The sequence below is a fragment of the Rhodovulum sp. 12E13 genome (assembly GCF_003340565.1).
GTDB lineage: Bacteria > Pseudomonadota > Alphaproteobacteria > Rhodobacterales > Rhodobacteraceae > HLUCCA09.
Map to the genome: position 1 here is coordinate 1 of NZ_QPLK01000022.1, position 55,202 is coordinate 55,202.

52 protein-coding genes and 1 pseudogene (1 of these 53 running past the window's edge) are annotated in these 55,202 nt (G+C 70.7%); 14 read left to right on the forward strand and 39 right to left on the reverse strand.

Translation table 11 applies throughout. The features are described from left to right. Positions 1 to 757: 757 nt before the first annotated feature. The 15 genes from DLJ49_RS16445 to DLJ49_RS16515 all read right to left on the reverse strand — a co-directional run bounded on the left by DLJ49_RS16445 (position 758) and on the right by DLJ49_RS16515 (position 15,381). A complete protein-coding gene (locus DLJ49_RS16445; RefSeq protein ID WP_115394646.1) occupies positions 758 to 1,456 on the reverse strand; it encodes an RraA family protein in 699 nt (232 codons plus the stop codon). Beyond that, positions 1,453 to 2,145 carry an alpha/beta fold hydrolase gene (locus DLJ49_RS16450; RefSeq protein WP_115394647.1) on the reverse strand — a complete coding sequence of 231 codons (693 nt, stop codon included), beginning with the start codon at positions 2,143 to 2,145 and terminating at the stop codon, positions 1,453 to 1,455. Before DLJ49_RS16450 ends, DLJ49_RS16445 begins: the two co-directional genes overlap by 4 nt. Next, on the reverse strand, positions 2,142 to 3,266 hold the full coding sequence (locus tag DLJ49_RS16455; RefSeq protein ID WP_115394648.1) for a cobalamin-independent methionine synthase II family protein: 1,125 nt from the start codon (positions 3,264 to 3,266) through the stop codon (positions 2,142 to 2,144). The genes DLJ49_RS16450 and DLJ49_RS16455 overlap by 4 nt, the downstream gene beginning before the upstream one ends. Before the next feature lie 11 nt (positions 3,267 to 3,277). Next, a complete protein-coding gene (locus tag DLJ49_RS16460; protein WP_115394649.1) occupies positions 3,278 to 3,883 on the reverse strand; it encodes a class I SAM-dependent DNA methyltransferase in 606 nt (201 codons plus the stop codon). Beyond that, on the reverse strand, positions 3,871 to 4,869 hold the full coding sequence (locus DLJ49_RS16465; protein ID WP_369932624.1) for a cupin domain-containing protein: 999 nt from the start codon (positions 4,867 to 4,869) through the stop codon (positions 3,871 to 3,873). Before DLJ49_RS16465 ends, DLJ49_RS16460 begins: the two co-directional genes overlap by 13 nt. Before the next feature lie 41 nt (positions 4,870 to 4,910). Beyond that, positions 4,911 to 5,894, reverse strand: coding sequence for a nuclear transport factor 2 family protein (locus tag DLJ49_RS16470; RefSeq protein WP_115394691.1), 984 nt, complete (start codon positions 5,892 to 5,894; stop codon positions 4,911 to 4,913). Then, the gene (locus DLJ49_RS16475; RefSeq protein WP_115394650.1) at positions 5,891 to 6,922 is read right to left on the reverse strand and encodes a LacI family DNA-binding transcriptional regulator; all 1,032 of its coding nucleotides are present in this window, start codon (positions 6,920 to 6,922) and stop codon (positions 5,891 to 5,893) included. Before DLJ49_RS16475 ends, DLJ49_RS16470 begins: the two co-directional genes overlap by 4 nt. Further along, a complete protein-coding gene (locus DLJ49_RS16480) occupies positions 6,907 to 7,668 on the reverse strand; it encodes an SDR family NAD(P)-dependent oxidoreductase (RefSeq protein WP_115394651.1) in 762 nt (253 codons plus the stop codon). Before DLJ49_RS16480 ends, DLJ49_RS16475 begins: the two co-directional genes overlap by 16 nt. Further along, complete coding sequence (locus DLJ49_RS16485) at positions 7,665 to 8,726, reverse strand: ester cyclase (RefSeq protein ID WP_233489151.1); 1,062 nt, start codon at positions 8,724 to 8,726, stop codon at positions 7,665 to 7,667. Before DLJ49_RS16485 ends, DLJ49_RS16480 begins: the two co-directional genes overlap by 4 nt. Beyond that, entirely contained in the window at positions 8,723 to 10,051 is a 1,329-nt protein-coding gene (gene hisD / locus DLJ49_RS16490) for a histidinol dehydrogenase (protein ID WP_115394652.1), read from the reverse strand. The genes DLJ49_RS16485 and hisD (DLJ49_RS16490) overlap by 4 nt, the downstream gene beginning before the upstream one ends. Then, positions 10,048 to 10,590: an ester cyclase gene (locus tag DLJ49_RS16495; protein ID WP_115394693.1), complete on the reverse strand. Its 543-nt coding sequence runs from the start codon at positions 10,588 to 10,590 to the stop codon at positions 10,048 to 10,050. Before DLJ49_RS16495 ends, hisD (DLJ49_RS16490) begins: the two co-directional genes overlap by 4 nt. 124 nt (positions 10,591 to 10,714) lie before the next feature. Further along, positions 10,715 to 11,872 carry a carbohydrate ABC transporter permease gene (locus DLJ49_RS16500; RefSeq protein WP_115394653.1) on the reverse strand — a complete coding sequence of 386 codons (1,158 nt, stop codon included), beginning with the start codon at positions 11,870 to 11,872 and terminating at the stop codon, positions 10,715 to 10,717. 10 nt (positions 11,873 to 11,882) lie between these two features. Continuing rightward, positions 11,883 to 12,905 carry a carbohydrate ABC transporter permease gene (locus tag DLJ49_RS16505; protein ID WP_115394654.1) on the reverse strand — a complete coding sequence of 341 codons (1,023 nt, stop codon included), beginning with the start codon at positions 12,903 to 12,905 and terminating at the stop codon, positions 11,883 to 11,885. Positions 12,906 to 13,066: 161 nt separating this feature from the next. Continuing rightward, positions 13,067 to 14,287: an ABC transporter substrate-binding protein gene (locus DLJ49_RS16510; RefSeq protein ID WP_115394655.1), complete on the reverse strand. Its 1,221-nt coding sequence runs from the start codon at positions 14,285 to 14,287 to the stop codon at positions 13,067 to 13,069. Between the two features lie 38 nt (positions 14,288 to 14,325). Further along, complete coding sequence (locus tag DLJ49_RS16515; RefSeq protein ID WP_115394656.1) at positions 14,326 to 15,381, reverse strand: ABC transporter ATP-binding protein; 1,056 nt, start codon at positions 15,379 to 15,381, stop codon at positions 14,326 to 14,328. 109 nt (positions 15,382 to 15,490) lie between these two features. Here DLJ49_RS16515 and DLJ49_RS16520 point away from each other — a divergent pair, with 109 nt between their 5' ends. After that, positions 15,491 to 16,465, forward strand: a complete 975-nt coding sequence (locus tag DLJ49_RS16520; protein ID WP_233489153.1) for a nuclear transport factor 2 family protein — start codon at positions 15,491 to 15,493, stop codon at positions 16,463 to 16,465. Positions 16,466 to 16,678: 213 nt separating this feature from the next. Here DLJ49_RS16520 and DLJ49_RS16525 read toward each other — a convergent pair whose 3' ends face one another. From DLJ49_RS16525 to DLJ49_RS16580, 13 genes are all read right to left on the reverse strand, one after another. Next, entirely contained in the window at positions 16,679 to 17,002 is a 324-nt protein-coding gene (locus DLJ49_RS16525; protein WP_369932629.1) for a dihydroxy-acid dehydratase domain-containing protein, read from the reverse strand. 254 nt (positions 17,003 to 17,256) lie between these two features. Continuing rightward, positions 17,257 to 17,844, reverse strand: a complete 588-nt coding sequence (locus tag DLJ49_RS16530) for an SOUL family heme-binding protein (protein WP_115394658.1) — start codon at positions 17,842 to 17,844, stop codon at positions 17,257 to 17,259. 61 nt (positions 17,845 to 17,905) lie between these two features. Beyond that, positions 17,906 to 18,052 carry a hypothetical protein gene (locus DLJ49_RS21845; protein WP_158547492.1) on the reverse strand — a complete coding sequence of 49 codons (147 nt, stop codon included), beginning with the start codon at positions 18,050 to 18,052 and terminating at the stop codon, positions 17,906 to 17,908. A gap of 586 nt (positions 18,053 to 18,638) precedes the next feature. Next, positions 18,639 to 19,712, reverse strand: coding sequence for a DUF1513 domain-containing protein (locus DLJ49_RS16535; protein ID WP_115394659.1), 1,074 nt, complete (start codon positions 19,710 to 19,712; stop codon positions 18,639 to 18,641). A gap of 11 nt (positions 19,713 to 19,723) precedes the next feature. Beyond that, positions 19,724 to 20,740, reverse strand: a complete 1,017-nt coding sequence (locus tag DLJ49_RS16540) for an imelysin family protein (RefSeq protein ID WP_115394660.1) — start codon at positions 20,738 to 20,740, stop codon at positions 19,724 to 19,726. After that, positions 20,737 to 22,257 carry a di-heme oxidoreductase family protein gene (locus tag DLJ49_RS16545; protein WP_115394661.1) on the reverse strand — a complete coding sequence of 507 codons (1,521 nt, stop codon included), beginning with the start codon at positions 22,255 to 22,257 and terminating at the stop codon, positions 20,737 to 20,739. Before DLJ49_RS16545 ends, DLJ49_RS16540 begins: the two co-directional genes overlap by 4 nt. Positions 22,258 to 22,313: 56 nt before the next feature. Beyond that, on the reverse strand, positions 22,314 to 23,576 hold the full coding sequence (locus DLJ49_RS16550) for an imelysin family protein (protein WP_115394662.1): 1,263 nt from the start codon (positions 23,574 to 23,576) through the stop codon (positions 22,314 to 22,316). A gap of 221 nt (positions 23,577 to 23,797) precedes the next feature. After that, positions 23,798 to 24,886 (reverse strand): energy transducer TonB family protein, encoded by a 1,089-nt coding sequence (locus DLJ49_RS16555; protein ID WP_115394663.1) that lies wholly within the window; start codon positions 24,884 to 24,886, stop codon positions 23,798 to 23,800. After that, positions 24,883 to 25,269 carry an ExbD/TolR family protein gene (locus tag DLJ49_RS16560; RefSeq protein WP_115394664.1) on the reverse strand — a complete coding sequence of 129 codons (387 nt, stop codon included), beginning with the start codon at positions 25,267 to 25,269 and terminating at the stop codon, positions 24,883 to 24,885. Before DLJ49_RS16560 ends, DLJ49_RS16555 begins: the two co-directional genes overlap by 4 nt. Next, complete coding sequence (locus tag DLJ49_RS16565) at positions 25,266 to 25,643, reverse strand: biopolymer transporter ExbD (RefSeq protein WP_369932633.1); 378 nt, start codon at positions 25,641 to 25,643, stop codon at positions 25,266 to 25,268. Before DLJ49_RS16565 ends, DLJ49_RS16560 begins: the two co-directional genes overlap by 4 nt. Continuing rightward, on the reverse strand, positions 25,633 to 26,268 hold the full coding sequence (locus tag DLJ49_RS16570) for a MotA/TolQ/ExbB proton channel family protein (RefSeq protein ID WP_115394665.1): 636 nt from the start codon (positions 26,266 to 26,268) through the stop codon (positions 25,633 to 25,635). The genes DLJ49_RS16565 and DLJ49_RS16570 overlap by 11 nt, the downstream gene beginning before the upstream one ends. After that, positions 26,265 to 26,693, reverse strand: coding sequence for a hypothetical protein (locus DLJ49_RS16575; RefSeq protein ID WP_115394666.1), 429 nt, complete (start codon positions 26,691 to 26,693; stop codon positions 26,265 to 26,267). The genes DLJ49_RS16570 and DLJ49_RS16575 overlap by 4 nt, the downstream gene beginning before the upstream one ends. Positions 26,694 to 26,701: 8 nt before the next feature. Further along, positions 26,702 to 28,735 carry a TonB-dependent receptor domain-containing protein gene (locus tag DLJ49_RS16580; protein WP_115394667.1) on the reverse strand — a complete coding sequence of 678 codons (2,034 nt, stop codon included), beginning with the start codon at positions 28,733 to 28,735 and terminating at the stop codon, positions 26,702 to 26,704. A 220-nt stretch (positions 28,736 to 28,955) separates the two neighbouring features. On the opposite strand from DLJ49_RS16580, the gene DLJ49_RS16585 reads away from it, so the two are divergent. The 5 genes from DLJ49_RS16585 (at position 28,956) to DLJ49_RS16605 (ending at position 33,568) form a co-directional block, all read left to right on the forward strand. Beyond that, entirely contained in the window at positions 28,956 to 30,023 is a 1,068-nt protein-coding gene (locus tag DLJ49_RS16585) for a hemin-degrading factor (protein WP_115394668.1), read from the forward strand. A 132-nt stretch (positions 30,024 to 30,155) separates the two neighbouring features. Further along, positions 30,156 to 31,016: a heme/hemin ABC transporter substrate-binding protein gene (locus DLJ49_RS16590; RefSeq protein ID WP_115394669.1), complete on the forward strand. Its 861-nt coding sequence runs from the start codon at positions 30,156 to 30,158 to the stop codon at positions 31,014 to 31,016. Then, entirely contained in the window at positions 31,006 to 32,073 is a 1,068-nt protein-coding gene (locus DLJ49_RS16595) for a FecCD family ABC transporter permease (RefSeq protein WP_115394670.1), read from the forward strand. The genes DLJ49_RS16590 and DLJ49_RS16595 overlap by 11 nt, the downstream gene beginning before the upstream one ends. Further along, positions 32,070 to 32,852: a heme ABC transporter ATP-binding protein gene (locus DLJ49_RS16600; protein ID WP_115394671.1), complete on the forward strand. Its 783-nt coding sequence runs from the start codon at positions 32,070 to 32,072 to the stop codon at positions 32,850 to 32,852. Before DLJ49_RS16595 ends, DLJ49_RS16600 begins: the two co-directional genes overlap by 4 nt. A 218-nt stretch (positions 32,853 to 33,070) precedes the next feature. Then, positions 33,071 to 33,568, forward strand: a complete 498-nt coding sequence (locus DLJ49_RS16605) for a pseudoazurin (RefSeq protein WP_115394672.1) — start codon at positions 33,071 to 33,073, stop codon at positions 33,566 to 33,568. Between the two features lie 225 nt (positions 33,569 to 33,793). Here DLJ49_RS16605 and DLJ49_RS16610 read toward each other — a convergent pair whose 3' ends face one another. Beyond that, positions 33,794 to 34,306, reverse strand: a complete 513-nt coding sequence (locus tag DLJ49_RS16610) for a hypothetical protein (RefSeq protein WP_199533400.1) — start codon at positions 34,304 to 34,306, stop codon at positions 33,794 to 33,796. 378 nt (positions 34,307 to 34,684) lie between these two features. Between DLJ49_RS16610 and DLJ49_RS16615 the strand changes: the two genes are divergently transcribed. Further along, positions 34,685 to 35,845, forward strand: a complete 1,161-nt coding sequence (locus tag DLJ49_RS16615) for a cytochrome-c peroxidase (RefSeq protein WP_233489155.1) — start codon at positions 34,685 to 34,687, stop codon at positions 35,843 to 35,845. Positions 35,846 to 35,917: 72 nt separating this feature from the next. Here DLJ49_RS16615 and DLJ49_RS16620 read toward each other — a convergent pair whose 3' ends face one another. The 7 genes from DLJ49_RS16620 to DLJ49_RS16645 all read right to left on the reverse strand — a co-directional run bounded on the left by DLJ49_RS16620 (position 35,918) and on the right by DLJ49_RS16645 (position 41,604). Beyond that, positions 35,918 to 36,115 carry a type 1 glutamine amidotransferase family protein gene (locus DLJ49_RS16620; RefSeq protein ID WP_115394673.1) on the reverse strand — a complete coding sequence of 66 codons (198 nt, stop codon included), beginning with the start codon at positions 36,113 to 36,115 and terminating at the stop codon, positions 35,918 to 35,920. Positions 36,116 to 36,142: 27 nt separating this feature from the next. Continuing rightward, positions 36,143 to 36,298 (reverse strand): hypothetical protein, encoded by a 156-nt coding sequence (locus tag DLJ49_RS21850; RefSeq protein WP_158547493.1) that lies wholly within the window; start codon positions 36,296 to 36,298, stop codon positions 36,143 to 36,145. A gap of 16 nt (positions 36,299 to 36,314) precedes the next feature. Further along, complete coding sequence (locus DLJ49_RS16625; protein WP_115394674.1) at positions 36,315 to 37,199, reverse strand: Brp/Blh family beta-carotene 15,15'-dioxygenase; 885 nt, start codon at positions 37,197 to 37,199, stop codon at positions 36,315 to 36,317. Beyond that, positions 37,196 to 38,299 (reverse strand): lycopene cyclase family protein, encoded by a 1,104-nt coding sequence (locus DLJ49_RS16630; protein WP_115394675.1) that lies wholly within the window; start codon positions 38,297 to 38,299, stop codon positions 37,196 to 37,198. Before DLJ49_RS16630 ends, DLJ49_RS16625 begins: the two co-directional genes overlap by 4 nt. After that, positions 38,292 to 39,155 (reverse strand): phytoene/squalene synthase family protein, encoded by an 864-nt coding sequence (locus DLJ49_RS16635; RefSeq protein ID WP_115394676.1) that lies wholly within the window; start codon positions 39,153 to 39,155, stop codon positions 38,292 to 38,294. The genes DLJ49_RS16630 and DLJ49_RS16635 overlap by 8 nt, the downstream gene beginning before the upstream one ends. Then, positions 39,152 to 40,672: a phytoene desaturase family protein gene (crtI, locus tag DLJ49_RS16640; RefSeq protein ID WP_233489158.1), complete on the reverse strand. Its 1,521-nt coding sequence runs from the start codon at positions 40,670 to 40,672 to the stop codon at positions 39,152 to 39,154. The genes DLJ49_RS16635 and crtI overlap by 4 nt, the downstream gene beginning before the upstream one ends. Positions 40,673 to 40,755: 83 nt before the next feature. Next, positions 40,756 to 41,604, reverse strand: coding sequence for a bacteriorhodopsin (locus DLJ49_RS16645; protein ID WP_158547494.1), 849 nt, complete (start codon positions 41,602 to 41,604; stop codon positions 40,756 to 40,758). A gap of 224 nt (positions 41,605 to 41,828) precedes the next feature. Here DLJ49_RS16645 and DLJ49_RS16650 point away from each other — a divergent pair, with 224 nt between their 5' ends. Together DLJ49_RS16650 and DLJ49_RS16655 are read left to right on the forward strand one after the other, a co-directional pair. Continuing rightward, a complete protein-coding gene (locus DLJ49_RS16650) occupies positions 41,829 to 43,094 on the forward strand; it encodes a PAS domain-containing protein (RefSeq protein WP_115394679.1) in 1,266 nt (421 codons plus the stop codon). Between the two features lie 67 nt (positions 43,095 to 43,161). Continuing rightward, a complete protein-coding gene (locus tag DLJ49_RS16655) occupies positions 43,162 to 43,536 on the forward strand; it encodes a response regulator (RefSeq protein WP_158547495.1) in 375 nt (124 codons plus the stop codon). Here the strand turns inward: DLJ49_RS16655 and DLJ49_RS16660 are convergent. From DLJ49_RS16660 to DLJ49_RS16670, 3 genes and pseudogenes are all read right to left on the reverse strand, one after another. Continuing rightward, positions 43,533 to 45,437 (reverse strand): PAS domain-containing protein, encoded by a 1,905-nt coding sequence (locus DLJ49_RS16660; protein WP_115394681.1) that lies wholly within the window; start codon positions 45,435 to 45,437, stop codon positions 43,533 to 43,535. The two genes, DLJ49_RS16655 and DLJ49_RS16660, sit on opposite strands and share 4 nt — an antisense overlap. A gap of 552 nt (positions 45,438 to 45,989) precedes the next feature. After that, positions 45,990 to 48,428 (reverse strand): annotated as a pseudogene (locus DLJ49_RS16665) (FAD-dependent oxidoreductase). Positions 48,429 to 48,432: 4 nt separating this feature from the next. Continuing rightward, on the reverse strand, positions 48,433 to 49,812 hold the full coding sequence (locus DLJ49_RS16670; RefSeq protein WP_115394682.1) for an aminotransferase family protein: 1,380 nt from the start codon (positions 49,810 to 49,812) through the stop codon (positions 48,433 to 48,435). 260 nt (positions 49,813 to 50,072) lie between these two features. Between DLJ49_RS16670 and DLJ49_RS16675 the strand changes: the two genes are divergently transcribed. From DLJ49_RS16675 to DLJ49_RS16695, 5 genes are all read left to right on the forward strand, one after another. Continuing rightward, positions 50,073 to 51,074 (forward strand): taurine ABC transporter substrate-binding protein, encoded by a 1,002-nt coding sequence (locus tag DLJ49_RS16675; RefSeq protein WP_115394683.1) that lies wholly within the window; start codon positions 50,073 to 50,075, stop codon positions 51,072 to 51,074. Between the two features lie 78 nt (positions 51,075 to 51,152). Further along, positions 51,153 to 51,959 (forward strand): taurine ABC transporter ATP-binding protein, encoded by an 807-nt coding sequence (locus DLJ49_RS16680; protein WP_115394684.1) that lies wholly within the window; start codon positions 51,153 to 51,155, stop codon positions 51,957 to 51,959. Then, entirely contained in the window at positions 51,956 to 53,218 is a 1,263-nt protein-coding gene (locus DLJ49_RS16685) for an ABC transporter permease (RefSeq protein WP_115394685.1), read from the forward strand. Before DLJ49_RS16680 ends, DLJ49_RS16685 begins: the two co-directional genes overlap by 4 nt. Positions 53,219 to 53,249: 31 nt before the next feature. After that, positions 53,250 to 54,533, forward strand: a complete 1,284-nt coding sequence (hisD, locus tag DLJ49_RS16690; RefSeq protein WP_115394686.1) for a histidinol dehydrogenase — start codon at positions 53,250 to 53,252, stop codon at positions 54,531 to 54,533. 60 nt (positions 54,534 to 54,593) lie between these two features. Beyond that, a protein-coding gene (locus DLJ49_RS16695; protein WP_115394687.1) for a MocR-like pyridoxine biosynthesis transcription factor PdxR crosses the window boundary here: on the forward strand, positions 54,594 to 55,202 show its 5' portion. The gene runs 876 nt beyond the window's last position; 609 of the gene's 1,485 nt are visible here — the first part of the coding sequence; its start codon is at positions 54,594 to 54,596; the stop codon falls past the right edge of the window.

Here is a 55,202-nt window from a genome sequence, read left to right on the forward strand (position 1 = left end):
GAGCAACTCGACCTGTTCGAAGCATTGAGCCTGCCGAAACCCGCCTGACGCACCTTGTCGTCACAAAAACGCGAACTCCCCGCCAACAATATCAATCGCTTATCGGATCAACTGTCGAACTTCGGCGGCCTGCACCGGCAGACAGCCGGTCGCGAGCTGCCACGCGCGGCCTGAACCGGGAAAAAGTACGACGGCGCGCTCCGGCCCTCGCCTTCCCATCTTGAATTGGCCCGTCACGGCCGGGCTCGCGGTCCACTATGATGAAGTGACCAAACGCCATCGTCGGGGAGACCGACCACGACCTTGACCGAGGAGATGCCGGATTGCGCCGTCCTGGTAGCGCTCGACATTGCCAAGATGCCGTAACAAGGCGAACCTGAGGAATCACCGTAGCGCGTTGATCGGCCGGGTGACGTGCGGTGTCGTTGCCCTCGGCACACCGTGCGGGGCGGTGGCAGTACACCACGTTTGTTCTCTCCTTGCTCTTTTCCTCAGTGGAATATGATCGGAGGCTTCTGAGCCTGCCGGAGACCTGCCATGCCCTGCTTCGATCCAAGCGAGTTCGGCCGCCTTCTCGCCTGTCTGACACCACAGGAGCTTCGGAAGGTCGAGGGTATGGTCGATGGCCCCTGACGCGCGAAGCTTTCATGTCGCGCAGCGCGTCAGGGGCCGTCAACTCTGGCGCGCGATCCTCGGGGACGAACACCAACTGCCGGGCGTGCTGGTGGCGCTCGAGACGCCGACTGGCCGGGGGCGGTCAGGTCCGTGCGCGCTCGAAAGCCGCCCAGGCCCGCGCGAAGGCGTCGAAATCGAAGCCGGGCGCGCGGGCGGCGTCGAGGACGATCTTCTCGGTCTCCAGCAGGCGCGCGATCGCGCTGGCCAGATCGGCGATCACCTCGGGCGGGACGACGACGGCGCCGTGCCGGTCGGCATGGACGAGATCGCCCGGCGCGACGCGCAGGCCCAGCACCTGCACCGGCACGTCGATCTCGCGGACATGCACGAAGGCGTGGCTGGGGCCCACCGAGCCCGCCACCACCGGGAACCCTTCGGGCAGATCGCCGAGGTCGCGGACCACGCCGTTCGTCAGCGCGCCCTGCAGGCCGAAGCCCTTGTGCACGCTGGTGTTGATCTCGCCCCAGTAGGCGCCGACGCAGTCGGGCCAGTCGAGATCCTCGACCACGGCGACGGCGGGCGCCGGCGCCTCGGCCATGTAGCGGTAATATGCCATCCGGCGCTCGCGCACGGTCTCGGGCGGGTCGGTCGGCGGCGCCACGGCGGCAAGACGGGCCGTGCGGGCGAACCCCACCATCGGCGGTGCGCCGGGGTGGGAGGCGACGGGCGTGCCGCGGGTGAAGCGGTCGAAGCCCCGGCGGCCCTGCGCCACTTCGACGGCGTTGCATACAGTCGGGGTGTCGACGGTCCGCATCAGTTCGATCAGCGTCTGGTCGGTCATGTCGTGAGCCAGTCCTCCAGGAGTGCGGAGACGCGCCGGGGCGCCTCCAGCGTGGTCAGGTGGCCCGCCTCTTCCACGATCTGCAGCCGCGAGCCCGGGATCAGGTCGTGCATCAGCTCGTGGCGGGAGACCGGGCAGGGCACGTCGTGGCGGCCGCAGAGGACGAGCGCCGGGCCGCGAAAGGCGCGCAGCGTCTCCGTCTGGTCCGGGCGGTCGCGCAGGGCGCGCGACTGGCGGACGAAGACCTGCGGGCCGAGGTCCTCGGCCATTTCCATGCACAGATCGAGGATCGCCTGCCGGCCGGGGCCCTCGGCAAGGTAGTTGGGCTTCATCTCCTCGCGCATCACCCTGCGCAGATCGCCGGACTCGACGGCCGCGATCTGGGGCGCCCGGCGGGCCTGCGCCTCCGGGGCCTCGGCCAGCGGGTTGGTATCCATCAGCGCGAGGCGCTCCACGCGATCGGGCGCCTGCCGCACTACCTCCATCGCCACGATCCCGCCCATCGACAGCCCGGCGAGGGCGAAGCGCGGGGGGGCGTGGGCCAGCACCTCGGCCGCCAGCGCGGGCATCTTGTCGTGCCCGCCGATGGGGGCGCAGTGGATCGCGTGCCGCCCCGACAGCGCGCCGATCTGGGGCGCGAACAGGCGCGCATCGCACATCATGCCGGGAAGCAGCACCAGCGGCGTCATGCCGAGGCGAGGCCCGCCCCCTCGGAAAGCGAGGCGAGCTTGGCCCAGGCGATGTCCGGGTCGACCGCGCCGTAGCCGGCGAAGGTGCCGAAACCGCAATCGGAGCCCGCCATCACCCGGTCCTCGCCGACGACCGACGCGAACCGTTCCAGGCGCTGCGCCACGATCCGCGGGTGTTCGACGAAGTTGGTCGTGGTGTCGACCACGCCGGGCACCAGCACCTTGTCCTCGGGGATCTCGGCGCGTCGGTCGCGGAAGACCGTCCATTCGTGGGCGTGGCGCGGGTTCGACGCCTCGAACAGCAGGTGCCGGGCGGGGGCCTTCATCAGCGTGGCGAACACCTTGTCCATGTCGATGTCGCAGACATGGGGGGCCTCGTAGTTGCCCCAGCAGATATGCAGCCGCACGCGGGCGGGGTCGATGTTGCGCAGCGCGTGGGCGAGCGCCTCGACATGGGAATCGGCGATCTTCACGAACTCGTCGTCGGACAGGTCGGTGAAGAGCATGTGGCGCGACAGGGCGAGGTCGGGGCAGTCGAGCTGCAGGTCGAGGCCGGCGGCGACGATCGCCTCGTACTCGGCCTGCATCGCGTCGGCGAGGGCGGCGAGATAGGCCTCGCGGCTGGGATAGAAGTCGTTCTGCAGGAACAGCGAGATCACCCCCGGCGAGGCGGCGTTCATGAAGCCGCGTTCGGCGCCATGCTCGGCCATGGCCGCGGTGAGATTGGCGATATCCTTGTCGAGGTCGTCGCCGCCCTTGGGCCTGACCTCGCCCACGCACATCGGCCGGGCGTATTGCGGCGTGCCGCCCGACTGCGCGATGCGCTCCAGGAAGCTGGGAAACATCTTGAGATCGGCGGGCGCGTTGCGCGGGCTGTCGCCGGCGAAACCGGTATAGCGGTCCTTGACGTAGGTCGCGTAGGAGATCTTGGAGGTTTCCCCGTCTGAGACGATGTCGATGCCGGCCTCAACCTGCCGGCGCACCGTCTCCGACACGGCGCGGGTCATGCATTCGTCGAAGGCGGCCACGTCGTAGGGCTCGCCCCTCTCGCGGGCGAAGATGAAGTCCACCACCTCCTGCGAGCGGGGGAGGGAGCCGACATGGGTTGCGAGGATGGGCATGGATCGTCTCTTCAGGTCTTGCGCGCCATCAGCACGCTGTGGTGGTCGGTTTCGGGGTCTTCCGCGAGAAAGCCGGTCAGGCGCATCCCGTTCTCCTCGAGGCAGGTCGCGTAACCGGCCGGCGAGAGCGAGGCGTGGTAGACGGGCTCTCCCCCCACCGTGCCCTCCGCCTCGCCCGCATCCGGGCCGACTGTCAGCAGGAGCGCGCCGTTCGGCGCGAGGTGGCGGGCCATGCGCGAGATGCAGGCGCGCTGATGGCCGGGGCAGAGGTGGAAGAAGCTGTCCCAAGCGATGATGCCGTCGAAGCTCTCGCCAAGATCGAGGGCGCGCATGTCGGCCTCGCGCCAGTCGCCCTCGGGCCAGCGCACGCGGGCGATCCCCAGCATGGCGGCGGAGAAGTCGACGCCGGTGACAGGGAAGCCCTCGGCCATGAACCAGCGCGCGATGGGCTCTCCCGCGCCGCAGCCGAGATCGAGCACCCGGCCGCCCGCGGGCAGGCAGGCGGCGAAGCGCGCCAGCCAGCGCGCTTCGAACAGCGCCCGCGACCGCTGGCCGTCGTAAGCCGCCGCCTGCCGCTCGTAGACGCCGCGGATGGCAGAGGCGGTCAGCCCGTCCATGTCGCCCCGGCAGGGTCGTCCGTGCCGACGACGCGGTAGAGCGCGGCCTCGCCGGTCATGCTCGGCACGGCGGAATGCGGCAGGTTCTCGGGCACCGACATGGTGTCGCCGGGGTTGAGGACCACCGAACCGCCGGGCCAGCCGACGCGCCAGTAGCCGCGCAGCGGCATCAGCACGGAGGGGCGCGCGTGGGCCTGCATCTCCTCGCCGGAGGATGCGCGGGTGACGAGATCCACCTCGAAGCCGGGACGATCGCGCAGCTTCGCCTCGGCGCCGATCACCCGGGCCGGCGTCCCGCCGGCGAGGGCGACGAGATCCCAGTAGCGGGCGACGTGGCGCGGGATCACGTCCTCCGCACCCGGCTCGGGGAAGGCGGCGAGTTCGGAGTCGGTCAGCAGCGGCATCGGCCCGACGCCGTCGGGCAGCGCCTCGCCTTTCTTGGTGTCGTAGAGCTTGCCGTTGTCGCCGAGGACGAGGCCGTGGTCGCGCGCGTCCTCGATCACCTGCGGCGCCCAGATCACGCCGCCGCCGGCGTCGTCGCCGCCCAGAATGGCCATGATCATCCCGTAATCGTCGCCGATGTTCTCGAAGCCGCGGAAGATGCCGGTGGGGATGTTGAAGATGTCGCCCTCCTCCAGCACCACCTCGCCCGCGGTGCCCCAGCGGCCCCAGAAGAAGCGCCAGCGCCCCGACAGGACGAAGAACACCTCCGCCGTGCGGTGGCTGTGCAGCGAATTGCGGCAGAGCGGCGGCTGGCCCGCCGCGCCGATGTTGAACCCGTGCGGAAGCTGGATGTGCACGTGCTGGTCGGCGCTTTCCGAGACGCCGCCGCCGATGATGGTGAAGTTCTCCTTTTTGTCGGAGCCCGGCGTGTGGGCGTCGATGAAGGCGGTGCGGCAGGGCACGAGTTCGCCGTAGCGGACGATGCGCTCCTCCATGGCCGCGGGCGTGATCTCGACGGGGCGGTCGAGCGTGTCGGTCTCCATCCTCTCCTCCTTGTCTGCGGCCGCGTCGGGCGGGCGCCCGATCAGCCGGTATGCAGGGCGATCTGCTTCCAGATCGCCGTCTCGTCGTGGAGCGTGAACTCGCGGCGCAGCCTCGGGGGCGCGGCGCCGAGGCTGCCAAACTCGGCGTGGCTGATGCCCAGCACATAGACGGGCGCGCCGGTCGGCGGGCCGAACGCGCCCCAGCCGTCGTGCCTGCCCCAGAGCGACCAGCGAACGGCCGCGCGGGGCGGCATGAGCGGATCGTGCCGGCCGATGACGTGGTGGATCTTGAACTCGGCCGAGGGAAAGGCCGCCCGCAGGCCCATCCAGAAGCGATCGACAGGCTCCCGGCCGTGCCCCGTCGTGCCGCCGGGATACTCCGACTGCACGGCTCGGTCGTACTCGGCGGGGATTACGGCCATGTCGGCGCCCATGATCCGCGTCAGGATGTCGGCGTAGCGGGCGCCCCATTCGTCGGCGTTGCCGACGCCCGCGTAGGGGCCGGCGATGTCGGTCTCGGGCGTCAGCGGTTTCACGCAGTGCCCTGCCCCCCCTTCGCGGTCGATGAGGGCGCGGGCGTAATCCTGCGGCTCCCATCCCATCTGGCGGACGATCGCGCCCTGATCGCGGATCAGCCATTCGTCGTCGATGGCGTTGGCGCGGGCGTGGCAATCCGCGATGATGCGGTAGCGCAGCGGCCGACCCGTGGCTGCGCCGTACACACCGTCACCCAGATGCGTGGCGGTGGACAGGATGCGGTGCGAGCTCAGCATCCCCTCCTCGGGCGTGCCGGACCAGATCACGTCCTCGCCCAGAAGCTGCCGGTCGGGGAACTCGGCGAGCGTCGCCATGGTCGCGGCGATCACGCCCTGATTGCCCACCACCACCGAGGCCGGCGAGCGCACCACGATGTCGGGCGCGTAGTAGCGGTGCAGGGTGGCTATGCCGCGATCTTCCCAGATCTCCTTCGTGATGCCGAGGATGTAATCGGGGAAGTCTCGGAACTGCGGGTCGAAATCCTTCATGTCGTCCATCCTTCCGGCACCCGGGCCGAGCCGCGCACCACGAGCGGGGCGGGGATCACGCTGGGGGGCGCGTCGGCGGCGCCGTCCTCGATCTGCGCCAGCAGCACCTCGACGGTACGCTCGACCATCAGGTTGGCGCGCTGGCGCACTGTCGTCAGCGCGTAGGCGGGCCAGGCGGCCGGCGGCACGTCGTCGAACCCCACGACCGAGACATCTCCCGGAACGGCGAGCCCCAGCTCGAAGCGCAGCACGTCCATCACAGCAAAGGCCATGTGATCGTTCGCCACGAACACCGCGTCGGGCCGGTCGGGGCCAGAGAACATGGCCCGCGCGGCCGCGCGGGCGCGGTCGTGGTGGAAGTCGCCGACCGCGCGGGCGTGGAGGCCCTGCCCGCCTTCGGCAAGACCGTCGCGGAAGCCCGCCTCGCGGTCGCGTTGAGTCGAGGCGCCCTCCCAGCCGGCGATGTAGCCGATGCGCGCATGCCCGCCGGCCAGCAGGAACCGGGCGACCTCGGCGCCGCCGCGGTAATTGTCGGACGAGACCGAGGCGACGCCGGCGATGTCCTGGGACCGGTTGAACAGAACCACCGGCACGCCTGCCGCCCGGCAGCGCGTGGCCAGATCGGAGGACAGCGCGACCGAGGCGGCGATGATGCCGTCCACCTGATAGTCGAGGATCTCCTCCAGCACCTCGTCGATGTTGCCCGCTGTCTGCGAGGCCATGAAGACCAGCACGTGGTAGCCGCGGGCCTGCAGGGCGTTGGAGAGCTTCTCCAGCGCCTCGGGGTAGAAATAGTTCTCGAGATAGGCGACTACGAGGCCGATGATCCGCGATCGCCCGGTGATGAGCGAGCGCGCCAGCACGTTGGGGCGATAGCCGAGTTCGGCGGCGGCCCGGCGCACCTTCTCGGCGGTCTTGGCCGAAACCGAGGCGCCGGGGGTGAACACCCGGCTCACCGCCGAGCGGCTCACCCCCGCCCGGTCCGCCACGTCCTGCGCCGAGACCTTCACCATCAGCCCGCCGTCCATCCGCCGTCGATCATCAGCGCCGCGCCGGTGACGAGCGCCGCGGCGTCGGAGGCGAGGAACATCACCGCGCCCATAACGTCCTCCACCTCACCGACGCGACCAAGCTTGATCCTGCTCTCGATCCAGGCGCGCTTGCCCGGGTCGTCGAAGGTGGACTGCGTCAGCGGCGTGCGGATGAAGGTGGGGCAGATCGTGTTCACGCGGATGCCGAGGGGCCCCCACTCGATCGCCATCGCCTTCACCATGCCCTCCAGGCCGTGCTTGGTCGCGCAATACACCGACCGGTCGATGCCGCCCACATGCCCCATCTGGCTGGAGACATGGATGATGGAGCCGGGCCGCCCCGCCTCGCGCAGCGCGGTCGCGGCCTGCACTGACAGGAAATGCGCCGCCCGCAGGTTGACCGCCATCACCGCGTCGTAGTCGGCCGGGTCGGTCTCCAGCGCCGGGGCGTGGCGGGCGAGGCCGGCGGCATTAACCACCACGTCGCAGGGTCGGGCGAACAGACGAGGCAGCGCGGTGAGGTCGGTGACGTCCGTCGCCTGCGCCTCGGCCTGCCAGCCCTCGGCCTGCATCGCCTGCACGGCCTCCTCCAGCGGGCCGGGCCGGCGGGCGACGCAGGTGACATGGGCCCCCGCCTCGGCCAGCGCCACCGCGCAGCCCAGCCCGATGCCGGAGGAGGCGCCGGTCACCAGCGCGCGCCGGCCGTCGAGCCGGAAGGAGGGCGTGCGGGGAAGAGCGGTCACAGCGGCCGTCCCGTCGCCGGGTCGAACCCCGCGCGCGCCTTGTTGAACGCCCGCATCCGCGCGAGGACGTCGACGCCGATCTGGTCGTACATGTGCAGCAGGTCGACGAGCACCCAGTTCTCGCGGATGCGGCCCGCCTCCAGCCGCCAGAAATCGAGACTGCGCATCTCGATCCGCTTGCCCGCCGGCGCGATGCCGAGCCAGCCGTCTTGGCTGAGCGTCTGGATCATGTTGGGCCAGCCGGTGACACCCACGTAATCGCCGTCGCCGAAGAAATGGTAGGTGATGTCGTCCACGTACTGGCCGCGGTCGGGCATGGCGTCGAGGAAGGGGATCTGGTGCCAGTCGCGAAAGCCCTTGATGCCGCGGCCCGTGCCGATGCCGGCGGGGCCGTACCAGCTCATGCGCTCGTGCCAGAACCGTGGCATCTCCATCACCTCCGGCCCCCCCTCGGCCGGGTGCTTCTTCATGTGCTGGAGCATGTCGACCACGATCAGGCAGGACTCGGTGCTGCGGGCCTGGTCGTGCGGCCCTGGCACGATGCCGTCCTGCGTGGCCGGCCCGGGGACGTGCCACTCGCGGCCGAGCGAGGGCGCCATGGGCCAGGCGCCCGCCTGCATCATCACCTCCGGGATGTCCCACAGCGCCTGGATCTCCACCACGCGCCCCGCCTCGAAGCGGTAGAACTCGTGGAAGCGCATATGCGCCATGTGGCGCGTGGGCGGAATGTCGAGGAACGGCGCGGCGAACAGCCCGGTGTAGTAGCCGCCGCAGCCCACCCAGTCGGCGCCTTCCGGCGTCTGGCCCGCCATAACGATGTGGTCGCGCCGCTCCAGATCGGGAAACGCGCGGAAGAGAGGCGCGAGCGCTCCGTCCCAAAAGGCGTCCGCCCCCGGCATCTCGCCGAAGGGATGGGCGAGGCGGACGACGGCCCCGTCGGCGAGCAGCGCGTCGAGGGCGTGGCGGACGCCTTCCTCCTCGAAGTCGTACATCGCCGCGCGCAGGGGCTGGAGCGCGGCCTTGTGCCGGCTGTGCCTGTCCGGCGCCTCGTAGGTCATTCCGCGGCCTCCCGGTGGGGAGCGGCGGCGCCGTAGGGCACGTTCTCGCCGCCGTAGCGGCGCACCCGCAGGTTGCATTGTTCGGCATGGCCCACGAAGCCCTCCAGCATGCACAGCCGCGAGCCGTAGGCGCCGACCATGGCCGCCGCCTCGTCGGTCAGGATCTTCTGGTAGGAGTGGGTTTTCAGGAACTTGCCCACCCAGAGGCCACCGGTGTAGCGGCCGGCCTTCTTCGTGGGCAGGGTGTGGTTGGTGCCGATCACCTTGTCGCCGTTGGCGACGTTGGTGCGCGGTCCGAGGAAGAGCGCGCCGTAGCAGGTCATGTGCTCGAGGAACCAGTCGTCGCGGTCGGTCATCACCTGCACGTGCTCGGAGGCGATGTCGTTCGCCACTTCCAGCATCTCGTCGTAGCTGTCGCAGAGGATCACCTCGCCGTAATCCTCCCAGCTTTTCCCGGCGGTGTCGGCGGTGGGCAGGATCGAGAGGAGCCGCGCCACCTCGGCCAGCGTGTCCTCGGCCAGCTTGCGCGAGTTGGTCACCAGAACGGCAGGGCTGTTATAGCCGTGCTCGGCCTGGCCCAGCAGGTCGGTCGCGCACATCTCGGCATCCACCGTCTCGTCGGCGATCACCATCGTCTCCGTGGGGCCCGCGAAGAGGTCGATCCCCACCCGCCCGAAAAGCTGGCGCTTGGCCTCGGCCACGAAGGCGTTGCCGGGGCCGACGAGCATGTGGACGGGGTCGATCGTCTCGGTGCCCAGCGCCATCGCGCCCACGGCCTGGATGCCGCCGAGCACGTGAATCTCGTGCGCGCCGCCGAAATGCATGGCCGCGACGACGCCCGGGTTGGGCTTGCCCTGCCACGGCGGCGTGGCGGCGACGATGCGCGGGACGCCGGCGACCGAGGCGGTGGCGACCGACATGTGGGCCGAGGCGACCATGGGGAACTTGCCGCCCGGCACGTAGCAGCCGACCGACTGCACCGGGATGTTGCGGTGCCCGAGGATCACGCCCGGCAGCGGCTCCACCTCGATATCCTGCATCGAGTCCCGCTGGGCGCGGGCGAAGGTCACCACCTGCTCCTGGGCGAACCTGATGTCGGCGATCTCGCGGTCGGAGAGCTCGCCGATCAGCGTTTCGATCTCTCCTTGCGTGAGGCGGAAGCTCTCGGGAGCGTAGTTGTCGAACTTCTCCGACAGCTCGCGCACGGCGGCGTCGCCGCGCGCCTCGATATCGGCCAGCGTGGTCTCCACGATCTGGCGGACCTTCGCGTCGTCCTGCGCGCGGTCGGCCTCGGGCCGGCCGCGCTTGAGATACTCGATCGTCATGTCTGCTCCTCGTGTTCGGGGCGCGGCGGCGTGCGCTCGCCCCTGTCGAACGCCTCCCAGCCATGGCCGTCGAACACGTCGCGGCCGAGCTGGGCGAGCACGTGGGGGAAATCGACCATCACCCAGTTGTCGGCGATGCGGCCGTCCACGACCTTCCAGAAATCCATGTACCGGATCTCCACCCGCTTGCCGGTGGGCGCGACCCCCATGAACGGACCGGTATGGGTGGCCTCCTGCCGGCCGAAGGCGGCGGCCCACTCGCCCATGAAAAGCCGCGCCTCGTCGATGCACGTCTTGTCGGAGAAGGCCGCCTGGAACGGGCGCTGCCAGTTGTCCTGGAACTCCGTCAGGCCGTGCTTGGTGCCGCAGCCATAGTTGCCCATCCAGCGGAAGCTCTCGTGGAAGAACTCGCCCATATCGTGGATGCGATGGTCGTTCAGGCCGTCGACCATGCCCTCGATCACGGCGCGGGTCTCGTCTGTTTTCTCCATGTCCGTGCCGCGCGTGAGCACGGCCTGCTCGGGACGGGAGCCCTTCATCATCGGTCCTTTCGGGATGTGTCGCGGAGTCTGCTGTGCCGGGGCAGGCCCGCGTCGAGGAAATCCCGCGGCATCCGGTTGAGGGCCGGGTGGCGCGCGAGCGCGGCGGTGCGTGCGGCGCGGCTCATCCCTTCACCGCCCCCGCCGTCAGGCCGCTGACGATCTGGCGCTGGAAAATCATCACGAGCAGAAACAGCGGCGCGGTGATCGAGACGGCCGCCGCGACCGCCTCGACCTGGTCGGTGGTCGTCGTCTCGCGGTTGAAGTAGCCGGCGATGGCCGGGACCATCGTCTGGTTCTGCGCGTCGAGCAGCAGCGAGGTTACGAGGAAGTCGTTATACGCCAGCAGGAAGCTGAACAGGCCGGTCGTGATGACCCCGGGCCACATCACCGGCATGATGATCCAGCGGAAGGCCTGGAAATGCGTGCAGCCGTCCACCCGCGCGGCCTCGTCGAGCTCGGCGGGGATGTTCTGGAAGAAGCTGCGCAGCATCCAGATGGTGAAGGGCTGGTTGATCGAGACGAGCACCGCGATGACCGCCAGCGGCTGGCCGTAAAGCGTCGGCGCGTTCTCCCCAAGGATCGGCTCGAGGATCTGGGCGGAGTTGATGAAGACGGGCAGATAGCCCGCCACCAGCACCGAATGCGGCAGCGCGCGGAACACCAGCGCGATGATCAGGATCCAGAAGGCCAGCGCCGAGCCGGACCGCGCGAGCGCGTAGCCCGCCAGCGTCCCAACGGTCAGCGAGATCGTCACGACGCCGGCCGTGACGATCATCGAATTGATGAAGTTGCGATAGAAGGCGTTGTCCACCCATACGGCCACGTAATGCTCCGTCGTCAGCCCGAGGACGGGCCGGCCGAGCGGGCCGGTCACGGCCTCCAGCGGCGCGACCACCAGCGGCAGCAGGCCGAAGAAGGCCACGAGGAACCCGACGGCGAAGAGCACCGCGCCCACCAGCCAGCCGACGACCAGCAGGCCGGGCGGGGTGAGCTGCGCCACGATCCGGGGGAGGCTGCGCATCGCGATGCGGGCCGAGAGCCAAAGCATGACGGCGCCCAGCCCGATGTCGAGAAGCGAGAGGCCGGCGCCGTCGGCCCTTGTCTGCGGCCCCGTGATCACCTCCCAAGGGTTGGCGGAGAAGGCGTCGACCGGCGACTTGAAGCTCATCACCGCGATCCAGAGGATAGGGAAGGCGGCGAGCAGCAGCCAGAAGGCGAGGAAACCGGAGGAGGCGAGCCTCAGGCCGAGAGGCATGCGCATGGCGCGGGGCGTGGACATCAGCGCCTCCTCAGGACTTGCCGTGGTGGTCGCGCCAGGTGCGGCGCAACAGCGGGATCAGCAGGATCACGATGCCCACCATCGTCAGCATGGCGCTGGCCGAGGCGCGGGAGATCGCGCGGTTGCCGGCGTCGTCGGGCGTGAGCAGGTCGTAGGTCAGCCATTGCAGCGTGATCCGGTAGGCCTGGCTTGAGAAGCCGACGACCTCCTCGAAGGCCCGGTAGGCGTCCATCAGGTGGATCAGCGCCACGAAGATGATGAGCGGCATCAGGTGCGGCACGATCACGTATTTCAGGCGCTCCCAGCGGTTCGCCCCGTCGATGATGGCCGATTCCAGGGTGTCCTGATTCACCGTCTGGAGCCCCGCGTAGAAGATCACGAAGGCGAAGGGCGCCACGTGCCAGACCCGGTAGAACATCATCAGGATCTCGATGGCCCAGCCGTTGGCGGCGACGGAGATGTCGGTGGCCAGCCACTGCTCGAGCAGCGCGGTCACGATCCCGTCGCCGTAGAACAGCCAGCGGATCGAGAGCGCGCCGATCACCGGCGTGATGATGAAGGGAAGCAGCGAAACGAAGATCACTGGCCCCTTCAGCGAGCGGGCCGCGTTGTTCACCGCGATGGCGATGGCGAGGCCGAGCCCGATCACCAGGGGCAGCGTGATCAGCGTGAAGGTCAGCGTGAAGCGCAGCGCCTTCCAGAAGTCGATGTTGAGGATTCCCGCCCAGGCGCCCTCGGCGAGCGCCTCCCCCATCGCCGCGAGCCCGAGGACACGTTCGTAGGACAGCCAGCCCACCCATTCGGTGGTCGTCACCTGATTGCCGGCCGCGTCGAGGACCGGCTGCGTCTTGATCTCGGTGGTGCAGGTCTGTTCGAGGAAGCCGGCGGTGCAGGTCTCCACCTCCACCTGCTCGACGACGGGCTGGGTGATCCGGAACGAGTTGAGGAATACCGTCACCAGCGGGAAGGCGATGAAGATCAGCATCATGACGATCGACGGCGCGACGAAGGCGGCGAAGGTGCGGAACTTCATGGCATTCCCTCCTGCGGCTGCGAGCGCAGCGGCGCGCGGCCTCAAGTCGAGCACGCCGGCGCCACGGCCCGGTCCCGCCGGCGTGGGGTGGCCGCCCCGAGCGGTGACGGCCGTCGCTGACGGCGGCGGGCGGCCGGCCCGGGGGGCCGGCCGCGCCCTGCTCACTCGAGCAGGCCGGCTTCCTTGGCGGCCGTGATGTAGGCCTCCTCGACCGCGGCCAGCGTCGCCTCGGCGCTGCGCTCGCCGGTGAAGAAGGCGGGCAGTTCGTTGCCGAGCGCGGTGTGCATCAGGCCCATCTGGCTGGTCGAGGGATAGCTCGGCGGCGCGGGCTGGGCGGTCGCCGTGGCGATGGCGCCCTCGGCCAGCCGGTTGGGCTGGTAGCCGTCGATCAGCCAGATTGCCTCGTCGTTCGACTCCTGCACCATCTCGGTGTCGATGCCCTCCATCGCGACCCGGAAGGCGGCCTCGGCCTCCGCGTCGGTGATGTTACGGGCGACCACGATGCCGTCCCACCACAGCGTGGTGGCCGGCGGGCCGCCCTCGACCGCGCGCGGCGCCGCCGCGGCGTAGACATCGCCCACGACCTGGCTCTCCTCGGCGTTGTCCATCGCCCCGCCGCGCGAGGCCCAGAGATTGGCCATGGCGATCTTGCCCTGCTGGAACTGCTGCTGGACGTAGGTAGAGTCGGACACCAGCACCTCGGGGTCGGCGTATTCGGTCAGCGCCTTCATCGTCTCCAGCGCGTTCACGCCGGCCTCGGTGTTGACCGTCGGCATGCCCTCGTCGTCGTAGAACCAGCCGCCGTAGCCGATGAACATGTTGTTGAAGTCCTGCCCCATATTCCAGCCGGACTTCATCGTCATGCCGAGCGGGTACTCGACCACGCCGGCCTCCTCGATGACCTCTGCGGCCTCCAGCACCTCGTCGTAGGTCTCGGGCACGTCGAGCCCGAGCTCGTCGAAGATGTCCTTGCGGTACATCAGGTGCTGGGTGTTCACCATCATGCCCACAGCCATGATCTGCCCGCCCACGCGGATCAGCTGGTTGGGCTTCAGGTGCTGGCCGTATTCCTCGACGAGCGCGTCGAGCGGGCGCACGGTGCCCTGGTTGAGCAGGGGGGTGATGGTGCCGTTGGAGACCCCGCCGAGATGGTAGAGCGAGGGATCGGCGGCGAAGGCGGCGGGCTGCTTGGTGCGGAACTCCTGGTCGAGTTCGGCCTCGAAGTTTCCGCATTCGGCCATGGCGTCGGTGACGCTCTTCCACGCCTCGAACCCGGCCGAAAGCATCTTGACGGGCGTGTCGTTGTCGAAGGCGCATTCCGCCGCGGCGCCGGTGGCCGTCAGCGCCGTGGCGCCGGCGAGAAGCATGGATCTCAGGTGCATGTCGGTCTCCCTGTTGGCGTTGGTCGGGGCGGCGGCGGTCAGGTGCCGCCGCCGATCCGCTGCCCGGTCTGCGTGTCGAACAGGTGGCAGATGCGGGCAGGCACGGCGAAATGGGCCGTATGCCCGATCTCGCTGCGGAATTCCTTATGCGCTTTGACGGCGATCAGCGCGCCGCCGGCGCGCACGGTGATCATCGAGGCGTCGCCCAGAAGCTCCAGCGTGTAGACGGGTGCGGCGATCTCCCCCGCGGCGTCCGTCACGTGGGCGTCCTCGGCGCGGAAGCCGAGGGTGACGGGGCCCTCCGGCCCGTCGAGACCAAGGATCTCCACGCCTTCGGCGCGGAAGGTGCCACCCTCCAGCACCCCGTCCATCAGGTTCATCGCTGGCGAGCCAATGAAGCCCGCGACGAACGTGTTGGTTGGGCGGTCGTAGATCTCGGTCGGCGTGCCGACCTGCTGGACGACGCCCTGTTTCATCACCACGACGCGGTCGGCCAGCGTCATCGCCTCGATTTGGTCGTGGGTGACGTAGACCGTCGTCACCTGCAGTTCGTGGCTGAGGTTCTTGATCTGCGCCCGCGTCGAGACGCGCAGCTTGGCGTCGAGGTTCGACAGCGGCTCGTCCATGAGAAAGACGTTCGGCTCGCGCACGATGGCGCGGGCGAGCGCGACGCGCTGGCGCTGGCCGCCCGAGAGCTCGGCGGGCCGGCGGTGCATGAAGGGCTCGAGCTCAACCATGCGGGCGGCCCGCATCACCTTGTCCTCGTGGGTCCCGGGGGCCGCCTTGCGCACCTTCAGTGGGAAGCGGATGTTCTCGTAGACGTTGAGATGCGGGTAGAGCCCGTAGCTCTGGAAGACCATCGCCACGTCGCGGTCCTTCGGCTCGAGGTCGTTCACCACCCGGTCGCCGATGACGATCTCGCCCTCGGTGGCGTCCTCCAGCCCGGCGATCATCCGCATCGTGGTCGTCTTGCCGCAGCCGGAGGGGCCGAGAAGCACGAGGAACTCGCGGTCCTCGATCGTGAGATCGAAGTTGGCGACGCCGACGAAGGAGCCCCAGCGCTTGGAAATGTTCCGCAGTTGCACCTGCGCCATGGCCGCTCCCCCTGCCGGCTTGCACACGATTGCAAACCTGCATAGCGAAGCCGCTGACGCTGTGGCAAGGATTTTCTGCAATCTTGTGCAACATCGGAAGGAGAGGCAAGTGGACGACCCCCGCGCGCGCATCCGGACGGGTCTCGAGGAGATCCTGCGCTGCGACGACGAGGCGATGCCGGCCGCGCTCGACGCGGTGCTCACGGAGGACTGCATCTTCGACGTCTCCCACCCCATCGAGCGGCTGGAGGGGCGCGAGGCGATCGGGCGCGGCTTCTTCGGCCCGCTGCGACGGGCCTTCACCTCCGTCCGCCGGCGCGACGAGATCTTTCTCGGAGGGCCGAACCGGCGTGGCGAGGGCGAGACGTGGATGGCGGCCGTGACGCACTACGTGGGAACGTTCGCGGACCGTATGGCGGGCATCCCGCCGTCGCAGCGACTGGCCTTCCTGCGCGGGGGCGAGTTCTACCGGATCGAGGGCGGGCGGATCGCGCAGGCCCGGATCATCCTCGACCTGCCGGATCTGATGCGGCAAGCCGGCCGGCCGCCCTTTCCGCCGATGCTCGGCACCGAGATGCTGTTCCCCGGCCCGGCGACCCATGACGGCGTCTGTCCGGCGAACGGCGACGGCGCCCGGAGCCTCGACCTCGTCGAAGCGATGCTCGCCGATCTCCAGGACTTCGACCCCGAGACGTTCGACAGCCGGGACCAGACGGGCGAGGGCGGCTACTGGCACCCGGACATGCTGTGGTACGGCCCCGGCGGGATCGGCTCGACCTATCGCTGGGAGGGCTTCGTCAAGGATCACCGCGCCCCCTTTCTCAGCGCCTTCCCCGATCGCAGGGGGGGCAACCATTACTGCCGGATCGGCGACGGCAACTACGCCGCCGTCTCGGGCTGGCCGTCGATGACGAAGACCCATCTCGGCGACTACCTGGGGGTGCCGGCCACCGGAAAGCGACTGACGCTGCGGGTGATGGATTTCTACCGCTGCGAAGCCGGGCGCATCATCGAGAACTGGGTGCTGCTCGACTATGTCGATCTGTTCCGCCAGATGGGCGTGGACCTCCTGCGCGGCCCCTGACAACGCGCATGCCGTGGCGAGCGATGTGCGCGCAGCCCCTTTCGGTCTCGCCGATCCGGGCGAGTATCCCGGCGCGCGCGCCTGGCCGCGCGGCGGCGACGGCCACGTTGGAGACGAAGCCGCCCCAGCCCCTGCGCCACTCGGTTCCGCCTCGACGCGGAAGCTCGACCTGCGGCTCTCTGGGGCAGAGGAGGCGGCCGGTCATACGCTCGCTCAGTGGTTATCGCGCGGCAGGTGCCGGGCCGCGATGTCGCGATACGCCGTGGCGCCCTCCAGCACCGCGCCCGCGTCGAAGGGGCGGACCTTCTCGCGGAACAGCGCCTGCCAGGGCGACTTGCTCTCCGGCGCGCGGTAGCTCCCTGCAGCTTCCGGCTCGGCGCAGCGGCGTGCGATCTCGTCGTCCGGCACCAGCATGTCCGCCCGGCGCGCGCGGAGATCGACGCGGATCCGGTCGCCGGTCCGGAGGAGCGCGAGGCCGCCGTTGCCTTCGGCGCGGCGTTCAGGATCGAGGCGGAGGCGGAGGTGCCCGATTGCCACCCGTCTCCGATTCAGGGCAGCGCGTGGATACCGCGCCGGATCAGGTAGACGGGTGGGCGCATGTTCACGATTTCGGCCCCGCCGGAATGACCGTCAAGGCACTGCGCAACGTGAGTAGACGTCACCGCGCGCATGGAAAGCCGGCACGGACGAGGCGACCGGCACGGGAGGGCGAAGGTCGTGTGCACATGGTTCCCTGATGCACGCGGCCCCGTCGGCCGTCGGAGCCGCCCGGGCGCGCGCCGCCGCCCGGGCTATTCCGAGACCGGACGCAGTACCTCGTTGCGGCGCAGAAAGCCGGGTGTGAACGGATCGTTGTAATAGGCATATTCCGGCGGCCCTTGCGGAACGAGGCCGCGCGCCCGCATCCAGTCGTCGAGGTCCTCGGCGAAGCGGTCGAACCGGGCGTCTGTCCAGCTGCCCGAGAAGCGCACCGCCGCCACGAGGCGCGCCTCCGTCTCGACCAGGTGCACGTCGCCGGCCGGCTGCGGCAGGCTCGCCACAGAGCGCCCCGCGGGCATCAGGAAGGACACGGCCCAGCCTGCCTCCGCGGGCTCCTGGGTGACAGGTGCCGTCATGGCGATCTTCTCGCCCTCCCTGTCTTTGGCAAAGATGTAGCGCGACAGCGGGCCGAAGGCCGACCGGACGGCCGTCCCGCGGTCGCCGGCCCGCTCGACGCGGGCGGCCACCACCGGGGGATACCGCCGCAGCTCGAACGCACCGTCCTGCTCGACAAGGGCATAGTCGGGGGTTTCGACCGACCATGCCGCCCACGCCCAGGCACCGACGAGCGCGGCGATGCCGAGCCCGCCTCCGATGGCGACCAGCGCGATCCAGTTCATCGCCACACGTCCTTGCCTACGGCCACGACGCGGGGCGCCGGCGCTGCCCGCGATGGTCTCCTCACCGGCGCCGCGATGCGGACACGTAGACGAGGCGCTGCGGCCGCTCCGCGCCCCGCGCCTTCACCCGCGCCCGCGCAGCGAGGTAGGCAAAAGCCGTGGCGAAGGCGGCCGCCGTGAGGCCAAGGGTCTCGGCATCCAGATCCATGTCGTCCTCCGTTGGCTACCCCTGAGCTACGACCAGATCATCGTGCCGGATGACTCCTGCCTCGTTCGGCTGCGCGGCTCGGGGTCTTCAGACCGACAGGCGAAGCCTGCCTTTTCCGGAGGGGGATGTCCGGATCGACCTCTGCTCCGCGACACCGACGGCGGACGCAGGATCTCGGCTTGACCACTCGGGATCCTGGGACGCCGAGTCCGTCCCTGTCTCTCGCTGCCTCCCTCGAAAACCAGGGCGACCGGTACCCTGCCGCGCGCCGAAGCTCCCGACGGCCGCCGTCACGTACGCCACCCAGACCGGTGTCGACGCAAGCTCGTTCGTCGCGATCGGCCCGGACCGGACCTTCGCGGAGCGCGAGGCGCTGCGGCGCAGCTTCACCGGAGCGGCCATTCGCTGCAGAAGCACTGGTATTGTTTGGTGCTCGGTGGGAACGCGGCCATCCTGTCTTCCGCTGAAGATGTTCGACCTGCGCTGCGATTGCGAGGTCGGCCATCGCCATGCCTGTTGGGAAACAATCGCAGTCGAGATTGTGGGTGCCTGGTCCCGCGTCGGATGCCTCGTCCCTCTTTCGTCCTCACGCCAGGGCGACAAGGTGGTTGTCCCAGGCGACCGGGTGATCGGCGGTCGGGCCTGCGCCGCCGAGGGGGAGGAGGCGGCCGGTGCCGGTGGTGGCGAGGAAGCCCCCGGACGCGGGCGCGACGCCGCAGATGTCGGGCGCGGCATGGGCGGCAACGAAGGCCCCGGTCTCGGCATCGAAGAGATGGGCCTGGCCGCCGCGGGGCGAGGTGATTGCGACGCGGCGTCCGTCGCCCGAGAAGGCGACCGAGCCGGCATAGCCCTGCATCGCGAGCTGCGCCGCGAAGGGAGCGGTGGCAAGGCGCGGAGGATCGCCGCGCCGGTGGAGGAGCAGGAGCGGCGGCGCCTCGGCCGCCTCGCCCTGCCACTGCATCGCGGCCGCAACGAGGCCGTCCGGCCGGGCGGCGAGGTGGCGGATGGAGTTCAGGCGCAGCTCGGGCGGTAGCTCGACGACGTCCAGTACGCGGCCGTCCGGCGCGAGATAGGTCAGGTTCGGCCGCATCGTGGGCAGGTTCAGCTTGGCGCGGCCGGTGTCGGGGTGGGTCTCGATCCCGCCATTGGCGACGACGAGCGTCTCGGCGCCCGGCAGGCGCAGGATCTCGTGCGGGCCGATGCCGCCGCTGTCCAGTTCGCCGATCCGGGCGTAGCCCCGGGCCGCGTCCCAGATACCGATGACCCCGCTTGCGGCGGCGGTGTCGTTCTCGGTGGTGTAGAGGCGCGTGCCGTCTGCCGAGAAGGCGCCGTGGCCGTAGAAGTGGCGGCCCGGCGGCGCGGTCAGCTCGGCGGAGACACGGGCCCCTGCGCAGTCGAGGACGAGGGCGAAGGTGCCTGGGCGGCGGGCGAAGGCGACGGCCTCGGGGCGCTTCGGATGGGCGGCGGCGGCGTGGCCGCGCGCCGGCAGCGGGAGGGAGAAGACGGCCGCGCCCCGCCCCGACAGGCCGAAGAGCCGGTAGGCGCCGCCCCCGTCCCGCGCGGCGGCGAGCCAGGCGGGGCTGCCCGCCCCGGCCCAGCCGAGGCGCGGCGCGAGGGCGGTCGCGGCGAGGCCGGCGAGCAGGCGTCGGCGGGTGGTCATGGGGCGTCTCCTCAGTCTCCGTCGAGGGCGTTGAAGCCCGCAGCGACGCCGAGGGCGGGGGCGACGTCCTGCGCGAGCGTGCCGCGCAGCTCGTCGATGCGGCTCCGGATCGCCTCGACGCGCAGGCGGCTTTGCGGATCGGCGACGCCCTGCAGCGCAGGATCGTCTGCGCGCGCGACGAGCGTCTCGATCCGGTCGAGCTGGGCGCGGACGTCCCCTTCCACCTCCGGGCCCGCCGGCTCAGCCAGTATCAGGGCCAGATCGCCGATGGCCTCGACCGAGAACGCGACGTTGCGCAGGCTGCGCTCCGACAGCCGCGCCTCGGCGCGTTCGGGCCGGGGCCGGTCGGGGGTGCCGAGGGGGCGGCCGAGCCGGGCGTCGGCGTTGAACTCCAGCCCCGTCGCCGCGGCGCCGAACAGCGTGCGCAGGGCGTCGGCCTCGGTCGGGTAGAGGGCGTTGTCCTCGGCCCCAGCCGTCCGCAGCGCTTCTGCGTGGCCGCCGGTCCAGCCGTCGCGGATCGCCTGCACCGTGGTCGCCATGTCGGCGGTCATGGTGCGGACCAACGCACAGCGGTACTCGGCGGTGCCGATGGTCTCCGCCCGCGGGTCGAAGAGCATCGTCTCCAGCGCGTGGAAGCCGCGGGCGGCGGCGGAGACCTCGGCATAGGCGGCCGGGTCGCGCCCGACCGGGTCCGCCGCGCCGATCAGCCGGGCGAGCGCGCGCGGGCCGGCGCCGCGCGGGTCGGGCCAGAAGCCCATGGCGAAGAGGCGGTTGCCTTCCAGCGCGGGGCCGAACTGCAGATGCGCGACGCCGAGCCACGCGTCGAAGGCGTCGTGCCAGGCCGCGCGCAGCGCCTCGCTCTCCGGCGCGCACTCGGCCTGCGCGGCCGCGGCGAGCTCCCGCGCTTCCGCGGCGGCGCGCGCGTAGCCCGGCAGGATGTGCCCGGTCACGGCCCGGTCGATCACCGACTCCTGCGCGGGCGCGGCGAGCGGCAGGGCGATCAGGGCGGCGGCGATCAGGTGTCTCACAGGCTCTCCAGGAAGCGGATCAGGGCGGCACGGTCCTCTTCCGGCATCTCCACCACGCGGTCGCGGGCGGCCTGCGCCTCGCCGCCGTGCCAGAGGATCGCCTCGAGGAGCGAGCGCGCCCGCCCGTCGTGCAGGAAATAGGTGTGGCCCGAGACCTGCTCGGTCAGCCCGATGCCCCAGAGCGGCGGCGTGCGCCATTCGCGCCCGTTCGCGCGGGCCTCGGGGCGGTTGTCGGCCAGCCCCTCGCCCATGTCGTGGAGCAGCAGGTCCGTGTAGGGCCAGATCAGCTGGAAGGAATGCTCGTCCCGCCCCTCCAGCCGCGCGGTGACATGCTTGGGCGTGTGGCAGGAGGCGCAGCCGGTCTCGTGGAAGATCCGCTTGCCGTGCAGCACCTGGGGGTCGCCCACGTCGCGGCGGGCGGGCACGGCGAGGTTGGCGCTGTAGAACTCCACGAGGCGCAGCGCTTCGGCGTCGATCTCGTGCCCCCGCGCGTCGCCGTCGCCATGGGGCGCGTCGCGGCAGACGGCCTGGTTCACCGTGCAGTCGCCGTGGGCGGCCGGAAAGACGGGGGTGGAGATACCTATGTCGCCGGCGAAGGCGCTGGCCGACTGGTCGAGGATCGTGGCGTTGCCGGCCTTCAGCCCGAACCGGCCGAGCATGGGGCGGTCGTGGACCGTCGACCATACGATCTGCGCCCGGCCCGAGATGCCGTCGCCGTCGGCGTCGTCGGGGTCGGCGCGGGCGAGGATCTCGTCGGCCGGGATCGCCTCCAGCAGCCCCAGCCCGATCATCTGCGGCGCGACGCGGGGCGAGACCATCGCCTCGGGGTGGAAGTCTCCGTAGCCGGGATCGGCGGCACGGTAGGTCGGCTTGCGCAGCGAGACGATCGTGCCGTCCGCAAGTTCCACGGGGATCTCCTCGTAGGTGATCTCCATCCGCGCCTCGGCTTCGTGGCCGGGCAGCGCCTTGTCCTGGATCTGGCCGCCATAGGTGGGCTCGGGGAGGGTGGCGAGGTAGCCCTCGATGCCGGCGATGGCGTCCTCGGGCCCGCCGGGGATCGAGACACGCAGGAACATCGAGGTGGTGTCGTCGTCCGGGCCCTCGGGCGGGTGGCCGCGCCCGTCCTTGATGTGGCAGCGCTGGCAGGAGCGGGCGTTGAAGAGCGGCCCGAGCCCGTCGGAGGCCTTGGTGGAGGCCGGCGACGAGACCCAGAGCTTCTTGAACAGGCCGTTGCCGAGGAAGAAATCGAACTCGCCCTCCGGGCCGAGATTGGCCGAGGGCAGCGAGAAGGCGTTTGCATTGTCCGTCGCCCGCACCGTCGCCGCGCCGCCGGACATCGTCTCGAAGCGCTCCGGTGCCGAGAAATCTTCCGGCGGGGCGGTGACGGCGGCGATGCGGGCGCGCTCCGCGTCGGTGCGGGGGACGACCTGGAGATGCACGTCGTCGAGGACTTGCGCGCCGGCGGCGGCGGGGAGGGCCGTGCAGAGGACGGCGAGAGAGGTGCGCAGGACGATCATGGCGACCCCGTGAGGAAGCGCCCGGCCCGGGCGCGGGCCGGGCCGGGCCGGTGGCGTCACTGGAACACGGCTTCGGGGTCGTCGAGGCTGTCGGAGCCCTCGATGGTGATTCCGTCGACGCCGAGCTCGGCGGTGATGCGCTCGATCGTGCGGGTCTGGTCGATCAGCGCCACCACCCCGCCCATGATCAGCCGCTCGCCGGCCTCGTTGCCGCGGGCGAGCATCTGGTCGTAGTGAAAGCCCGCCTCGGCGGCCGTCTTGATCCGGCCGAGCGCGGCCATGCTCGCGTCGAGCCGGTCCTTCATCTCCTCGTTGAGATCGGCGTTCGCCGCCGCCACCAGATCGGAGAGCGAGGGCCCGGAGACGAGCCGGCCGTCGATGCCGACATACTCCCCGATATAGACGTTCCTGATGCCGAGACCGTCGTAGTAATGGCTGTTGTGCGTGTTGTCGGAGAAGCAGTCATGCTCCTCCTCGGGATCGTTCAGCATCAGCCCCAGCCGCATCCGCTCGCCGGCCTGCTCGCCGTAGGAGAGGCTGCCCATCCCGGTCAGGATCGCCGAGAGCCCGGCCGCCGCGTCTTCCATGACGGCCGCACGGGCCGCGCCGCCCTCCTGCCACTGGGCGGCCATCCATTCGAGATCGGAGACCAGGAGGTCGGTCGCGGCCTTGAGGTACTCCGCCCGGCGGTCGCAATTGCCGTTCGTGCAGTCGGCCCCCGCGGCGTAGTCCGTCCAGGGCCGCTCACCGGCGCCGGGGCCGGTGCCGTTCAGGTCCTGCCCCCAGAGCAGGAACTCGACCGCGTGGTAGCCGGTGGCGACGTTGGCCTCGATGCCGTCGGCCTCGTGCAGCGTCTCCTCCAGCAGGGCGGGCGTGATCTCGCTCGCGTCCACCTCCTCGCCCGACAGCGTGAAGGTCTCGTTGGCGACGACGTTGAGCGAGCCGGCCGGGTTCTCGTCCGATCCGCCGAAGCCGGCGACGTAATCGATCATCCCCTCGTCGAGCGGCCAGGCGTTCACCTTGCCCTCCCAGTCGTCGACGATCGGGTTGCCGAAGCGGTAGACCTCGGTCTGCTGGTAGGGCACGCGCGCGGCGATCCAGGCATCCTTGGCCCGCTGCAGGGCCTGCGGCGAGGGCTCGGCGATCAGCGCGTCGACGGCGGCTTGAAGGTCACGCGCGGAAGCGAGGCTGTCGGCGTAGGCCGCCTCGGCGATGTCGGCATAGGTGTCGAGCACCGCGGCCCGGTCCGGCGCGCTCCCCTGCGCGAGGGCGGGAGCCGCGAGCGCGATGGCGGCGGTGGCCAGAAGCGTGGATTTCATGGGATCCTCGTGAGCTTTGCGCCGGACCGGGTGCGCCGCCGGGCCGGCCGTGTCCGTCAGGGCGCGGCGTGCACCCCCGGGCTCGCCCCACGGGGCTGGCTGGGAACGCAAAAAGGGTGACAAAATCGCTCGGACATGACAAGCGCACCCGCATGGCAGCGTCACCACGACGCGGGCGCGCTGACCTTGCGGGCAATCCGTCCCGCCGCCGAACCCGCCCGTCAGCGGCCACGGATCTCGACGGTGAACGTACGGGCAGCGCCCGGGGGAGGCGGCGGAAACGGCGCCGCGCGGCGGATCACCGAGAGGGCGGCGCGGTCGAGGGCGGCCGAGCCCGAGCTGCGGGACAGGCTCGCCCCGGCCAGCGCGCCAGACCCGGCGATGCGGAAGGTGACGCGCGCCGCGCCGCGCGCCGCCACATCGGGGCGGCGCGCGCGCGAGACGTGACGCATGACGAGACCGGGATAGGACGAAGCGGCCGCGTTGCCCGAGGCGGCGTCGGTCGCAGGCCGGTTGGCGGCGCGCGCCGCCTCGGCGTCGCGGCGCCCGGAATCCTGGCCCGCGCGGGCGGAGCGGTCGGCGTTGCCTTCGGGCGCGGCGCTGCTGCGCGGCGTCTGCTCGACGCGCCGGGGCGTATCGGCCGGAGGGGGCGGGCGCGACACTGGCCGCGATGGCGGGCGCAGAGAGGCCTCCGGCGCAAGGTCCGACGCGGCGACCACGCGGCTGCCGACGGAAACCGGTGGTGCTGCGGCAACCTCTTCGACCGTCGCGACCCGGGGCGGAACGGGGGCCGGTCCATCGGCCTGCGGCACGGGAGACGGCGCCATCGATGAGGCGGCGGCGCCTCGCGCGACGTCTGACGTCCTGGCAGCGCGCGCGGGCACCGGCGGCGGGGGCGCGGCGGCCTCCTGCAGCGAAGCGATGCCCGGCGCGACGGACTGGGCCACCGGGCGCGGCGGCGGCTCCGTTGTGGCCGGGCGCTCGGCTGGGGCTGCGGCGGCGGGTCTTTCCGCCGGTTCGGGCTGCGCCGCTGGAGCGGCACGCGGCGCCCGGACCGGATCGGACGCAACCGGCGCGGGCGTGGTGGCTGGCGTCGCTTGAGCGGCCCGGGCCGTCTCGCTCGGCGCCGCGGCAGGGATCGTGCCCGCCGCGAGGTCGGCGAAGCTGGTGCCGAGCGCGGCCACCGAGGCGGGGGCGCCGCCCTCCTGCCGAACGGTCGGCGCGTCGCGCAGGAGCCCGAGCGAGGCGAGGTGCAGGCCGGCCGAGGCGGCGAGCGCCGCGGCGAGGACCGTGGGCGGCAGGCGCGTCATCGCAGCCCCCGTTCGGTCACGATGAGCACGCGCGTCGCGCCTTCCCGCCGCAATGCAGCGGCGATCTCGACGAGGCGCGCGGCTTGGGCAGCCCGGTCGGGGACAAGGCGCGCCTCAGGGCGACCGCTCTTCGCGAACCAGGCAATCGGATCCGCCACCTCGGCGCCGCGATGGCGCAACGTGCCGTCCGACATCAGCACGAGTGCGTCGGGCGGCGCGGCGCGGCCGAGCCCGGCGGCCTCGACGAGGCGGACGTCGCGCGAGAGCGGCGGGGCGATGCTGCCCGCGACCATGAAGAAGACGAGCATCAGGAAGACCACGTTGATCAGCGCGATCGTGGGCTCGCGCGTCCGCTTGGTGGTCCTGCCCCGCGCGAGGCTCATCGGCCGAGCACCGTCACCGAGAGCGTCCGCGCCGCCTCGAGGGCCACCAGCACGTCGGTCAGCCGCTGCGCGCTCACCCCGGGGCCGAGGCTCACGAGGAGGGCGCCGTCATCGCCGGATTGCGCGTCCGCCTCGGCCGCGAGCGCCGCGAGTGCGACCGGGGTGCCGTTGAGAGACAGCTCCGCCTCGCCGACGTGCAGGAAGAGCGGCGGCGCGTCCGGGGCGGCGGCGCCCGGGCCGGAGGCGCCGAGCTGCAGTTCCGCGAAGGGGGTGAAGGTGGAGGAGAGCATGAAGAACAGCAGCAGAAGGAAGATGACGTCGATCAGCGGCGTCAGCGAGAGCCGCCGCCGGCGGTATCCGGCCCTAACCGGCACGGGCGAGCGCCCCTGCGGGCTGTGCGGGCGCCGTGAGCCGGGCGATGGCCTCGTCGGCCAGCACCCGCTCGGCCTGCATCCGCCCCTCGAACCACGACAGCGCGAGCGACGTGGGCATCGCCACGGCAAGGCCGACGGCCGTGGTGAGCAGCGCCACCCAGATGCCGCCCGCCAGCGCCGACGGGTCGACCTGCGCGCCGGCCTCCTGCAGCGCCTGGAACGCCTCGATCATGCCGAGCACCGTGCCGAAGAGCCCCAGCAGGGGCGCGAGCTGGGCGACCGAGTCGAGCAGGCGGAAGCCGCGCTCGAGCTGGGCGAAGCGCGCCTCGGCCTCGGCCTCGAGCCGCCGTGCCGGGGCGCCCTCCACCCCGAGGCGCAGGACGGCGGCGAGGTAGCTCGGCGACCCCGCGAGGGAACCCAGCGCCGCCCGCGCCTCGCCCCCGTCCCACTGACCGAGCGCCTGCCTCAGCGCCCGGTGCTGCCCGACGCCCGCGGCGCGGAACTGCCAGATCTTGGCGAGCACTAGCGCGAGCGTGACCACGGACACGGCGATCAGCAGGGCCACCACCGGCCCGCCGAGCGCCCAGACCTCCCTCAGCGGCGCGAGGATGGCCTCCCCGCTCATCCCGCCACCTCGACGCCCGTCCGGCTCGACAGGCGCAGCGCCTCGATGCAGGCGCCGGGCGCCAGCCCCGTGCCTGCGCACTCCGTCGCGCCGTTCACCAGCACCTGCCCCAGCGCATCGCAGGACATCCCGTCCACGTCGAACTGGCGCACGCGGGGGCGGCCCGCGGGCAGCGCGCCGAAGTCGAACAGTGTCAGCCGGTCGACCGTGCCTTGGGTAGTGAACAGCACCGCCTCGAGCACCAGCGCGTCGAGATCGGCGCCGAGCGCGTTCTCGGCAAGGAAGGTCAGCCGGCAGGCGCCCTCGGCCTCGGTGACCGTGTTCAGCTCGAGCCCGAGGGCGGGCGCGGGCGCTTCGGCGAGGGCGGGCGTGGCGAGGGGCGGCGTGGCGAGACCGGCAACAAGGATGGCGCAGAGCTGTCGCATGGGAGGCCTCAGAACGTCTTGGAGAGGGTGAGCTTGACGTTCCGCCCCGGCGCAGGGCGGGTGGCGAGGTAGGGGGTGTACTCGCGGTCGCCCGCGTTCTCGATGCCGAGGCGCAGCTCGGCGCCTTCGAGCCAGCCCCCCTGCGGAGCCCAGGTGGCACGAAGGTTGTGAACCGCGTAGCCGGGCGTGCGCGCGCCCTCGAAGGTTTCGCCACGGGCTGCCGCCACCTCCCAGCTGAGGTCGAGCTCGTCGCCGAAGCGCTTGCCCAGGGTCAGGCGCGCGGTGTCGGCCGGTGCGTTGCGCCACTCGCCCGTCGAGCCGTCGGACAGCGTCTCCTCGCCGCTGACGAGATTGGCATTGAGATCGAGATAGAGGCCCGACGCCATGGCGTAGGAGGCTTCGAGCTCCAGCCCCTGCAGGTCGACCTCGGTGACGTCGGGCGTGCCGAGGCCCTGATAGGAGGTGACGTCCCACAGGAACGTGTCGTAGGCGGTCGCCTTGAGCGCGAGCGCGTCGCCCTTGCCGAACACGTCGAGCGCATCGTAGGCGACGCCGGCCTCCCACGTGCGCGCCTTCTCGGGCTGCTCCATCAGTTCGGGGGTTTCGAGATCGTCGAGGATCGGCAGGTTCTCGGTATAGGCGCCGCTGGCGAACACCGAGACCCCGCTGTCGAAGGCGTAGCGCGCCGACACCCCGCCCACGAGCGCGTCGTTGTCGTAGGTGACCCGCGAGCCGTCGTTCAGCTCGGCCTCGATCGAGGAGGTTTCGTAGCGCAGCGCGGGCGTGATCGTCAGGTTCGGCCCGACGCTCATCTCGTTGACGGCGAAGACGGCGACGCGGTCGTCGGTGCCGCCCGGCGCGCTCGCCGCATCGAGCCGCTCGCGCCGGATCAGCTCGACGCCCGCGCGCAGTTCGTGGCTGACCGCGCCGGTGGTGAAGAAGGCGGTGTTCTTCGCCGTCAGCTTTGTCGTCTCGAACTGCAGGTCGGCATTGACGGTCGGAAAGCCGCCCGGCGGGAAAGGAAAGCCGCAGGGGAAGGGCGGCCCGCCCGCGCAGGTGGACGAGCCGGGCACGTATTCCTGCTCGATCTCCTGGTTGGCGTAGGAGAGCGTCACGTCGAGGTCGATCAGGTCGTTGCCGGCCGGGTTGTAGCCGTAGGAAAGCGTGGCGGTCTGGGAGACGATGTCCCGGTCGACGTTGCCGAACACGTCGCCGGTGACGACAAAGGTGTCATAGGGCACATCCCGCTCGGCGCTCGTGGTCTCGCTGTAGGAAAACGACAGCGTGTGCGCGTCGTCGTCGCCGAAGGTCAGCCGGCCCTTGGCCAGCCACGAGGGCAGCGCGTAGGCCGAGTTGCCGATCTCGTTTCCGGCGCCGTCCTCCTGCGTGTCCTGCTCGCGCCAGGAGTAGTTCAGCAGGAACTCGGCCCGCTCGGTCGGCTGCCACGCGAGGATGGAGGACGACGCGAAGCCACCCCCGTTCGACCAGACGTCGAGCGTCTGGTCGAAGGCGAGGCCGGGCGCGCCGCCGGTGAAGTCGGCCGCGTCCTTCGTTTCCAGCCGAACCACGCCGCCGACGATGCCGGTGCCGTATTCGAACGAGCCCACCGTGCCGCGGATCACCTCCACTTCGCGGTAGAGCGACGGATCGGTGAAGAGCTGCGTGCCGACGCGGTAGATCTCCTCGGCGCCCACCGTCGCTCCGTCGACGAGGATCTTCACCTTCTGGTCGGTGCCGAAGGTGCCGTTGGCACCGAAGCCGCGGATGTTGATGCCCGAGCCCGAGGGGGTGGAGCCGTTCACCAGCGCCACACCGGGCACAGAATCGATCAGCTCGGCGATGGTGCCCGCCTGCCGGTCGTCGATCTCGCGTTGGTCGATGACCGTCAGCGGCGTGGCGGTCTGGGTCTGCACCTCGCGCTTGCTCTCGCCGAGCGTGATGGTGCCGATGAAGTCGCCCTCCTGCGCGTGGGCGGCGGGAGCGGCGATGAACGCAAGGGCGGTGGAGGCGCGCAGGAGCGCGCCGCGTCGGACAGACGGCATGAGGTCCCCTTCACATGGCTGGTGCGCATCCAGGCTGGCGAAAGGGCTCGCGCTTGCGCAGGTCTTGTCTGATTTCGTCGAAAGTTCGCGCTTTCGGGTTGAGACGGGTAAGAAGCCAGACTAAAACTGTCAACAACAAATCGGGGGTTCGCCCCGATGCCAGGCGCGTGACCCGCAGCCCAGCCCACCCCGACAGCACCGACAGGGAAGGAGCGCGCCAATGGCCGAGACGGCAGAGCTGACCCCCGACGACATCCGCGCCCGGAGAGCCGAGGCGCCGAAACTCCGCGACCGCGACCTTGCCGAAAACCTCGGGATTTCCGAGGCCGAGCTCGTCGCCGCGCATGTCGGGGTGGACGGCCCCCGCCGGGCGTTGCGGGTGGAGGCGCATCCCGACCGGCTGATGCCGGCGGCCGAGGCGATGGGCGAGGTGATGGCGCTGACGCGCAACCCCTCGGCGGTGCATGAGAAGATCGGGCGCTACGGCAACTACCACCCCGGACAGCACGCCGCGATGGTGCTGACCGAGGCCGTCGATTTGCGCATCTTCCCGTCCCACTGGCGTCATGCCTTCCTCGTCGAGGTGGAGGGAGACGGCGGCACGCGGCGCTCGCTGCAGGTGTTCGACGCGGCCGGCGACGCGGTGCACAAGGTGATCCTGCGCGAGGGGTTCGACACCGCCGCGTGGGACCGGGCGAAGGCCGAGCTCGCTCTGGACGACCGGTCGCAGGCTGCGCGGGTCGCGCCGCGCGAGGCGCCGGAGGCCGCGAAGTCCCGCCCCGACCGGGCGGAGGAACTCCGAGCGGAGTGGCGGAAGATGACCGACACCCACCAGTTCCTGCGCATGGTCTCCAAGCTGAAGATGAACCGCCTCGGCGCCTACCGCATCGCCGGCGCCCCCTTCGTGCGGCGGCTCGCGCCGGGCGCGGTGGACGCGGCGCTGCACGCGGTGCGGGACGACGGGGTCGAGATCATGCTCTTCGTCGGCAATCGCGGCTGCATCCAGATCCATTCGGGGGGCATCGGCACGCTGACGCCCATGGGCCCGTGGCAGAACGTGATGGACCCCGATTTCAACCTGCACCTGCGGCGCGACCATCTCGCCGAGGTCTGGGCCGTGGAGAAGCCCACCCAGCGGGGCCCGGCCGTCTCGGTCGAGGCGTTCGACGGGGAGGGCCGGCTGATCCTGCAATGCTTCGCCATTCCGAAGGAGGGGCGCGACAGCCGCCCCGCCTGGGCCCGGATCGTGGAGCGGCTGGAGAACGCGGAGGATGCGCCCGCTCCGTAAGGCCCTGCGCCGGGCCGCCCTGATCGGCCTCGCCGCGGGCCTCGCCGGCGGCCTCGCCGCCACCCTTTGCCTGCCCGCCCTCGCCTCGGCCTGCGCACGGCCCGAGGGCGCCCCATTGGAGATGCCTCAGAGATGACCCTGCCGTTCCGCCTGCCCCTGCTGCTCGCCGCCGCCCTCGCCCTCGCCCCGCCCGCCGCCGCGGCGGAGGCGGAGCGGGCGAGCCGCATCCTGTCGGTCGGCGGCGCCGTCACCGAGATCGTCTACGCCCTCGGCGAGGAGGATCGCCTCGTGGCGCGCGACGCCACCTCCACCTGGCCGCCCGCGGCCGAGGCGCTGCCCGACGTGGGCTACATGCGCGCGCTCTCGGCCGAGGGCGTCCTCTCGGTCGCGCCCGAGCTGATCGTGGCCGAGGAGGGCGCCGGCCCGCCCGAGACGGTGGAGCTGCTGCAGGCCGCCGCCATCCCCATCGTGACGGTGCCCGACGCGACCGACGCGACCGGCGTGCTCGCCCGCATCCGCGCCGTGGGCGAGGCGATCGGCGTGCCGGACAAGGCCGAGGGGTTGGCCGAGGAGGTCGGCGCCGAACTCGACGCGGCCCTGGCGGCGGCCGAAGCGGCGCCGGGGGCGCCGAAGCGGGTGCTGTTCGTGCTCTCCACCCAGGGCGGGCGCATCATGGCCTCGGGCACGGGCACCGCGGCGGACGGCATCATCGGGATGGCCGGCGGGGTGAACGCGGTCTCGGCCTTCGAGGGCTACAAGCAGATGACAGACGAGGCCGTCGCCGCCGCCGCGCCCGACGTGATCCTGATGATGGACCGGGGGAGCGATCACGCCTCGTCTGACGCCGAGCTCTTCGCCATGCCCGCCATCGCCACGACGCCCGCCGCCGAGGCCCGCGCCGTCGTGCGCATGGACGGGTTGACGCTTCTCGGCTTCGGCCCCCGCACGGCCGAGGCCGTCAGGGCGCTCTCGGAGGCGCTGCATGGCGGCTGATGCGACCCTCGCCGCGCCCCTGGCCGACCGCCGCCCGCGCGCCCGCCGGGCGACGGTGGGGCTGGCCGTCTTCCTCGCCGTCGTCTCGGTGGCGAGCCTCGCCATCGGCGCCTCGGGCACCTCGCTCCGGGGCGCGCTCGCCACGCTCGCCACGGGGGGCGAGCTGAGCCAGATGGAGCGCGTCGTGCTGTGGGACATCCGCATGCCGCGCCTCGCCCTCGGTATCCTCGTGGGCGCCGCGCTCGCGGTCTCGGGGGCGGTCATGCAGGGCCTCTTCCGCAACCCGCTGGCCGATCCCGGCCTTGTCGGCGTCAGCGCTGGGGCGGGCCTCGGGGCGATCACGGCCATCGTGCTCGGCGGCCTCCTGCCCGCCGCGGTGATCGCGAGCGTCGGCACCTGGGCGGTGCCGGTGGCGGCCTTCCTCGGCGGCTGGGCGTCGGTCCTCGTGCTCTACCGCGTCTCCACCCGGCGCGGGCGCACCTCCGTCGCCACGATGCTGCTGGCCGGCATCGCGCTCGGGGCGCTGGCGGGGGCGGTCTCGGGCATCCTCGTCTATATGGCCGACGACCGGCAGCTGCGCGACCTGACGTTCTGGGGCCTCGGCTCGCTCGCCGGGGCGAGCTGGGCCAAGGTGGCGGTGGCCGGGCCGATGATCCTGCTGGCCGTGGGCGCGTCGCTCCTGCTCGGGCGCGGGCTCAACGGGCTCGCCATGGGCGAGGCGACGGCGCATCACCTCGGCATCGACGTGCAGCGGCTGAAGAACGGCGCGATCCTCACCGTCGCCGCCGCGACCGGCGCGGCCGTCGCCGTCTCGGGGGGGATCGGCTTCGTCGGCATCGTCGTGCCGCATATGTTGCGCCTCGCCACCGGCCCCGACCACACGCACCTGCTGCTCAACTCTGCGCTGCTGGGCGCCGCGCTCCTGCTGCTGGCCGACGTCATCGCGCGGGTGATCATCGCGCCGGCCGAGCTGCCCATCGGCATCGTCACCGCCGTCCTCGGTGCGCCGGTCTTCCTGTGGATCCTCTTGCGCCGGCGCGGGATGGTGGACCTGTGATCGCCGCGATCGGCATCCGCGTGCGGCTGGGGCGCAAGGCGGTGCTGCACGGCGTCGACTTCGCCGCCCGCCCCGGCGAGGTGACGGCGATCGTCGGCCCCAACGGCTCGGGCAAGACGACGCTGATGCGCGCGCTCACGGGCGAGGTGGACTACGCCGGCCGGGTAGAGATCGGCGGGCGGGACATCCGCGCCGCCAAGGGCTGGGAGCTCGCCGCACGCCGCGCCGTGCTGCCCCAGGCGACCACGCTCGCCTTCCCCTTCACTGTGGTCGAGGTGGTGCGGATGGGGCTGATGACGGGCGCGCATGGCGACGACGCGGCGCTGCCCTCGCGCGCTCTGGCCGAGGTCGGCCTCGCGGGCTACGAGGGCCGTTTCTTCCAGGAGCTGTCGGGCGGCGAGCAGCAACGCGCCCATCTCGCGCGCGTGCTGGTGCAGGTCTGGCAGCCGGTGGACGACGGCGGGCCCCGATGGCTCCTGCTCGACGAGCCGGTCTCCAGCCTCGACATCGCCCACCAGCTCGAGGTGATGGAGATCGTTGCGTCCTACGCCCGCCGGGGCGGCGGCGTGGTCGCGGTGATGCACGATCTGAACCTCACGGCCCTGCACGCCGACCGGATCGCGGTCATGCAGCAGGGCTGCCTGCGCGCCTTCGGCCCGCCCGCCGAGGTGATGACCGACGCGATCCTCTCGGAGGTCTACGGCTGCCGCCTGCGCGTCTCGGCCGCGCCGGCCGGCCCCGCGCCCTTCGTCCTGCCCCATTGCGCCGCGCCCGGATGAGGGCATGCTCAGGGCCGTTCCGGCACGAAGGCCAAAGGGGACCGTAACGCCCATCCTGCGCGGGTTCCGATGATGCGTCATTCTGACAGTATCCGAGTCTTTATATAGACTTTAGCCGCCCGAGCGGCATTGTTCAGCGCCGCCAGCCAGCGCTCTCCTGTCGGGAGACGGGCCAGCCCGTTCGAGAAATCTCGCGAAGTTCCAACAGGAGAAGACCGATGACCGTGCGATTGTCCCGCCGCAGAACCCTCGTCCTGGCCGGTGCGGCTGCCCTCACACCTTTCGCAGCGCCGCGCCTCTCGCGGGCCGCGACCGCGCACGAAGTGCAGATGCTGAACGTCCATCCCGACAACCCGCGGCAACGCATGGTCTTCCTGCCGCGCGTCCTGGCGGTGGAACCGGGCGACACCGTGACCTTCCTTGCGACGGATCGCGGCCACAACAGCGCTTCCCTCGACGGCATGATCCCCGCGGGCGCCGAAGCGTGGGACGGTCGCATCAACGAGGAAGTGTCGGTGACCCTCGAGGTGCCGGGGTTCTACGGCTACCAGTGCACGCCGCATTACTCGACCGGAATGGTCGGACTGATCGTCGTGCGTGGCGACGGCATGATGGACAACCTCGACGCAGCGCAGGAGGTCCGCCAGCGCGGACGGGCTGCCGCCGCCTTCGACGAGATCTGGGCCGAAGCGGCCGAGATGGGCCTCACGGGCTGATAGCCCTGGCGCGCAGGGCGGCTCGCGCCGCTCTGCGACCGGCCTGCCGCCCACCTCATGGAAAGGGATCGTGCTTGTCGCTCCACCGGTCGAGATCGGCGAGGTCGGGCCAGACCCGGCGCCGGAGGGCCGCGAGCCAGTGGCCCGGCCCGCGGCGTCCCCCGGCATGCCCGCGCCGGCCGATCCTCGGCAGCCGACCCCGCCAGCGCGCCGGCGCGGACATCCCTACCGGGGCCCGGCCGTCACGGCCGGACCCCGTGTCTGGTCCCGGGGCGCCGGCCCGGCCGGACGGGTCAGGGCACGGTCGGCAAGGCACTGCACGGCGCGCAGGAAGCCCGCCGCGTCGTTGCCCTCGCAGAGGATCGCCGCGTGCGCGCGTGCGGCCTCCTCTCGCCCCTGCGCGGCGGCGCGCAGGGCGCTCATCATCGCCCGCTCCTGCGGCGTGACATGGGCCGCGCAGGCCGGACAGTCCGGCGCATTGAAGCGGAAGGTCGACTGCCGGGTGCGCCGCATCGTCTGGACCATGGCGAGCGTCGCGACGGCGATTTCGGGGCCGCGGTCGTGGCCGAAAAGGTGCAGAGCGCAAGAGATCGCCGAGAGCCACCCCTGCCGCTCGGGCTGGGCGAAGCTGGAGAAGTAGTGGCGCGCGATGGTCAGCACGTGCCGTTGCTCGGCGGTGTAGCCCAGATCGGCGACCGATGTGCCGCGGTCGGTGCCGCAGGGATGGGCCCCGCTCATGGCCGCGTCCCGACGCGGGGCGCTGCCCCGGGCGGCCGCCGCGCGGCGCGTGGCTCCGGGGGCACGATGGCATCGGGTCTGCGGATCGGGCGGGGATGTCCCATGGCGCTCCTCCGGTCGTGTCCGAAGCGGCGGCGCGCCCGGCCGTCTTGCCCGCGCGCAGGCCGCTTCGAACCTCTGGAATTCTTTGGTTCGGGCCGGGCGGGACGAGGGTCCGGGCTGGGGCACGGCCTAACCTGACAGAATAAGTCGGATAAGCAACCGCTCTCGTCCGGCCTGCGACGGAATGCGCAAGGCGGGCGCGTGCGAGCCGGCTTGATCCATGTCATGGCCCGCGCCGGCAAGCCTGAGTGAAATCATCGGAAAAGGAGGCCCCCCATGTCCCGGATGCCCCTCACGCTCGCTGTCGCCGCGCTCGCCACCGCCGCGGCCGCGCTCTGGCCCCCGCAGGGCGCGGGCCACGAGGCGGAAATCCCCGCCACCGAAGAGGCGCTCGGCGAGCGCCTGTTCTTCGACGTGAACCTCTCGGCCAACCGCACCCAGTCCTGCGCCACCTGCCACGACCCGGCCACGGGCTTCGCCGACCCGCGCGGCATGGCCTCGCCCGGCGACGACGGCGTCTCGCTCGGCGACCGCAACGCCCCGACGGCCACCTATCCCGCGCTCACGCCGCGCTTCCACCGGGGCGCGGACGGCGAATGGGTGGGCGGTCAGTTCCTCGACGGGCGCGCGGCCACGCTGGAGAAGCAGGCCGGCGGCCCGCCGCTCAACCCCGTCGAGATGGGCATGGCCGACGAAGCCGCCGTCGTCGCCCGCCTGCGCGAGGACCCTGTCTATGTCGAGGCGTTCCCCGCGCTCTACGGCGACGGCGTGCTCGACGACGAGGGCGCCGCCTACGACGCCATGACCCGCGCCATTGCCGCCTTCGAGCGCACCGATCTCTTCGCGCCGTTCTCCTCGAAATACGACCGCTGGCTGCGCGGCGAGGCGGAGCTGACCGACGAGGAGGAGCTCGGCCGCCTGCTGTTCTTCTCGCCACAATTCACCAATTGCGCCGAGTGCCACCAGATCGGCACCCGTCAGATGGACCCGGCCGAGACCTTCACCGACTACAGCTACCACAACATCGGCACGCCGGAGAATCGCCGCCTGCGCGAGATGAACGGCGTCCCCCTCGGCACGGTGGACGAGGGGCTGGCCGGGAACCCGGCCGTCGACGACCCCGCCCAGCGGCACAAGTTCCGCACGCCGACCCTGCGCAACGTCGCGGTCACGGGCCCCTACATGCACAACGGCGTGTTCGAGGACCTGCGCACCGTCGTGCTGTTCTACAACACCTACAACACCCGCTCCGAGGCGCGGAAGATCAACCCCGAGACCGGGGCGCCCTTCGGCCCGCCGATGGTGCCGCAGACGATCTCGCTGGAGGAGCTGGAACAGGGCCCCGCCCTCGACGACCAGCGCATCGACGCGCTGGTGGCCTTCCTCGAGACGCTCACCGACGCCCGCTACGAGCCGCTGCTCGATGCTGCCGACTGAGCGCTTCCCCACCTCGGCTCGCCGCACGGTCCGGGATCCCGTCCCGGTAACGTGACTGCAGGCTTACCGAGGTCACCGCCCCAGTGCCTGCACGACAAGGTCCGCCGCCGCGGCGCCGGAGAACTGCTGCTGGTCCGAACCGAGGTTCGAGTCGCGGACCGCGAAGGACGTGAAGGCGCCGTGGGTGACGAACTTGGTGTCGTCGAGCTTGCGCGCCTCGTCCTCGATCCGGAAGGGCTGGATCTTGCGGCCGACATGCGCATCGGCCACGCGCTCTTCCTCGTTCTTGAAGCCGGTTCAGGTCTTGCCGACGACGAGCAGCTCCCCGGTCGACAGCCGGGTCTTCAGCAGGATCGCGGTGCCGTGGCAGACGGCGGCGACCGACGGGCGGCCGCTGGTGGTCCATCCGGGTTTGCCTCGAACCGTGACAACCGGCTTCGAGGCCCGGGGCAATTTATTCGGCTTCGTATCATTCGGCTTCTGCCGGTATCCTCGGACCGGTCTTCCGGAACCGTTCCACGAGAAGCATGTGGGGCACGGTCAGGGCCGCGAGGCCGATGAAGAGCGTTTGCAGGATCGCGGCGTCAGCGGCGGCGCCGTCCGCGTCGAACAGCGCGACGTACGCCGCAGCGGCACCCGTCAGCGTGACTGCCGTCATCGTGCCGGCTTTTTGCAAGGCCCCAGGGCGATCTGGGAGTGCGGCAAGGGTCTGCATGAAGTGCCGGACCGAGTGGAGAAGGCAGAAATACGCGACGAAATAGAGCAGCGGCGGCAGCAGGGCGGCGCCGATCCAGATCCCGACGTGTTCGGTCACGGTGGAAAGCCGCCGTCGATCCGCCGTCGCGAGGCAGGAAAGAACGAGGATGCCCCCCGAGACGCCGCAGGCCGCGAGCGCCTGCGCGATGGCATCCGCGGCATCTGGCGCGAGAAGCGCGAAGATTGCGGTCACCTCGTCCGTATGCGTCAGCGCTGGCGCCCCGATGGCCGACACGCCGCCGGCGGCCTGTGCAAGGTGGCCGTCGCCCTCCCAGTCGCCGGCGAAGTGCAGTGCGGAATAGGCGAGGAACGCCACGAGGGCCGGGCCGGGCGCGAGCCACCACAGCAGGGCGACGCCTGCGGCAAGGCCGAGATAGGCCGCGAAGAACCTTGCCCGATCGGCGCGGGTCGAGAGCGGCCAGAGCGCCTCGGCCATGGGCAGGTCGAGCGCGCCGTGCGGCAGGCCGAGAACCGCCACGGCGGGCGCGAGAATGAGTGCCTGCCCCAAGAGCCCCGGCGCCAGCGCGCGGTCGAGCGCCGCGACGAGCGCGAGCCCGGCGAGGAAGATCCCGGTCTGCGCGGCCCGGGCGCGCGTCATTCCGGCCGCGCGGCGGCGCGCAGGAACGGCAGCGGCGGCAGCGCCGCCATCACCGACAGCCGGTCGGCCGCCCGCGTCGAGCCCGAGAGGAACCGCTCCAGCCGCTCCGGCGGCGCGTTCCGGAACAGGCTCTCGAACAGCGCGGGCCCGCGCTCGGGCGCCGTGGCGAGCACCTGCAGGAACACCCGGTCCATGAACCGGGTCATCGGGCGCTCGGCCGGCAGGCGCGGCGCCTCGCCGGCGACCAGGGCGGTGGCGAGCGCGTCGGCCTGGGCCTGGATGCGCTGGAAAGCGTAGCCGGTGGAGGGCCGCGCGGCCCCGCCCCCGAGGCCGATCCGCGTCGTGCCGGCCACGGGCGTCTCGGCATAGTCCACCTCCATCGGGAGGGCGCCGGCCTCCTCCCTCAGCACGTCGTGGGAGACGACGCCGAGCGCGGCGATCTCGTCGGCGAGCCATGCGGCGAATGTCTCTGCAGATGGCCGCGCCGGTGCGAAGGATGTCACCTCGACGAGCGCGCGATCCCGCGCGAAGGGCAGGATGTAGAGGAAATCGACGCCCGCACTGTAGCCGCGCCGGAAATGCATCAGCGGCACCGTGCGCGGGTCGAAGACCGGCTCGGCGGTGGCGATCTCGCGGCCGAGGAAGAACTGGCCATAGCGCGGCCGCCGCGCGGGAGGGCGGCCGTCGAGGACGTGGCGGGCGGTGAAGCTGCCATCGGACGTGTCGACGCGGAAAGCCCCGCTGGCTGGAACGACACCCTCGGCGGCGGTGCCGAGCGTGATCGAGCCACCGGGGGCATCGTGGATCAGATCCTGGGCGTGTCCGTAGAAGGCACCCGCCGACACGGTCTGGTACGGCGTGCGGCCGGAGCCCCGGCCGACGGTTCCCCCCGGCCCCTCGACCGTCCAGCCCGACCAGCTGGCGCGCACGCAGGGCTCGAACGGGTCGGGCGCGGTGCGCCAGAACGACCACGCGCGGTCGTCGGTGTAACGCGCGCGGGGTTCGACGACCCTGAACGAGACGCCGCTCCCCGCAAGGCGCGCGGCGACGCTGAGACCGGCGCAGCCGCCGCCGAGGATCGCCACGTCGACGTCAGGCACGGGCGTTTCCCCGCAGCGAACGACGTCGAGGCGCCGGCAGCGTCACGAGACCGGCAGCGGCGCCGAGGGCCAGCCGCGCCTTTCGGGGCGCTGGAACGCACGCGCGGCCGTCGAGCGGGTCGCAGCCCGCGGCGCGGATCTCCCCGCCGATCCCGCGGTAGAGCGCGGCCGAGACGGCGACGGCGAGGCGCAGGCGGGGCGGCAGCGCCGGCAGCCCGCCGCGACCCGAGGCGTAGAGCGCATCGGCCCGGTCGAGAAGGGTGCCGACGGCGGCCCGCACATCGGCACGCGCCGCCGGGGTCGGGGCGGCCAGCGCCCCGGGGCTCCGATCGCACAGGGTCGCGGGCAGATAGCGCCGGTCGGCCCGGGCGTCCTCGGCCACGTCGCGGCAGATATTGGTCAGCTGCATCGCGCGGCCGAGATCCGCGGCGCGGCCGTGCCATGCGCGCGGCACGTCGAACAGCACGGCGACCATGATCCCGACGGTGCCGGCGACGGCGTGGGCGTAGGCTTCGAGCGATGCCATGTCGTATATCCGGACCGCACCCAGATCGCCCCGCACGCCCGCCACGAGATCGGCGAAGGCGGCGCGTCCCTCGGGGCGACCCTCGAACAGGTCGCAGGCCGCGGCAGCGACGGCGTTTCCGCCGCGGGCCCGGCGGACGCCGCGCTCGATCGACACGAGGCGCGCGGCCGCGGCCGGGCCGCCGTCTTCGTCGGCCAGGTCGTCCACGGTGCGGCAGAGCGCGTAGAGCCGCGCCACCCGCGCGCGATCGCTGCGGGCGAGGACGCGGGATGCGGGCGCGAAGCTGCGGGCGTGCCGGTGCATGATCGCTTTCGCCTCGGTCGGGCTCATGCCGCCACGCCCACCGCCGGAACAAGGCTGTCGAGCACCTTCGCCGACGACACGACGCCGGGCAGACCGGCCCCGGGATGGGTGCCCGCGCCCACGAAATAGAGCCCCGCCACGCCCTCGCCCCGGTTGTGATAGCGGAACCAAGCCGATTGGGAGAAGAAGGGCGAGAGCGAGAACCCCGCCCCGTCGACGGAGAGGTAGTCGTCGCGGAAATCCTCCGGCGTCATCACGAACTCGGCCGTGATGGACTCCCGCAGGCCCGGCAGCATCGTCGCGTCGAGCGCGGCCACGATCCGGTTGCGCAGGCGCGGCCCCTCGACCGACCAGTCCTGCCCGCCGGCGAGATTGGGGACCGGGCAGAGGACATAGAAGCTGTCGCAGCCCGGCGGCGCGAAAGAGGGGTCGGTCGCCGTGGGCCGGTGGACGTAGAGCGAGAAGTCGTCCGCCAGGTGCCGGCGGTGGAAGATGTCGGACAGAAGCTCGCGATAGCGGTCGCCGAACCAGACCGTGTGATGCGCCACGTCCGGCCATTGCCGCCGGGCGCCGAAATAGAGCACGTAGAGCCCCATCGAGAGGCGCGCCGTCCGGCCTCGGAGCCGCGCGACTGGCGAGGGCGCCCCCTCGGGCAGCATCTCGCGGTAGACGCGCATCGGATCCATGTTGGAGACGACCACCTCGGCCGGCACATGCCGGCCGTCGTCGAGGTCCACACCGGTCGCGCGGCCCGACTCCACCGTGATCCGCTCGACGGTTGGGCCGAGCTCGACCGCGACGCCCTCCTCCTCGAGCAGACGGTGCATCGCGTCGACCAGCGCGCCCGTGCCGCCGATGGGAAACCAGACGCCGTCGCGCCGTTCGAGGTGGTTGATCATGCCGTAGATGGCGGTCGTGTCGAAGGGGTTGCCGCCCACCAGCAGCGGCTGGATCGAGAAGGCGCGGCGCAGCCGGTCATCCGAGACATGCCGGGCCACCATGCTCCAGACGCTTTCGTGCGCGCGCAGGCGGACGAGGTCGGGGATCTGCCGCGCCATGAAGCCGGGGGCGTGGAAGGGCGCCGCGGACAGGCCCGTGAAGCCGACATCGTAGATCTTCTTCGACCAGGCGCCGAGCCGGCGGTAGCCGGCGACATTGTCCGGCGCGAGGCGGGCGATCTCGGCCTCGGTGCGGTCCTCGGTCGTGCCGTAGTCGAAGGTCTCGCCGTCGTGGAACCGGAAGCGGTACCACGGGTCGGGCTGGACGAGGGTGACATAGTCTTCGAGCCGCTTGCCGAAGAGGGCGAAGAGCTCGGCGAAGAGATGCGGGGCGGTGATCACGGTGGGGCCGGCGTCGTGCCGGAACCCGTCGCGCTCGAAGACCTGCGCCCGGCCGCCGAGGCGGGGGCACCGATCGATCACGCGCACGGCGTAGCCGCGGGCGCGCAGGCGCAGCGCGGCGGCGATCCCGCCGAAGCCGCCGCCGGCGACGACGGCGCGCAACGCACGGTCAGGATCGTCGGAAGGACTGGTGTCACGCGGCAACGACAATCTCCTCGGGATTGGGGCGGACAGGGGGGCGGGACTGGGATGGCCGGCGCCCGTGGGCGGGCGCCGGCCGTGCGGGGTCACTCCGCCGCGGCGTGGCGACCGTAGCCGGTGCCGACGCGGCCGGCCTCTTCGGCGCGGCTCTGCCGGATCGCCACCTGCGCGAGCAGCACGCCGAACACTGTCTTCGAGGTCACGTCAGCGAACGTGTAGATCAGCTGACGCACAACCACCCAGTCGCCCGACTGATTGATCCCAGGGATGCCCGGCACCATGTACGCGAAGCCGTAAAGGAACCAAGTCACGACCAGCAGCGCCCAGGCGCCGTTCATGAGCCCGCGCGCCTCTTCCACGAGGCTCTCGCGGCCAGTCTGCACCGCCTCGTTGGCGACATAGAGCAGGTAGAAGAATACCAGCCAGCTCAGGCCGCCCCAGATCCAGAAGCCCGCGCCGGAGCCCTCGACGAAGCCGGCGACCTGCGGCTCGAAATACTGCCCGGCATAGCCCAGCAGGATCATCGCCGCACCCGCGGCCGTCAGCGTGATCCAGCGGCGACGGAATTCGCTGCCCGCGAACTGCAGCACGACGAGGAATTGCGTCAGCAGCATCGGTACGTCGATCAGCCAGTTGGCGTAGCGATACCCGTTGGCGAAGATTTCGCCCTCGACGCGGTTGTAGGTCATGCTCGCCGCGTCATAGGCGAAGGCGGCGTTCCACATCAGGTAGAGGAGGCCGAGCTCGATCGTGGCCGACACCATGACCACCGCGCTGATCGCGAAGGTGGTGCGGTACTTCGCGCTCGCCTCGTGCATCGTCATCGCGAAATAGACGAGCGAGGCGGCGAACACGGCGGCGGTGAAGCTGAAGGCGTGCCGGACGACCTCGTACTGCCAGTAGTCGAAAGTCAGAAAGTTCTCGTAATTCGGCATCGGGCGTCTCCCTTCGATTTCCCGCGGAGGAAGGCGCCCGGACGCCATGCGTTCCATCGAAAAAAATCTTCGTGAGCACACTGCCCGCGTCAGGACGGGGCCGAGACCGAGACTGTCATACCGCCTGCCGCAAGAGGCGCCTGCATCTCGCGCGGCTGACTGCCTGACGATCGCATCAAGGTCGATGCCCGTTTCGCCCGCCTCTTCGGCGTTCCCCCGAGGACATGGAGGACGGTCTGCCGGTCGCGCGGTTCCTGGCCGGCATCCACGAGGCCGATCGCGACCGTGTCGCCGCGGCCATCTCTCGGGCTCTCGAGACCGGCGAGTCGTATCACGAGGAATACCGCGTCCGTGACGCGTCGGGGGAAAACCGCTGGGTGACTGCGCGCGGGCGCTGCTTTCACAGCCTCGACGGCAAGCCCGTGCGTTTTCCGGGGGTCGTGGCGGACATCACAGAGCAGATCGAAGCGCGCACGCGCATGGCCGCCTCCGAGGGCGCGCTGCGGCAGAGCGAGGAGCGGCGCAGCCGCGCGATGAGCGCGGGGCGGGTCGGAACCTTCGAGTTCTACCCGGAGGAAAACCGCGTCGTGTGGGATCCGCTGACTGTCGAGATCTTCGGGTTCGACAAGGCGGAGAATATCTCGCTCGCCGATGTCCGCGCCGTGATCGAGCCCGAAGACCGGGCCGCGTGGGAGGCCGACCTGCAGGCCGCGCTCGACCCCGCGGGGCCGGGTATTCACCGGGTCGAGCTGCGGATCACCCGCAGGCAGGATGGAGAGATGCGCTGGGTCGAGGGACGGGGGCAGACGACGTTCGAAGGCGGACGCGCGACGGCCATGCTCGGCACGCTGCGCGACATCACCGAGCGCCGGCGATACGAGGAGCAGCTGCGGCCGTTGAACCGGGAACTCCGGCACCGGGTCAAGAACCTCTTCGGCGTGATCCAGGGGTTGATCCTGACCAGCGCGAAGGGGGCCGCCGACCTTGCCGAGTTCGTGCCCGCTTTGCGCGCGCGGATCGACGCCCTCGCAGCGGCTCATCTGGTCGGCGTGGCAGACGAGCAGCTCGCCCCGGTGTCGCTGCGTGACATTCTCGACGCCGTGATGAAGCCCTACCGCGGCGAGAACTCGAGCATGACGGCCGACGGGCCCGACCTCGCGCTTCCTCCCCGCCTCGTGACGCCGCTCGGCCTCGTCCTGCACGAACTGGCCACGAATGCGGTGAAACATGGCGCCTGGTCGGTACCGCACGGGCGCATCGCCGTTGAATGGTCGGTGTCGAATGCCGGGAAAGCGCCCGGGCTCGAGCTTGCATGGCAGGAGACGCTGCCGGAGGCGCGCGCCCCATGCGATGCCGGAGGATCAGGGTTCGGGGGGCGTGTGATCGATGCGTCGCTGACCCAGGTGCGCGGGCGGATCCGGCGGGACTGGCGCGCGGATGGACTCGTGGTGCGGTTGTCCATGCCTCTTGCGCAACAGGAGGCGGCCTGACGGGCGGGAGAGGAACCAACGCCACGGTTCCGCGCTATGTCAGCCCTGTGGTTTTGGAGTGAAGGTCATGACCGAGGCGGACGCCCGCGTGCTGAACGGACAGACAATCCTGCTCGTCGAGGACGAGGCGCTGATCGCGATGGAGATCGAGATGATCCTCGAAGCCTTCGGTGCGCGCGTCCACGGCCCTGTCCCCGATCTGGCCGAAGCGGTGGTCGCGGTGGAGACCGAGCGCTTCGACGCCGCCGTTCTCGATATCGACCTGGGGAGCGAGGACGTGTTTCCGGTCGCGCGTATCCTGCAGCGGCGGGACGTGCCCTTTCTCTTCCATACCGGCCATGGCCTGCCGCGCGAGCTCGAGCAAGATTTTCCCCAGGTGCCGGTCTGCAAGAAGCCGATGCCGGCCGACAGGTTGGCTCGACATCTCGCCGCGCTGGTTTAGGATTCCGACCCCGACCGAGTTGTTGCCCGCGCGGCCGACGAGCTGTCGAGGACGGCACCGGCAGGGCAGGAGAGCCGCCAGGACAGGCCCGCGGGCGCGTAATCGAGAGTGACCTCCCCGCGGGTAGCCGTCTTCACCATGCGGGTCGTCACTTTTGAGCCGAAGCCCTGTTCCGCGGGCTCCGCGATGGCCGGTCCGCCCCGTTCCTGCCAGTTCAGCGTGAAGCGGGGCTCGTGGCCGACCTCGGCCTCGACGCGCCAAAGCACCGAGATGCAGCCGTCCGCATTCGACAGGGCGCCGTACTTGGCGGCGTTGGTGGCAAGTTCGTGCAGGGCCATCCCGAGGGTTTGCGTGGCGTCCGGCATCACCGTCACGGGCGGGCCGTCCATCTCGATGCGCGTGCCGAAAAGATCTGAGAAGTGCGCCAGTTGGGCTGCCACCAGATCGGCCAGCGGAACAGTCGTCCAGTCGTTGTGCACGAGCAGGTCCTGGGCGGCGCCCAGCGCCATCAGACGGTCGCCGAAGCGCGTGGTAAAGTCGGCCGCCCCCGACGCCGCGGTCTGCCGGGCGATCGACTGGATCAGGCCGAGCATGTTCTTGGAGCGGTGGTTGAGTTCCTGCAGGAGCATCTCGGAGCGCTCCTCCTGCCGCTTCCGCTCGGAGATGTCATCGAACAGGATCGCCACACGGCCCGTCTCCGGGGCGTCGATGGGGAAGGCGTAGACATCGAACCAGCGTCCGAGCGTCTCGGACTTCTCCTCGAACCGGCGCGGCGCTCCCGTCCGCGCGACGCTCCCGTAGATCTCGTACCAGTGCTCCTCGAGGTCGGGGGCGGCCTCGCGCAGCCAGCGGCCGAGGATCGCCTCGGGAAAGCCCGTGCACGCATAGAAGGCCGGGTTCGCCTCGACCACCCGGTAGTCGATCAGCCCGTCGGGGGCGTCGAGGCAGACCTCGACGATGCAGAAGCCTTCGTCGATCGCGTCGAACAGCGCCCGGTAGCGGCCCTCGCTGGCGCGCGAGCGTGCCTCGGCCGCCTCCCGCCGCGTGGTCTCCTGCACCACGGCGGCGAGCCCAGCGATGCGCCCGCCGACCCGCACGGAAAAGAAATCCTCCTCCCAGTGCCGGATCCGGCCCGGCTCCGCCGGGGTCTCGCCGCTGATCTGAACGCCTCGCCAAGGCTTGCCGGTCTCGAGCACCCGGCGCCACTCCTCGTAGAGCGCTTCGTAATCGGCAAGGTCGGGCAGGATCTCGTCGGGGCGCCGGCCGAGATGCGCTTCGACCGGCAGGCCGTTGATCGCCGCAAGCGCCGGATTGATGTGGACGAAGCGGAAATCGGCATCCCAGATCCCGAGCCCGACCTCTGCGCCTTCGAACAGCGACTCCAGCATGGCCGCCTTCGCGGACAGACCGGCAGCTGAACCAGGTTCGGTCGACGCAACGGGCTGGCCGCAGCGGCCGTGCGGCTGCGCCGCACCGTCGTCTGGCCGCGTGCCCCCCAGCGTGTCGGCCAGGATGACGCCGCCGTCGAGCATGTCGGTGACGTCGACATTGAGGCCGCGGATCCGGCGGACGTTGCCCGCCGGGTCGCGCTCGATCGCGCCGCGGTCGAGGATCACGCGCACCGCCCCGTCCGGGCGGACGATCCGGAAGCTGTGACTGTAGTCGGCGGCGTCGGCCCCGAGAAAGGCCGACGTTTCGGCCTCGACGCGCACACGGTCGTCGGGATGGATCAGGCCGGTGAAATCCCGCTCGCTCTGCGGAGCCGCCTCGAGACCATAAAGGTGGACAAGTTCGGGCGACCAGGCCAACCGGTCTTCCGACGGGCACCATTCATAGGTACCCGCCTGCCATTCAAGTGCGACCTTTGCAGCCCCCTCAAGGGCTGCCCTGTCCGTGGGCATGACGACCCCCGTCCAGCATTTCCGGCTGACGGCCAGTTTGAATCATCGAACCGACGATGCCAAGGGCTCGCGCCCCTGCAGGCGGTCGGATCAGCAAGGTGTCGGTCGGGAGAGCCGCGGGGCTGCGGCCCTTCCGTGGAAGCCAAGAAGGGCGCTAAGAGCGCCTTTTGCCGAAGCGGGAGCGGTCCGCAGGCGCGAACCACGTGCCCACCTGCCTTTCGATGGCTCTCCCCACCCGGAACACCGTTGCGTCATCGAAGGTACGCCCGACGATTTGGATGACGGTGATCCCTGTCAGTCCCGGTCCAAGCCTTGGAAAGCGCTCCCGGCACGGGGTCCCTATAGGCGCCGGTAGAGATCTCGCGATTGCCTCGAAAATGCTGCGTCTTCAAATGCTTGCGGCCAAGTAAGGTGGGTTGCCAGTTCAGAGCCGATCCTCACGAAACCGGCCTGAGGACCACTGTCGTGGCAAGATTGCCGCCTCAGGGCAAGCAATATCAATCGCTTAGACGACTAACTGATGAGCTTCGGCTTGCCGTCCTTCGCCTTTCTTCAGGCGCGCATCCGCGCGTGGGTCGGATCGTAGAGCGGCCGCAGGCTCGGCCGGGCGGGGATACGTGCGCCGCCGATCTCGATCTCGTAGCGCGCGGCGAGCAGCTCGGGCGCCGTCTCGCCGGCGCAGGGGACGTAGCCGAGCGCGATGGCACCGCCGAGGGCATGGCCATAATTGCCCGATGTGACGATCGACACGATCCGCCCGTCGCGCACGATCGCCTCGTTGTGAAAGACCATCGCGGCGGGGTCCTCCAGCCGGAACTGGAGCAGGCGGCGGGAGAGGCCGGCCTGCTTGCGCCGCAGCACGGCGTCACGGCCGAGGAAATCGCCCTTGTCCGTCTTCACCGCGAAGCCGAGGCCGGCCTCGAGTACGTGATCCTCGTCGGTGACGTCGTGGCCGAAATGGCGAAAGCCTTTCTCGATCCGGCAGGAATCGAGCGCGTGCATCCCGCAGAGCGTCAGGTCGTCGCCGCCGGCCTCGGTCAGCGCCTCGTAGACATGGGCCGCCTGATCGGCGCTGACGTAGAGTTCCCAGCCGAGTTCGCCCACGTAGCTGACGCGATGTGCTCGGGCGAGGCCCATGCCCACCTCGATCTCGCGTGCCGTGCCGAAGGGGTGGGCGGCATTCGAAAGGTCGGCGGGGCTGACGCGGGCCAGCACCTCGCGCGCCCGCGGCCCCATCACGGCCAGCACCGCCTCGGCGGCGGTGACATCGGTGATCACGGCGAAGGCGTCGCCCACATGGCGGCGCAGCCACGCCATGTCGCGCACCACGCAGGCGGCGGGGACGACGAGCAGGAAGGCCGTCTCGGACAGGCGCGTCACGGTCAGGTCGCTCTCGATCCCGCCCCGCGCGTTCAGCATCTGGGTATAGACGATCCGGCCCGGCGCAACGTCCACGTCGTTGCCGCAGACCCGCTGCAGGAAGGCGCAGGCGTCGTGCCCCTCGACCCGGATCTTGCCAAAGGATGACAGGTCGAACAGGCCCGCCCCCTCGCGCACGGCCCTATGCTCGGCCCGCTGGTTGGCGAACCAGTTCTGCCCGGCCCAGTCGTAGCGGTATTCCCGCTCCTGCCCCGGCGCGGCGAACCAGTTGGCCCGCTCCCACCCGGCAGCCACGCCGAACACCGCGCCGCGCTCCCTCAGATGCGCGTGCAGAGGCGAGCGACGCACGCCGCGCGCGGTCTCGGGCTGCCGGTGGGGGTAGTGATCGGCGTAGAGCAGGCCGAGCGTTTCGCTGACGCGCTCGCGCAGGTAGCGTCGATTGCGCTGGAAGGGCTGGGCGCGGCGGATGTCGACATCCCACAGATCGAAGGGCGGGTGGCCCGCGTCGATCCACTGGGCGAGCGCCATGCCCGCGCCCCCCGACGAGACGATGCCGATGGAATTGTAGCCGGCCGCAACCCAGTAGCCGGGCAACTCCGGCGCCTCGCCGAGGTAATACATGTCGTCGGGGGTGAAGCTTTCGGGGCCGTTGAAGAAGGTGTGGATGCCGGCGGTCTGGAACATCGGCATCCGGTGCATCGCCGTCTCGAGAATCGGCTCGAAATGGGCGAAATCCTCGGGCAGCGCGTCGAACTCGAAATCCTGCGGTATCCCGTCCGTCCCCCAGGGCTTGGCGCGGGGCTCGAAGGCCCCGAGCAGCATCTTGCCGGCGTCTTCCTTTTAATAGGCGCACTCGTCGGGCACGCGCAGGGTGGGCAGGGCGCCAAGGCCGTCGATCGGCTCGGTCAGGAGGTAGAAATGCTCGCAGGCGTGAAGCGGCAGCGTCACGCCCGAGCGCGCGGCGAGGTCGCGCCCCCACATGCCACCGCAATTGATCACGACGTCGGTGGCGATGCGGCCCGTCTCGCCGTTCGCCTGCCAGTCCACCCCAGTCACCCGCCGCCCGTCATGGGCGACGTCGGTCATGGTTACCCCCTCCAGAACGGTCACGCCGGCCATCCGCGCACCCTTGGCCAGCGCCATGGCGATGTTGGCCGGGTCGCCCTGCCCGTCGCCCGGCAGATGCACGCCGCCGATCACGTCGCCGACCTCGAGGTGCGGATAGAGCGCCTTCACCTCGCCCGGCGTCACCAGCTCAGCCTCGACGCCGAAGGTATGGGCGAGGGTCGCCTGCCGGCGCAGCTCCTCCCACCTGTGCTCGGTCAGCGCCACCGAGATCGAGCCCGACAGGCGCAGGCCGGTGGCGACGCCCGTTTCGTCCTCCAGCCGCGCGTAGAGCTCGGCGGAGTATTTGGCGAGCCGCGTGAGGTTCCGGCTGGGGCGAAGCTGCCCGATCAGCCCGGCGGCGTGCCACGTGGTGCCGCAGGTCAGCCGCCGCCGTTCCAGCAGCACCACGTCGGACCAGCCGAGCCTGGCCAGGTGGTAGGCGACCGAGCAGCCAGACACGCCACCGCCGATGACGACGGCGCGGGCGTGGGCGGGGGGCGTCATCGCCTCAGCCGAAGACGCGGGTCAGCGCGCCGTCCACCGCCTCGGTGATCCGGTCGATGTCATCGTCCGTGGCAATGAGGGAGGGCGAGAAGGTGAGCGTGTTGTTGTAGCCCGGCAGCGAACGGTTGGTCGCCCCGATGATGACACCCTGCGCCATGCAGTGGGCCACCACCGCCTGCACCTGCTTCTCCGACGCGGGCTCCTTCGTGGCGCGGTCGGCCACCAGTTCCGCCCCGCAGAACAGGCCCTTGCCGCGCACGTCGCCCACGACGCGGTGCTTTTCCTTAAGCGCGGCCAGGTTCGCCATCAGCCGCGCGCCCATCGCCGTGCAGTTCGCCAGCAGTCCCTCTTCCTCGATGATCGCCATGTTCTCGATGGCGGCCGCCGGCCCGGCTGTGCAGCCCCCGAAGGTGGAGATGTCGCGGAAGTAGTCGAGCGGGTCCTCGGGGGCGTCCTTGAAAAGGCTGAACACTTCCTCGGTCGTCACGAGGCAGGCGATGGCGGCGTAGCCCGAGGCGACGCCCTTGGCCATGGTCACGAAATCGGGCTTCACCCCGTAATGCTGGTAGCCGAACCACTCCCCGGTGCGGCCCACCCCGCACACCACCTCGTCGATATGCAGAAGCACGTCGTATTTCCGGCAGATCTCCTGCACCCGCTCCCAGTAGCCCTCGGGCGGGACGATCACGCCGCCCCCGGCGGTGATAGGCTCGAGGCAGAGCGCGCCTACCGTGTCGGGTCCCTCGCGCAGGATCACCTCCTCGATGGCGTCCGCGGCGCGCTCGCCGTAGTTCGCCACGTCCCATTGCGCGCGGTATTCGAGGCAATGCGGCACGGGCACGAAGCCGGGCGTGTAGGGGCCGTATTGCGCGTTGCGCTCGGGCTGGCCGCCGGCCGAGAGGGCGGTGATCGTCGTGCCGTGGTAGTCGCGCTCGCGGTAGAGGATCTTGTGCTTGCGCCCGCCATGCCGCTTGTGGGCGATCTGGCGGATCATCTTGAAGGCCTTCTCGTTCGCCTCCGACCCCGAATTGGTGTAGTAGACGCGGGACAGGCCCGGCATCTTCTCCACGAGCATCGCGGCAAAGCGCGCGCCGGGGATCGAGCCGGCGGAGTTCGCAAAATAGTTCATCTGGATCAGCTGGTCGCGCACGGCGTTGGCGATGCGCTCGCGCCCGTAGCCCACGTTCACCGTCCAGACGCCGCCCGAGACGGCGTCGAGATGTTCCTTGCCGGTGGCGTCCCATACGCGCATGCCCCGGCCCTCGACCATGATGCGGGGTGCGGCGGTCTCGAAGGGCGCGTGCTGGATCAGGTGGTGCCACAGATGCGCCCGGTCGGCCTCGATCACTTCGGTCAGGTCGTTCGGGCTGAAGGCCGTGTTCATCGCTCACTCCGCAGGATGCGGCCCGCCCCGCTGGCCGGCCGATCCGCAAACTGCTCAAAGCCGAGGCGACTGAATAGCGCCAGATCCCGGCCATTGATCAGGCCAGTGACGCCGCAAGGCGGGTCGGCGCGCGGATTCTCCCTGGACTTACGGGATTTGTGGAATCTGGACCTATGTGGCGTGAAAACTCGCTCGCTATAGTCTTCCTGTCCAAAAGGACCGGCCCGAGCGGCCGGCCGAAAAAGAACAGGGAGACTTCGATGACGCTGAAAGCCCGCATTCTGGGGACGGTCGCCGGCGCCGCCGCCCTCGCCGCAAGCACCGTCCAGGCGCAGGACGGCATCACCGTCGCCTATTTCCTCGAATGGCCGATGCCGTTCCAGTACGCCAAGGCCGAGGGCATGTACGAAGAGGCGATGGGCATCCCGATCAACTGGGTGTCGTTCGACACCGGCACGGCGATGTCGGCGGCGATGGCCTCGGGCGACGTGCAGATGGCCGTCAGCCAGGGCGTGCCACCCTTCGTGGTCGCCACCTCCGCGGGGCAGGACCTGAAGATCCTCGACGTGGCCGTCAGCTACTCCGACAACGACAACTGCGTGGTGCGGACCGAGCTGGAAATCGACAAGACCAACGCGGGCGACCTCGAGGGCAAGCGCGTTGGCGTGCCGATCGGCACCGCGGCGCATTACGGCTTCCTGGCGCAGATGAACCATTTCGGCGTCGACATCTCGACGATGGAGATCGTCGACATGGCGCCGCCCGATGGTGCGGCCGCCTTCGCGCAGGGCAGCCTCGACATGGTGTGCGGCTGGGGGGGCGCCCTGCGCCGGATGAAAGAGCACGGCAACGTCCTGCTGACGGGCGCCGAGAAGGAAGAGCTGGGCATCCTTGTCTTCGACGTCACCAGCGCGCCGGCCGATTTCGTCGCCGAGAATCCCGATCTCGTCTCGCAGTTCCTCGCCGTGACGGCGCAGGCCAACGAGATGTGGAACTCGGGCGAGCACACCGACGAGATGCTGCCGGTGATCGCGCAGGACGCCGGCATGGACCTCGACGCGACCGAGGCCACCATCGAGACCTTCGTGTTCCCCGGGGTCTCCGAGCAGCTGTCCGAGAAGTGGCTCGGCGGCGGCGCCGGCAGCTTCATGGACGGGGTGGCGCAGGTCTTCCTCGACGCCGGCTCGATCGACGGCAAGCTCGACAGCTACGCCGAGACGGTCAACATCGAGCCGCTGCAGGCGGTCGCCGACGGCATGTGAGCCCGGCCTGCGCGGCCGAAACCTGACGGGGCGGTCCGGCTTTCCGGGCCGCCCCTGACCATGACAGCGGGAGGCATCGTGTCCGGGCTCGAGATCAAACACCTGTCGATGCGCTTCGACCTGCCCAACGGGTCCTGGGTGCAGGCGCTCCACGACGTGTCGCTGTCGATCGCCGAGGGCGAGATCATCTCGGTTCTGGGTCCCTCGGGCTGCGGCAAGACCACCCTTCTCAACATCGTCGCGGGCTTTCTCGCCCCCACCTCCGGCTCGGTCGAGATCAACGGCCACACAGTGAGGGGGCCGGCCGCCGAGCGGGGGATGGTGTTCCAGAAGGGCGCGCTGTTCGAGTGGATGAACGTGCGCGAGAACGTCGATTTCGGCCCCCGGATGAAGGGGATGCCCCGGGCCGAGCGCGACAGGATCTCCGATCACCTGCTCGAGATCGTCGGGCTGCGCGACTTCAAGGACAAGGCGGTCTATGAGCTGTCCGGCGGAATGCAGCAGCGCGTGGCCCTTGCCCGCTGCCTTGCTAACGACCCCGACGTGATCCTGATGGACGAGCCTCTGGGCGCGCTGGACGCTCTGACGCGCGAGAAGATGCAGGGGCTGGTTCTCAAGCTTTGGAAGGAGACTGGCAAGACGGTGATCCTGATCACCCATTCGGTCGAGGAGGCGCTGCTTCTCGGCGAGCGGCTGATCGTCATGGCGCCGCGCCCCGGCCGCATCCACGAGATCTATAATCTGCCCTTCGCGGATGCCGGCGTGGGCGCCGACCTGCGCGAGGTCAAGAAAGACCCCGCCTTCGGCGAAAAGCGCGAGGAGATCCTGGGCATGATCTGGGAAATGGAGGAAGAGATCATGGGCCGCGCGGAGGCGGCGGAATGACCCTGCTTCTGTTCTACGCCGCGCTGTTCGCGCTGTCCTTCGCCGTTGTCTACGCGGCCCGGCGCCTCGCCACCCAGCGGCAGGATTTCACCAGCCTCAAGACCGTGACCTTCGGCGACGAGAGCGCGGTGCGCCCCGACCGCGCCGCCTCGATCATCTCGGTGATCGCGATCTTCCTGATCTGGGGCGCCTTCACCGGTTCGCGGCTGGTGCCGGTCCACGTGCCGGGGCCGTTCCAGGGCCTGACCGAGTTCACCTACACCGCCGAGAACGAAGCAGGCGAGCAGGACACCGCCATCGTGCGCGTCCTCGTCCACGAGGTGGGGCGCGACCCCGACCCGCCCGAGATCGAGCCCGGCGACGGTTTCGCGCGGAACGACACCGCGGTGGTCGGCATGTGGCGCAGCGAGTTGATCCGTGCCCAGGCCAACGACGGCGGCGAGGACGAGGAGGTGCGCATCGTCGCCGTCGCCGGGCAGCCCATCGAGCCCGATCGGACGGTCGAGGTGCCCAACGGCACGGTGACGATGAGCGGGCGCGGCTCGCTAAACTTCGCCCCCGCGACGGGCATGCAGATGGAGCCGATCTGGCTGCCTGCGCCCGAGACGGTGGTGGCGCGCTTCTTCGAGATCGCCTCGAACGGCTATCAGAACTTCACTCTGTGGCAGCATCTGGGATGGTCGCTGCTGCGCGTGGTGGTGGGCTTCCTTCTGGGCGCGGCGGTCGGCATTCCGCTCGGCTACGCGATGGGCCTGTCGGGGTGGTTCCGCGGCTGGTTCGACCCGATCGTGGAGTTCATGCGCCCGGTCCCGCCGCTCGCGCTGATCCCGCTGGTGATCATCTGGTTCGGCATCTGGGAGACGGGCAAGATCGTGCTGCTGTTCCTCGCCGCGCTGTGGATCATGATCATCTCGGCGCGGGCGGGGGTATCGGGCGTCAACATCACCAAGATCCACGCGGCCTACTCGCTCGGCGCCTCGAAATGGCAGATCATGCGCCACGTGATCGTGCCCAACTCGCTTCCCGAGATCTTTACCGGCGCGCGGGTGGCGATGGGGGTCTGCTGGGGCACGGTCGTCGCGGCAGAGCTCGTGGCCGCGCAGAAGGGGGCGGGGATGATGATCATCGCCGCATCCAAGTTCCAGCTTACCGACATCGTGATATTGGGTATCGTCCTGATCGGTATCATCGGCTATTCCATCGATATCCTGATGCGCCGGGCCGAGGCGTGGCTGGTGCCCTGGAAGGGACGCGCCTGAGGCCGGCAGGAATGGGGAGCGGAGCCGGGCCATGTGCGCGATCTGGCTGAAGAAGGCCCGGCCGCCGAGCCGCGAGGCAGAGCAGGACCTGCGCGAGGGCGTCTCCCTGATGCTGTCGATTCTCGAGGCCGAGCGCGAGGACGCCGCCCTGCGCTACGCGCGTCAGTTCGACCGGTGGGAGGGCGACATCGTGGTGCCGGCGGAGGCGCTGGCCGAGGCGGGCGCGCGGGTTTCGGACGCGCTCAAGCGCGACATCGTCTTCGCCCACGACAACATCCGCCGCTTCGCCGAGGCGCAGTTGGCGACCATCGGCGAGACGGAGGTGGAGATCGTGCCGGGGCTGATCGCCGGGCAGCGGCAGATCCCGGTGGGCACGGCCGGCGCCTATGTGCCCGGGGGACGCTACGCCCATGTGGCGAGCGCGGTGATGACGATCACCACCGCCAAGGTGGCCGGGGTCTCGCACGTCACCGCCTGCTCGCCGCCCTCGACGCCCCAGGGCATCCCGCCCGAGATCCTCTACGCGATGCATGTCTGCGGTGCCGACACGGTGCTGAACCTCGGGGGCGTGCAGGCGATCGCGGCGATGGCCTTTGGCCTCTTCGACACGCCGCCTGCCGACATCCTCGTGGGCCCAGGCAATGCCTACGTGGCCGAGGCCAAGCGCGCCCTCTACGGCCGCTGCGGGATCGACATGGTGGCCGGCCCGACCGACGCGCTCGTCGTGGCCGACCGTGGCGCCGACCCCGAGATCGTCGCGGCCGACCTCGTCGGCCAGGCCGAGCACGGATTCAACTCGCCGGTCTGGCTGGTGACCGACCACCGCCCGCTGGCCGACACCGTCCTGCGCCTCGTGCCGGCGATGATCGACGCCCTGCCTGAGCCCAACCGCGCCAGCGCCGAGGCCGCCTGGCGCGACCATGGCGAGGTGGTGCTTTGCACAGATCGCGAGGACATGGCGCGCGTCTCCGATGGCTACGCGCCCGAGCATCTTCAGGTCCAGGCGGCCGATCTCGACTGGTGGCTGCGGCGCCTTTCCGTCTATGGCTCGCTCTTTCTGGGCGAGGAGACGACCGTGGCGATGGGCGACAAGGCCTCGGGTCCGAACCACGTGCTGCCGACCTCGGGCGCGGCGCGCTACACGGGCGGGCTTTCGGTGCACAAATTTCTCAAGACGGTGACGTGGCAGCGCGCCACCCGCGAGGGCATGCGTCCCGTGGCCGAGGCAACCGCCCGCATCTCGCGCCTCGAAGGGATGGAGGGGCACGCCCGCTCCGCCGAAATCCGGCTGCGCAAGTTCTTTGACGAGGCCTGACCGCCGGGGCGCGAGCGAGGCCACTGGAAATGCGGCCCGAGGCAGGGCAGGCTGCCGCCGATGGCCATTCCCGCCGAAAGCTTCTTCCTCGACCGCCAGGGCGATGGCACGCTGCAGCACCGGCTCAAGCGGCTGGTGGTGGAGGGGATCCTGTCGGGTCGCTTCCGCCCCGGCGAGCGGATGCCGTCGAGCCGCGCGCTCGCCTGCCATCTCGGCGTCAGCCGGATCACCGTGACGCTCGCCTACACCGACCTCGTGGCCGACGACTATCTCGTGGCGCAGGGCCGGTCGGGCTATTTCGTCTCCGACGGGGCGCCGGTCGCGCCCGACTTCGATCTGCCGCGCGAGGCGGCCGGCAGCGCGGTTGACTGGGGACGCCTGATCGGCCCGCGCGCCCACCGCCCCACCCGGATCGACCGGCCCGCGGACTGGCAGAGCTATCCCTACCCGTTCCTCTACGGTCAGACTGATCCCAAGCTGTTCGACCACCAGAACTGGCGGCTCTGCGCGCTGCAGGCGGTCAGCCAGCGCGAGTTCGACGCGCTGACCGCCGACCATTACGAGCGTGACGACCCCAAGCTGGTGGAATACATCGCCCGACAGATCCTGCCCCGCCGCGGCATACGCGCGGGGCCCGAGAACGTGCTGGTGACGCTGGGCGCGCAGAAC

What these genes read in the sequence shown, in the direction of transcription:
- DLJ49_RS16455 (WP_115394648.1), bottom strand. Translation starts at nt 3,266, where the DNA reads ATGCCCATCCTCGCAACCCATGTCGGCTCCCTCCCCCGCTCGCAGGAG.
- DLJ49_RS16615 (WP_233489155.1), top strand. Translation starts at nt 34,685, where the DNA reads ATGTCCCGGATGCCCCTCACGCTCGCTGTCGCCGCGCTCGCCACCGCC.
- DLJ49_RS16570 (WP_115394665.1), bottom strand. Translation starts at nt 26,268, where the DNA reads ATGAGCGGGGAGGCCATCCTCGCGCCGCTGAGGGAGGTCTGGGCGCTC.
- DLJ49_RS16655 (WP_158547495.1), top strand. Translation starts at nt 43,162, where the DNA reads ATGACCGAGGCGGACGCCCGCGTGCTGAACGGACAGACAATCCTGCTC.
- DLJ49_RS16625 (WP_115394674.1), bottom strand. Translation starts at nt 37,199, where the DNA reads ATGACGCGCGCCCGGGCCGCGCAGACCGGGATCTTCCTCGCCGGGCTC.
- DLJ49_RS16510 (WP_115394655.1), bottom strand. Translation starts at nt 14,287, where the DNA reads ATGCACCTGAGATCCATGCTTCTCGCCGGCGCCACGGCGCTGACGGCC.
- DLJ49_RS16530 (WP_115394658.1), bottom strand. Translation starts at nt 17,844, where the DNA reads ATGAACTGGATCGCGCTGGTCGCCATCGGAGGCGGGCTCGGCATCGCC.
- DLJ49_RS16545 (WP_115394661.1), bottom strand. Translation starts at nt 22,257, where the DNA reads ATGATCGTCCTGCGCACCTCTCTCGCCGTCCTCTGCACGGCCCTCCCC.
- DLJ49_RS16675 (WP_115394683.1), top strand. Translation starts at nt 50,073, where the DNA reads ATGACGCTGAAAGCCCGCATTCTGGGGACGGTCGCCGGCGCCGCCGCC.
- DLJ49_RS16685 (WP_115394685.1), top strand. Translation starts at nt 51,956, where the DNA reads ATGACCCTGCTTCTGTTCTACGCCGCGCTGTTCGCGCTGTCCTTCGCC.
- DLJ49_RS16585 (WP_115394668.1), top strand. Translation starts at nt 28,956, where the DNA reads ATGGCCGAGACGGCAGAGCTGACCCCCGACGACATCCGCGCCCGGAGA.
- DLJ49_RS16605 (WP_115394672.1), top strand. Translation starts at nt 33,071, where the DNA reads ATGACCGTGCGATTGTCCCGCCGCAGAACCCTCGTCCTGGCCGGTGCG.
- DLJ49_RS16660 (WP_115394681.1), bottom strand. Translation starts at nt 45,437, where the DNA reads ATGCCCACGGACAGGGCAGCCCTTGAGGGGGCTGCAAAGGTCGCACTT.
- DLJ49_RS16645 (WP_158547494.1), bottom strand. Translation starts at nt 41,604, where the DNA reads ATGCCGAATTACGAGAACTTTCTGACTTTCGACTACTGGCAGTACGAG.
- DLJ49_RS16550 (WP_115394662.1), bottom strand. Translation starts at nt 23,576, where the DNA reads ATGAAATCCACGCTTCTGGCCACCGCCGCCATCGCGCTCGCGGCTCCC.
- DLJ49_RS16555 (WP_115394663.1), bottom strand. Translation starts at nt 24,886, where the DNA reads ATGACGCGCCTGCCGCCCACGGTCCTCGCCGCGGCGCTCGCCGCCTCG.
- DLJ49_RS16450 (WP_115394647.1), bottom strand. Translation starts at nt 2,145, where the DNA reads ATGACGCCGCTGGTGCTGCTTCCCGGCATGATGTGCGATGCGCGCCTG.
- DLJ49_RS16445 (WP_115394646.1), bottom strand. Translation starts at nt 1,456, where the DNA reads ATGACCGACCAGACGCTGATCGAACTGATGCGGACCGTCGACACCCCG.
- DLJ49_RS16560 (WP_115394664.1), bottom strand. Translation starts at nt 25,269, where the DNA reads ATGAGCCTCGCGCGGGGCAGGACCACCAAGCGGACGCGCGAGCCCACG.
- DLJ49_RS16580 (WP_115394667.1), bottom strand. Translation starts at nt 28,735, where the DNA reads ATGCCGTCTGTCCGACGCGGCGCGCTCCTGCGCGCCTCCACCGCCCTT.
- DLJ49_RS16500 (WP_115394653.1), bottom strand. Translation starts at nt 11,872, where the DNA reads ATGTCCACGCCCCGCGCCATGCGCATGCCTCTCGGCCTGAGGCTCGCC.
- DLJ49_RS16465 (WP_369932624.1), bottom strand. Translation starts at nt 4,869, where the DNA reads ATGGAGACCGACACGCTCGACCGCCCCGTCGAGATCACGCCCGCGGCC.
- DLJ49_RS16635 (WP_115394676.1), bottom strand. Translation starts at nt 39,155, where the DNA reads ATGAGCCCGACCGAGGCGAAAGCGATCATGCACCGGCACGCCCGCAGC.
- hisD (WP_115394686.1), top strand. Translation starts at nt 53,250, where the DNA reads ATGTGCGCGATCTGGCTGAAGAAGGCCCGGCCGCCGAGCCGCGAGGCA.
- DLJ49_RS16485 (WP_233489151.1), bottom strand. Translation starts at nt 8,726, where the DNA reads ATGACCTACGAGGCGCCGGACAGGCACAGCCGGCACAAGGCCGCGCTC.
- DLJ49_RS16575 (WP_115394666.1), bottom strand. Translation starts at nt 26,693, where the DNA reads ATGCGACAGCTCTGCGCCATCCTTGTTGCCGGTCTCGCCACGCCGCCC.
- DLJ49_RS16475 (WP_115394650.1), bottom strand. Translation starts at nt 6,922, where the DNA reads ATGGACGGCGGGCTGATGGTGAAGGTCTCGGCGCAGGACGTGGCGGAC.
- DLJ49_RS16595 (WP_115394670.1), top strand. Translation starts at nt 31,006, where the DNA reads ATGGCGGCTGATGCGACCCTCGCCGCGCCCCTGGCCGACCGCCGCCCG.
- DLJ49_RS16505 (WP_115394654.1), bottom strand. Translation starts at nt 12,905, where the DNA reads ATGAAGTTCCGCACCTTCGCCGCCTTCGTCGCGCCGTCGATCGTCATG.
- DLJ49_RS16535 (WP_115394659.1), bottom strand. Translation starts at nt 19,712, where the DNA reads ATGACCACCCGCCGACGCCTGCTCGCCGGCCTCGCCGCGACCGCCCTC.
- hisD (WP_115394652.1), bottom strand. Translation starts at nt 10,051, where the DNA reads ATGACGATCGAGTATCTCAAGCGCGGCCGGCCCGAGGCCGACCGCGCG.
- DLJ49_RS16610 (WP_199533400.1), bottom strand. Translation starts at nt 34,306, where the DNA reads ATGAGCGGGGCCCATCCCTGCGGCACCGACCGCGGCACATCGGTCGCC.
- DLJ49_RS16470 (WP_115394691.1), bottom strand. Translation starts at nt 5,894, where the DNA reads ATGAAGGATTTCGACCCGCAGTTCCGAGACTTCCCCGATTACATCCTC.
- DLJ49_RS21845 (WP_158547492.1), bottom strand. Translation starts at nt 18,052, where the DNA reads ATGGATCTGGATGCCGAGACCCTTGGCCTCACGGCGGCCGCCTTCGCC.
- DLJ49_RS16590 (WP_115394669.1), top strand. Translation starts at nt 30,156, where the DNA reads ATGACCCTGCCGTTCCGCCTGCCCCTGCTGCTCGCCGCCGCCCTCGCC.
- DLJ49_RS16670 (WP_115394682.1), bottom strand. Translation starts at nt 49,812, where the DNA reads ATGAACACGGCCTTCAGCCCGAACGACCTGACCGAAGTGATCGAGGCC.
- DLJ49_RS16650 (WP_115394679.1), top strand. Translation starts at nt 41,829, where the DNA reads ATGGAGGACGGTCTGCCGGTCGCGCGGTTCCTGGCCGGCATCCACGAG.
- DLJ49_RS16515 (WP_115394656.1), bottom strand. Translation starts at nt 15,381, where the DNA reads ATGGCGCAGGTGCAACTGCGGAACATTTCCAAGCGCTGGGGCTCCTTC.
- DLJ49_RS16460 (WP_115394649.1), bottom strand. Translation starts at nt 3,883, where the DNA reads ATGGACGGGCTGACCGCCTCTGCCATCCGCGGCGTCTACGAGCGGCAG.
- DLJ49_RS16495 (WP_115394693.1), bottom strand. Translation starts at nt 10,590, where the DNA reads ATGAAGGGCTCCCGTCCCGAGCAGGCCGTGCTCACGCGCGGCACGGAC.